Annotated in this window: 32 protein-coding genes and 3 pseudogenes; 20 read left to right on the top strand and 15 right to left on the bottom strand. The window is 70.0% G+C overall.

Going from position 1 to position 46359, the window contains the following annotated elements:
- Positions 1-81: 81 nt before the first annotated feature.
- Positions 82-732 carry a thymidine kinase gene (locus EF903_RS03205; RefSeq protein ID WP_125541058.1) on the top strand — a complete coding sequence of 217 codons (651 nt, stop codon included), beginning with the start codon at positions 82-84 and terminating at the stop codon, positions 730-732.
- Positions 733-760: 28 nt separating this feature from the next.
- Here EF903_RS03205 and EF903_RS03210 read toward each other — a convergent pair whose 3' ends face one another.
- Entirely contained in the window at positions 761-1573 is an 813-nt protein-coding gene (locus tag EF903_RS03210; RefSeq protein ID WP_125541059.1) for a VOC family protein, read from the bottom strand.
- A gap of 174 nt (positions 1574-1747) precedes the next feature.
- Between EF903_RS03210 and EF903_RS03215 the strand changes: the two genes are divergently transcribed.
- Positions 1748-2593: a sulfurtransferase gene (locus tag EF903_RS03215; protein ID WP_125541060.1), complete on the top strand. Its 846-nt coding sequence runs from the start codon at positions 1748-1750 to the stop codon at positions 2591-2593.
- 66 nt (positions 2594-2659) lie between these two features.
- Here EF903_RS03215 and sepH read toward each other — a convergent pair whose 3' ends face one another.
- From sepH to EF903_RS03230, 3 genes are all read right to left on the bottom strand, one after another.
- Positions 2660-3706 carry a septation protein SepH gene (gene sepH, locus EF903_RS03220; RefSeq protein ID WP_125541061.1) on the bottom strand — a complete coding sequence of 349 codons (1047 nt, stop codon included), beginning with the start codon at positions 3704-3706 and terminating at the stop codon, positions 2660-2662.
- A gap of 545 nt (positions 3707-4251) precedes the next feature.
- On the bottom strand, positions 4252-5574 hold the full coding sequence (locus EF903_RS03225) for a D-arabinono-1,4-lactone oxidase (protein WP_125541062.1): 1323 nt from the start codon (positions 5572-5574) through the stop codon (positions 4252-4254).
- The gene (locus EF903_RS03230; RefSeq protein ID WP_125541063.1) at positions 5531-6778 is read right to left on the bottom strand and encodes an MFS transporter; all 1248 of its coding nucleotides are present in this window, start codon (positions 6776-6778) and stop codon (positions 5531-5533) included. Before EF903_RS03230 ends, EF903_RS03225 begins: the two co-directional genes overlap by 44 nt.
- Before the next feature lie 169 nt (positions 6779-6947).
- Between EF903_RS03230 and EF903_RS03235 the strand changes: the two genes are divergently transcribed.
- Together EF903_RS03235 and EF903_RS03240 are read left to right on the top strand one after the other, a co-directional pair.
- The gene (locus EF903_RS03235) at positions 6948-8120 is read left to right on the top strand and encodes a ferrochelatase (protein WP_125541064.1); all 1173 of its coding nucleotides are present in this window, start codon (positions 6948-6950) and stop codon (positions 8118-8120) included.
- A 40-nt stretch (positions 8121-8160) separates the two neighbouring features.
- Positions 8161-8991 (top strand): inositol monophosphatase family protein, encoded by an 831-nt coding sequence (locus tag EF903_RS03240; protein WP_260614756.1) that lies wholly within the window; start codon positions 8161-8163, stop codon positions 8989-8991.
- A gap of 72 nt (positions 8992-9063) precedes the next feature.
- Here the strand turns inward: EF903_RS03240 and EF903_RS33800 are convergent, their stop codons facing one another.
- Positions 9064-9231: a hypothetical protein gene (locus EF903_RS33800; RefSeq protein WP_174250360.1), complete on the bottom strand. Its 168-nt coding sequence runs from the start codon at positions 9229-9231 to the stop codon at positions 9064-9066.
- Between the two features lie 243 nt (positions 9232-9474).
- Between EF903_RS33800 and EF903_RS03245 the strand changes: the two genes are divergently transcribed.
- From EF903_RS03245 to EF903_RS03260, 4 genes are all read left to right on the top strand, one after another.
- The gene (locus EF903_RS03245) at positions 9475-10128 is read left to right on the top strand and encodes a response regulator transcription factor (protein WP_114054575.1); all 654 of its coding nucleotides are present in this window, start codon (positions 9475-9477) and stop codon (positions 10126-10128) included.
- 5 nt (positions 10129-10133) lie between these two features.
- Positions 10134-11384, top strand: coding sequence for a HAMP domain-containing sensor histidine kinase (locus EF903_RS03250; protein WP_125541066.1), 1251 nt, complete (start codon positions 10134-10136; stop codon positions 11382-11384).
- A gap of 392 nt (positions 11385-11776) precedes the next feature.
- On the top strand, positions 11777-12073 hold the full coding sequence (locus tag EF903_RS03255; RefSeq protein WP_114054577.1) for a DUF4193 domain-containing protein: 297 nt from the start codon (positions 11777-11779) through the stop codon (positions 12071-12073).
- A 12-nt stretch (positions 12074-12085) separates the two neighbouring features.
- Positions 12086-13033, top strand: coding sequence for a hypothetical protein (locus tag EF903_RS03260; RefSeq protein ID WP_125541067.1), 948 nt, complete (start codon positions 12086-12088; stop codon positions 13031-13033).
- A 70-nt stretch (positions 13034-13103) separates the two neighbouring features.
- On the opposite strand, the gene EF903_RS03265 is transcribed toward EF903_RS03260, so the two are convergent.
- Positions 13104-13565: a DUF3093 domain-containing protein gene (locus EF903_RS03265; protein WP_125541068.1), complete on the bottom strand. Its 462-nt coding sequence runs from the start codon at positions 13563-13565 to the stop codon at positions 13104-13106.
- Between the two features lie 58 nt (positions 13566-13623).
- On the opposite strand from EF903_RS03265, the gene EF903_RS03270 reads away from it, so the two are divergent.
- The 5 genes from EF903_RS03270 (at position 13624) to EF903_RS03290 (ending at position 16764) form a co-directional block, all read left to right on the top strand.
- Positions 13624-14208: a PaaI family thioesterase gene (locus tag EF903_RS03270; protein ID WP_125541069.1), complete on the top strand. Its 585-nt coding sequence runs from the start codon at positions 13624-13626 to the stop codon at positions 14206-14208.
- Entirely contained in the window at positions 14208-14747 is a 540-nt protein-coding gene (gene dut / locus EF903_RS03275; protein WP_125541070.1) for a dUTP diphosphatase, read from the top strand. The genes EF903_RS03270 and dut overlap by 1 nt, the downstream gene beginning before the upstream one ends.
- Position 14748: 1 nt before the next feature.
- Positions 14749-15528, top strand: coding sequence for a DUF3710 domain-containing protein (locus EF903_RS03280; RefSeq protein ID WP_125541071.1), 780 nt, complete (start codon positions 14749-14751; stop codon positions 15526-15528).
- 204 nt (positions 15529-15732) lie between these two features.
- Positions 15733-16152, top strand: a complete 420-nt coding sequence (locus EF903_RS03285; RefSeq protein ID WP_114054583.1) for an OB-fold nucleic acid binding domain-containing protein — start codon at positions 15733-15735, stop codon at positions 16150-16152.
- 3 nt (positions 16153-16155) lie between these two features.
- Positions 16156-16764: a DUF3159 domain-containing protein gene (locus EF903_RS03290; RefSeq protein WP_260614757.1), complete on the top strand. Its 609-nt coding sequence runs from the start codon at positions 16156-16158 to the stop codon at positions 16762-16764.
- Between the two features lie 123 nt (positions 16765-16887).
- On the opposite strand, the gene EF903_RS03295 is transcribed toward EF903_RS03290, so the two are convergent.
- Positions 16888-17553 carry a TrkA family potassium uptake protein gene (locus EF903_RS03295; protein ID WP_125541072.1) on the bottom strand — a complete coding sequence of 222 codons (666 nt, stop codon included), beginning with the start codon at positions 17551-17553 and terminating at the stop codon, positions 16888-16890.
- Positions 17550-18218: a TrkA family potassium uptake protein gene (locus EF903_RS03300; protein ID WP_125541073.1), complete on the bottom strand. Its 669-nt coding sequence runs from the start codon at positions 18216-18218 to the stop codon at positions 17550-17552. The genes EF903_RS03295 and EF903_RS03300 overlap by 4 nt, the downstream gene beginning before the upstream one ends.
- Before the next feature lie 199 nt (positions 18219-18417).
- Here EF903_RS03300 and EF903_RS03305 point away from each other — a divergent pair, with 199 nt between their 5' ends.
- The 3 genes and pseudogenes from EF903_RS03305 to EF903_RS34965 form a co-directional block, all read left to right on the top strand.
- A complete protein-coding gene (locus EF903_RS03305; protein WP_125541074.1) occupies positions 18418-20469 on the top strand; it encodes an APC family permease in 2052 nt (683 codons plus the stop codon).
- 132 nt (positions 20470-20601) lie between these two features.
- On the top strand, positions 20602-21933 hold the full coding sequence (locus EF903_RS03310; protein WP_125541075.1) for a class I SAM-dependent RNA methyltransferase: 1332 nt from the start codon (positions 20602-20604) through the stop codon (positions 21931-21933).
- A gap of 532 nt (positions 21934-22465) precedes the next feature.
- Positions 22466-22758, top strand: a pseudogene (locus tag EF903_RS34965) (transposase family protein); the annotation flags it as partial.
- Here the strand turns inward: EF903_RS34965 and EF903_RS03320 are convergent.
- The 3 genes and pseudogenes from EF903_RS03320 to EF903_RS03330 form a co-directional block, all read right to left on the bottom strand.
- Positions 22737-22961: pseudogene (locus EF903_RS03320) on the bottom strand (hypothetical protein); the annotation flags it as partial. The pseudogenes EF903_RS34965 and EF903_RS03320 overlap by 22 nt on opposite strands.
- Before the next feature lie 135 nt (positions 22962-23096).
- The gene (locus tag EF903_RS03325) at positions 23097-23564 is read right to left on the bottom strand and encodes a hypothetical protein (protein WP_125541076.1); all 468 of its coding nucleotides are present in this window, start codon (positions 23562-23564) and stop codon (positions 23097-23099) included.
- A 37-nt stretch (positions 23565-23601) separates the two neighbouring features.
- A complete protein-coding gene (locus tag EF903_RS03330; protein ID WP_125541077.1) occupies positions 23602-30579 on the bottom strand; it encodes an RHS repeat-associated core domain-containing protein in 6978 nt (2325 codons plus the stop codon).
- Positions 30580-31009: 430 nt separating this feature from the next.
- On the opposite strand from EF903_RS03330, the gene EF903_RS03335 reads away from it, so the two are divergent.
- Together EF903_RS03335 and EF903_RS03340 are read left to right on the top strand one after the other, a co-directional pair.
- Positions 31010-35986: an FG-GAP-like repeat-containing protein gene (locus EF903_RS03335; RefSeq protein ID WP_125541078.1), complete on the top strand. Its 4977-nt coding sequence runs from the start codon at positions 31010-31012 to the stop codon at positions 35984-35986.
- Positions 35987-36239: 253 nt separating this feature from the next.
- Positions 36240-36527 (top strand): annotated as a pseudogene (locus EF903_RS03340) (helix-turn-helix domain-containing protein); the annotation flags it as partial.
- 125 nt (positions 36528-36652) lie between these two features.
- Here EF903_RS03340 and EF903_RS03345 read toward each other — a convergent pair.
- Positions 36653-38866, bottom strand: a complete 2214-nt coding sequence (locus EF903_RS03345; protein ID WP_125541079.1) for a DEAD/DEAH box helicase — start codon at positions 38864-38866, stop codon at positions 36653-36655.
- On the bottom strand, positions 38866-40200 hold the full coding sequence (gene brxD / locus EF903_RS03350; RefSeq protein WP_125541080.1) for a BREX system ATP-binding protein BrxD: 1335 nt from the start codon (positions 40198-40200) through the stop codon (positions 38866-38868). The genes EF903_RS03345 and brxD overlap by 1 nt, the downstream gene beginning before the upstream one ends.
- Before the next feature lie 149 nt (positions 40201-40349).
- On the opposite strand from brxD, the gene EF903_RS03355 reads away from it, so the two are divergent.
- Both EF903_RS03355 and EF903_RS03360 read left to right on the top strand, forming a co-directional pair.
- Positions 40350-42173: a DUF262 domain-containing protein gene (locus EF903_RS03355; protein ID WP_125541081.1), complete on the top strand. Its 1824-nt coding sequence runs from the start codon at positions 40350-40352 to the stop codon at positions 42171-42173.
- A complete protein-coding gene (locus tag EF903_RS03360; RefSeq protein WP_125541082.1) occupies positions 42170-43216 on the top strand; it encodes a CBS domain-containing protein in 1047 nt (348 codons plus the stop codon). Before EF903_RS03355 ends, EF903_RS03360 begins: the two co-directional genes overlap by 4 nt.
- Positions 43217-43225: 9 nt before the next feature.
- On the opposite strand, the gene pglZ is transcribed toward EF903_RS03360, so the two are convergent.
- Together pglZ and EF903_RS03370 are read right to left on the bottom strand one after the other, a co-directional pair.
- Positions 43226-46123, bottom strand: a complete 2898-nt coding sequence (gene pglZ / locus EF903_RS03365) for a BREX-2 system phosphatase PglZ (protein ID WP_125541083.1) — start codon at positions 46121-46123, stop codon at positions 43226-43228.
- The coding region (locus tag EF903_RS03370) for a hypothetical protein (protein WP_148142500.1) at positions 46120-46359 on the bottom strand (240 nt) is incomplete at its 5' end. The genes pglZ and EF903_RS03370, both read right to left, overlap by 4 nt.

Consider the following 46359-nt stretch of genomic DNA (forward strand, 5'->3'; position numbering starts at 1 on the left):
ACCGCGTCCGTGACCAGCCCCAGGCGCGAGGAGAGCTTGCCCTCGCCCGCCGACCACGACCCGAAAGGTCCCGTTCCCTCCATGCCCGAATTGGTGTTTTTCTCCGGAACCATGGACTGCGGAAAGAGCACGCTGGCGCTGCAGATCACCCACAACCGCTCGGCCCGCGGCCTCCAGGGCGTGATCTTCACCCGCCAGGACAGGGCGGGCGAGGGCAAGCTCTCCTCGCGCCTGGGGCTGGTCACGGACGCGGTCGAGGTCGGGGACTCGATGGACCTGTACGCCTACCTCGTCGGCGAGCTCTCCCGGGGCGGCAGGGCGGACTACGTCATCGTCGACGAGGCCCAGTTCCTCGCACCCGGGCAGATCGACCAGCTGGCCCGCATCGTCGACGACCTCGACATGGACGTCTTCGCCTTCGGCATCACCACCGACTTCCGCACCAAGCTCTTCCCCGGCTCGCAGCGGCTCATCGAGCTCGCCGACCGCATCGAGCAGCTCCAGGTCGAGGCCCTCTGCTGGTGCGGGGCCCGCGCCACGCACAACGCCCGCACGGTGGGCGGGCGGATGGTCGTCGAGGGCGCCCAGGTCGTCGTCGGAGACGTCAACCGGCCCGCCGAGGAGGTCGGTTACGAGGTGCTGTGCCGCCGGCACCACCGGCGCCGCATGACCTCGGCCTCCGCGCACGCCGCCGCCCTCTCCCCGGACGTCCTGCCGGTGGGCCGCGCCTGACCGGTGCAGGGCGGCCCCGGGCGGCGGGTCAGCGCGGGGCGGGGCGGCGCTCGACCAGGGCCAGGAGGGCGCCCTCCGGGTCCGCGACCGTCGCGACCCGGCCCGTCAGGCCCTCGCGGGGCGGCTGGACCACACTGCCGCCGAGGCGGCGGACCTGCGCCGCGGCGGCGTCGGCGTCGTCGACGGCGAAGTACGTCATCCAGTGCGGCCCCCGGTCGTGCGGCAGCGAGCGGCCCACCCCGTGCACCGCGGCGACCGGACGTCCTTCCAGCGCCAGGGTCAGGTAGTCGAAGTCCGCGCCCGATGCGAGGCCTTCGGGGGCCGTGCCGTGCTCCGCCGCGTGCCCGAAGACGTGCGCGTAGAACTTGCCCACGGTCGAGGTGTCCTGGGTGACGAGCTCCGCCCACACGGGCGTGCCGTGCGGTCCGGACAGCTGGGTTCCGGCGCTGCCGTCGGCCTGCCAGATCCCGAGGACCGCGCCCAGCGGGTCGGAGCAGATCGCGAGGCGCCCGGCGTCGCCGCCCGCGTCGAGCGGCCCGACGGCGACGGTGCCGCCGCAGGAGCGGACGGCCTCCGCCGCCGCGTCGACGTCGTCGGTGGCGAAGTACGTCGTCCAGGCCACCGGGAGGTCCCGGTCCGGCGGCATCTCCCCGATGCCGGCGACCTCGCGGCCGTCGAGCAGGGCGCGCACATACGGCCCGAAGGGGGCGGGGCCGGGCTCGTACTCCCAGCCGAACAGCTCGCCGTAGAACGCCTCGGCGGCGCCGAGGGTGTGGACCATCAGACTCGACCAGCAGGGTGTGCCGGGCGGGCGCCGCGTGTCCTGCACTGCGTCGGTCATGTAAGCCGTCTCCTCGGTCGTCGGACATCGGGACCAGATGGTTCCACCCCGCCCGCTCCGGCGCGCCCCGACCCGGCCGAGAATCGCTGGAGCGGGCGGAGATGACCGGATCAGTGCGCCGGTCGGCGGCGGCCCCGCCCCCGCATGCACCCGAGAGGGAGGAAGATGGGCCGTATGACTGCGAACTCTGCGATCGTCTCCGCCTCCGCCCTCGCCGCGGAACTGGCCGGTCCGCGGCCGCCGGTGCTCCTCGACGTCCGCTGGCGGCTGGGCGGGCCGAACCAGCGCCCCGCCTACGACGCCGGGCACCTGCCGGGCGCCGTGTACGTGGACCTCGACCGCGAACTGGCAGGTCCGCCGGGGGCGGGCGGGCGCCATCCGCTGCCCGACACGGAGGAGTTCGGGGCCGCTATGCGGCGCGCCGGCGTCTGCGCGGACGTCCCGGTCGTCGTCTACGACGGCGGGCAGGGGTGGGCGGCGGCACGCGCCTGGTGGCTGCTGCGCTGGACCGGTCACCCGCAGGTGAGGGTCCTGGACGGCGGGCTGGCCGCCTGGACGGCCGCCGGAGGCGAGGTGACATCCGAAGCCGCCGCCCCGGTCCAAGGCGATTTCAAGCCAACTCCCGGCGCAATGGGGCTGCTCGATGCGGACGGGGCGGCCGCCCTGGCCCGTGAAGGGGTCCTGCTGGACGCGCGGGCGGGGGAGCGGTACCGCGGCGAGGTCGAGCCGATCGACCCGGTCGGCGGCCACATCCCCGGCGCGCTGTCGGCGCCCACCACGGACAACACCGGCCCGGACGGGCTCTTCCTGCCCGCCGCCGACCTGCGGGCGCGGTTCGCGGGACTGGGCGCCGCCGGCGGGGCCCCGGTCGGCGTGTACTGCGGCTCGGGCGTCTCGGGCGCGCACGAGGTGCTGGCGCTGGAGGTGGCCGGGATCGGCGCCGCGCTGTACGCGGGCAGCTGGTCGGAATGGTCCGCGGACCCGCAGCGGCCGGTGGCCACGGGACCGGACCCGCAGTAGGGCGCGGCGCACCGGCGCCCGGCCCCGCCTGGTGCCGCGGCGGGCCGGACTGCCCGCCGGGGGCTGCTACTCCTGCTTCTTGCGGCGGGTGCCGAAGACGATCTCGTCCCAGCTCGGCACCGCCGCGCGGCGGCCCGGGCGGACGCCGTCGGCCTCGGCCTGCCGGTCGGTCGTGCCGGTGAGGCGGTCGCGGTGGCCGGCCACCGTGCGCGGCATGAGCACGTCCGCGTACGCGGTGCCCGCGCCCGCCGACGCCGAGGCGGCCGGGGGCTCCTCCGCCTCCGCCTCCTCGGCGGGGGTGTCGGTGCGCTCGGGGACCACGAGGTCGCCGCGGAAGCTCGGCACCGCCTCCAGCAGGCTCGTCAGCGAGTCCCGCTCCTCCTCCGGCTCCGGCGCGGGCGCGACAGGCCGCTCCGGCCGGTCCAGCGTGCGGTCGAGGGGCCGGTCCCGCGGCAGGCGCGCGATCCGCGGCACGAACGGGAAGCTCGGCTCCGGGGCCGCCGGCAGGTCGTCCGCCTCGCCGATCAGCGAGCGGGCCTCGTCGTCCACGGCGACGACGAGGCGGCGCGGCGGGTCGTAGGTCCAGCTCGCCGAGTGCGTCTCGCCCGCCACCCGGTAGACGAGCAGGACCTCCCAGGTGCCGTCGTCGCGGCGCCAGGAGTCCCAGTGCACGGTGTCCTTGTCGACGCCGCGCAGCAGCAGGCGCTCCTGCACGGCCTCGCCGAGCTGCGGTCCGGTGTTCTCGCCGGGCCGGCGCACGGGCGTCTTGCGGGCCCGCTCCGCCATGAAGGCGCGCTCGGCCAGCACCGGCCCCTCGAAGCGGCGCACGCGCTCGACGGGGATGCCGGCGAGTTGGGCGACCTCCTCCGCGGAGGCACCGGCCCGTATGCGGGCCTGGATGTCGCGGGGGCGGAGGTGGCTCTCGACCTCGATCTCGATCTGGTTCAGGCGCGCGCGGTCGTTGCGCACGGCAGCGCGAAGCCGCTCGTCGATCGGAAGCGTGTACTCCGTGCTGTCCGCAGCCTTGAGCACCAGTCGTGTGCCGTCATTCGAGACGGCCACGACACGCAGTTCGGGCATGGGGACCTCCCGGGTGGTGCCTGCCGACGTCACGTGCGTCGCTGCTTCCGCTAGTCGAGTGTGGCCTGCCCGGGTGCAGCCTGCCACAACCTTGCCGAGTTCAACCGGCGTGTCGGGCATGCGCCCTTGATCGCCGTTATGGCACGGTTACCTGTTGGGTACGCACAGTGACCGATTGGTTACTGTGCGCACAGGCGCCCGTGCGCTGTCGCGGCATCACCGGTCCGAGTGCCGCATGTCCATCAGCCGGCCCCCTCACCCGGGTCCGGACAGCCGAAAGGAAGGACGGCCCCAGGGCTCGCCACAGTACTCCATTCGGGCCACCGGGGTGGACCGCCGCGCCGCCGAACTTGTCACCGGCGGCGCACTTCGGCCTGCCCGGGATCCGGCCGGACCGGCAACTGCACCCCATTTCGGGCGTCTTGCTCCACGGAATCCCCGGAAACGGAACAACCCCCTCACTCCGCGTGGCGGCCCTCCTGCCGCCCCGTCACCGCCGGTCCGCCACGGGTGTGATGGAGATCGCGGGCGGCCCGGCGGCCCGAACGCCGCCCGCCGCGGGCGGTTCCGAGGGGGTGTCAGCCGCCGAGCACCCGGCGCAGGTAGTCGTTGCCGAAGAGCCGGTCGGGGTCCAGCCGGTCGCGCAGCGCGGTGAACTCCCCGAACCGGGGGTAGGCGGCGGCCAGGTACTCCGCCCCGCGGGTGTGCACCTTGCCCCAGTGCGGGCGGCCCCCGTACGCGGTGAAGATGCGCTCGGCGGCCGTGAAGTACGCCTGGTACGGGGTGCCCCGGTACATGTGCACCGCGATGTACGCCGTCTCCCGCCCCTCGGCCGTGGACAGCGTGATGTCGTCCGCCGGCGCCGTGCGGACCTCCACGGGGAAGCTGATCCGCAGCCGCGAGCGGTCGACCGCCGCCTTCAGCTCCCGCAGCGCCCCGACCGCGTGCTCGCGCGGGAGGGCGTACTCCATCTCCACGAAGCGGACCCGGCGCGGGCTGGTGAAGACCTTGTACGGGATGTCCGTGTACGTGCGGGCGGACAGGGCGCGGCTGGCGACGCGCGCGATGGCCGGGATGGCCGCCGGGACCGCGCGGCCCAGGGAGTTGGCCGCCTGGAAGACGCCGTTCGACAGCAGCTCGTCCTCGATCCAGGCGCTCACCGGTCCGGGCGGGGCGGCGGGGCCCTGGCTGCGGTTGTTGCGCTTGGTGTTGCAGTTGCCGGTGTGCGGGAACCAGTAGAACTCGAAGTGCTCGTTCTCCGCGACGTGCTCGTCGAACTCGGCGGTCACCCGGTCGAAGCGCATCGGCTCCTCGCGGGCGGTCAGGTGGAAGAGGGGCTCCACCGCGAAGGTGAGGGCCGTGGTGATCCCGAGCGCGCCGAGGCCGACCCGGGCGGCGGCGAAGACCTCGGGGTTCTCCTTCTCCGAGCAGGCCAGCAGCCGCCCGTCCGCCGTGACCATCTCCAGGCCGCGGAGCTGGGCGGCGAGCGAGGCGGAGTCGCGGCCGGTGCCGTGGGTGCCGGTGGAGACGGCCCCGGAGACCGTCTGCTCCATGATGTCGCCCATGTTGGCGAGCGAGAGGCCCTCGGCCGCGAGGGCCCGGTTGAGGTCCTTCAGGGCCGTTCCCGCGGCGACCGCCACCGTGCCCGCGGCCCGGTCGATCCCGAGGATCCCGGTCAGCGCCTGCGGGCGCACCATGACGCCGTCGGTGGCGGCGGCCGCCGTGAAGGAGTGGCCGGTGCCGACCGCCTTCACCCGCAGCCCGTCCTCGGCGGCCCGCCGCACCGCCTCCTGCACCTCGCCCACCGATGCCGGGGCCACCACCCGGGCCGGTGCGGCCGTGATGTTCCCGGCCCAGTTACGCCACGAGGCCCCGTACCTTGCCGCTGTCGCCGTCCCCATCGCCCGAGGGCTCCTCCCCTTGCGCCGGCCTCGCGAGCCGGCGGTATCCCGCGAACGCGACCGCCGCCGCGGCGGCCCCCGCCGAGATGGAGACGACGTACCCGCTCCTCGCCCCCGCCGCGTCGACGACCCAGCCGGCCACGGAGGAGCCGAGCGCGACCCCGACCGCGAGGCCGGTGCTGATCCAGGTCATGCCCTCGGTCAGCTTCGCGCGTGGTACGTGCGCCTCGATCAGGGCCATCGTGGTGATCATCGTGGGAGCGATGGCGAGGCCCGAGACGAAGAGCGCCACGGCCAGAATCGGAAGGTTCCCGGCCAGTAGGAGGGGGATCATACTCACGGCCATCGCACAGATGCCCAGGATCCAGCGGTGTTCGGCCTTGCCCTTGAAGCGGATCAGGCCGAAAGCGATGCCCGCGAGGCAGGATCCGAGCGCCCAAACCGCCAGAACCAGGCCGGATACGGACTTGGAACCGCGCTCCTCGGCGAAGGCGAGGGTCGCCACGTCGATCGAGCCGAAGATGGCTCCGGTCGCCACGAAGGTGCCGGCGAGCACCTGCAGGCCGGGGGAGCGCAGCGCGGACGACCGGTCGGCCTGGGTGTCGCGGGGGTGCGGCTCGGGCTCGGTGCCGCGCAGCGCGGTCAGCCACCAGACGCCCACCATGAGGCAGACGAGCGCCACCAGCGGTCCGGCCTCCGGGAACCAGCTGGCGGACAGCATCGTCGCGAGCGGCGGGCCGAAGATGAAGCACACCTCGTCGACGACGGACTCGAAGGAGTACGCGGTGTGCAGGTGCGGGGTGTCGCGGTGGATGGCGGTCCAGCGGGCGCGGACCATCGAGCCCACGCTGGGGACGCAGCCGGCGACGACCGCGAAGAGGAAGAGCGTCCAGTCCGGCCATCCCTGCGAGGCGGCGACCAGCAGCCCGGAGACCGCGGCCCCGGCGATCAGGGTCGCCGGGCGCAGCACGCGCCGCTGGCCGTACTGGTCGACCAGGCGGGAGACCTGCGGGCCGACGACCGCGGCGGAGAGGGCCAGGGTCGCCGTGAGCGCGCCGGCCAGCGTGTAGCGGCCGGTGAGCTCGGAGACCATCGTGAGGATGCCGAGGCCGACCATGGACAGCGGCATGCGGCCGATGAATCCGGCGACGCTGAACGCCTTGGTGCCGGGCGCGTCGAAGATCGCGCGATAGGGACTGGGCAAGGTGCGCTCCGTGGGGGACGTCGCTGGCCCATACAGGTTATGGCCGCTCACGGGGCTCTGCACGGGTTTGTTCCAGACAGGAAGTAAGGCTCACCTTATCCGTGTCCGGTGCGGGGGACGCGGCGGGCCCGATTCCCGGCGGGGGGCGCCGGGTGGCAGGATGCGACGCATGTCTGACCAGCTCCGTGCCGAAGCCGCCCCCTCGCCGGCCCGAGGGCCCGCAGCGCCCTACGACGCCCTCCTGCTCCTCTCGTTCGGCGGCCCCGAGGGCCCCGACGACGTCGTCCCCTTCCTGGAGAACGTCACCCGCGGGCGCGGCATCCCGCGGGAGCGGCTCAAGGAGGTCGGCAGCCACTACTACGGGTTCGGCGGGGTCAGCCCGATCAACGCGCAGAACCGCGAGCTGCTGGAGGCACTGCGCAAGGACTTCGCCGAGCACGGGGTGGACGTGCCGGTGTACTGGGGCAACCGGAACTGGGCCCCGTACCTCGACGACGTGATGCGGGAGATGGCCGCCGACGGGCGCCGCCGCATCGCCGTCCTCGCCACCAGCGCGTACGCCTCGTACTCGGGGTGCCGCCAGTACCGCGAGAACCTGGCGGACGCCCTGGCGCTGCTGGAGCGTGAGGGCGCGGCGGAGCTGCCGCGGGTCGACAAGCTGCGCCACTACTTCAACCACCCCGGCTTCCTGCAGCCGATGATCGAGGGCGTGCTGGCGGCCCTGGAGCAGCTGCCGCAGGAGGTCCGCGCCGGGGCGCACCTCGCCTTCACCACCCACTCCATCCCGACCGCCGCCGCGGACGCCTCCGGTCCGGTCCCGGGGCACACCGAGGGCGGCGAGGGCGGCGCGTACGTCCGCCAGCACCTGGACGCGGCCGCCGTGATCGCGGACGCGGTCCGCGCGAAGACGGGCCTGGAGCTGCCCTGGCGGCTGGTCTACCAGTCCCGCAGCGGCGCCCCGCACATCCCCTGGCTGGAGCCGGACATCTGCGACCACCTGGAGGAGCTGCACGCCGCCGGGGCGCCGGCGGCGGTGATGGTGCCGATCGGCTTCGTCTCCGACCACATGGAGGTCCTGTACGACCTCGACACGGAGGCCGCGGCCAAGGCGGCTGAGCTGGGCCTGCCGACGGTGCGCTCGGCGACCGTGGGCGCCGACCCGCGCTTCGCGGCGGCGGTCCGGGAGCTGCTGCTGGAGCGGGCGGCGGCCGAGCGCGGCGAGGCCGTCGAGCGGTGCGCGCTGGGCCGGCTCGGGCCGAGCCACGACGTGTGCCCGGTGGGATGCTGCCCGGCGCGCGGCGCCCGGCCGGCGGCGGCCGGCGCCGACAGCCCGTACGCGTAGGGACGGCGCGGGCATGGCATCGGAGGCGGAGGAGCGGGACGTGTCGAAGACGCAGGACGGAGCGGCGGCCGCGCCCGCGGGTCTGGCCGAGGAGCTGCTCGACGTGGCGCTGGAGGCGGCCCGGCGGGCCGGGGCGCTGCTGCGGGACGGCCGGCCTGCCGACCTGGGGGTGGCGGCGGTCAAGAGCAGCCCCATCGACGTGGTGACCGAGATGGACATCGCGGCGGAGAAGCTCGTCGCCGAAGTCCTGGAGCGGCGCCGTCCGCAGGACGGCCTCCTCGGCGAGGAGGGCGCGGACCGCCCCGGCACGAGCGGGGTGCGCTGGATCGTGGACCCCCTGGACGGCACCGTGAACTACCTCTACGGCCTGCCGAGCTGGAGCGTCTCGATCGCGGCCGAGTACCGCGGCGAGACGCTGGTCGGCGTCGTGGAGGTGCCGATGCGGGCCGAGACCTTCCGGGCGGTGCGCGGGGGCGGCGCCCTGCTCGGCGGGCAGCGGCTGGCCTGCCGGGCGGCGGCCCCGCTGGACCAGGCCCTGGTGGCCACCGGCTTCGCCTACCTCCAGGAGCGCAAGGAGCAGCAGGCCGAGGTCGTCCGGCGGATCCTCCCGCGGGTGCGGGACGTCCGGCGCGGCGGCTCGGCCGCGATCGACCTGTGCGACGTGGCCGCGGGGCGGCTGGACGCGTACTACGAGCGCGGACTCAACCCCTGGGACCTCGCCGCTGGCGAGCTGATCGCCCGCGAGGCCGGGGCGCTGACCGGAGGGCGGCCCGGCCGGCCGGCCTCCGGGGAGCTGGCGCTCGCCGCGACGCCCGCGGTCTTCGCGGCGCTCGCGCCGCTGCTGGAGGAGGCCGGGGCCTGGCACGACTAGTGCCGCCCGTGTCCCCGCCCGGGCATGAGGGGACCCCGGCAGCACGGCGGCCGCCGGGGTCCGGGTGGCGTCTCAGCAGGCGGAGACGGGAACTCCGTGCTCGGCGGCGAGGCGCTGGAGGTCCTCCAGCTCCGCCTGTTCCACGTCCGCGAGGAAGTCGTCGCCCGCTTCACGGGCGTGGCGGAGGTCGGACTGCGTGGTCCTGATGCGCTGCAGCAGACCCGCGGTGAATGCGTCCATGGTGGGTTCGCCCCCTCTTCGTGGTCGCGGCGGCACAGGGATGCCCGCCGTCAGGGAGTGGTCGGGGTGTGCTGACGTCCTCCCCTGCACCCTGGGCGCAGAAACCTCGGGAGGCGAGGGAATCCCCAGTTCCGCCCCGGATGACCTCCCGAGTGGCGCCTTACAGCCGGTTTACGGCCGAAAGGGGCAGGATGGGCGGCGCAATCACACGTGTGCCCTGGGGGCTCGGAGGAAGGAAACGACGTGCGCGTACTCGTCGTCGAGGACGAGCAGCTGCTCGCCGATGCGGTGGCCACCGGACTGCGCCGCGAGGCCATGGCCGTGGACGTCGTGTACGACGGCGCCGCGGCGCTGGAGCGCGTCGGTGTCAACGACTACGACGTCGTCGTCCTCGACCGGGACCTGCCGCTCGTCCACGGGGACGACGTCTGCCGCAGGATCGTCGAGCTCGGCATGCCCACGCGGGTGCTGATGCTGACGGCCTCGGGGGACGTCAGCGACCGCGTGGAGGGCCTGGAGCTGGGGGCGGACGACTACCTGCCCAAGCCGTTCGCGTTCAGCGAGCTGACCGCCCGCGTGCGGGCGCTGGGCCGGCGCACCACGGTCGCCCTGCCGCCCGTGCTGGAGCGCGCCGGGATCCGGCTCGACCCGAACCGGCGGGAGGTCTTCCGCGAGGGCCGCGAGGTGCAGCTGGCCCCGAAGGAGTTCGCGGTGCTGGAGGTGCTCATGCGCAGCGAGGGCACCGTGGTCTCCGCCGAGCAGCTGCTGGAGAAGGCATGGGACGAGAACACCGACCCCTTCACCAACGTGGTGCGGGTGACGGTCATGACCCTGCGGCGCAAGCTCGGGGAGCCCCCGGTCATCGTGACCGTCCCGGGCTCCGGCTACCGGATCTGACGCGGGTGGCAGCGACCCCGGCGCCACCGACCGCGCCGCCGAAACCGACCTGGGACCCCGGCCAGCCCGAGGGTCCCTTCCCTTGGCTGCGGCCCACGATCCGGATAAGGCTCACCCTGCTGTACGGCGGGATGTTCCTGATCGCCGGCATCCTGCTGCTGTCGATCATCTACCTGCTGGCCGCGCAGGCGCTGCGGGAGGGCAACGCCCTGCCGTTCAAGATCGTCAGCATCAGCGGGCAGAAGGTCGTCGTCTCCAGCCCGACCTGTCCCGGCGTGGGCCCGGAGCAGACGGTCGACCAGTTCCACGCCGCCATCCAGGCCTGCATGCTGGAACAGCGCCGGCACGCCCTGGACGACCTCCTCAGCCGCTCGCTCATGGCGCTGCTGGGGCTGAGCGTCATCGCCTTCGCCTTCGGCTACGCCATGGCCGGCCGCGTGCTCTCGCCGCTCGGCAAGATCACGCGGACGGCGCGCCGCGTCGTCGGCTCCGACCTGACGCGGCGGATCGAGCTGGACGGGCCGGACGACGAGCTCAAGGAGCTCGCCGACACCTTCGACGAGATGCTCGACCGCCTGGAGCGGGCCTTCACCGCCCAGCAGCGGTTCGTCGCCAACGCCTCGCACGAGCTGCGCACCCCCTTGGCGATCAACCGGACGCTGCTGGAGGTGCACCTGTCGGACCCCGGGGCTCCGGTCGAGCTCCAGCAGCTCGGCAAGACCCTGCTCGCGACGAACGAGCGCAGCGAGCAGCTGGTCGAGGGGCTGCTGCTGCTGGCCCGCAGCGAGAACCAGATAGTCGAGCGCAAGCCGGTCGACCTGGCGGAGGTCGCCTCGCGCGCCATCGACCAGGCGCGGGCGGAGGCCGCGGCCAAGGGCGTGGAGATCCGGGGCGAGCGCGCCTCGGCCGTCGTCCAGGGCAACGGCGTGCTGCTGGAGCGGATCGCGCTGAACCTGGTGCAGAACGCCGTGCGCTACAACGTGCCGGAGGGCGGCTGGGTGGAGGTCACCACGGAGGCCGTGCCCGGCCACGCGGTGCTCGTCGTGTCGAACACCGGGCCCGTGGTCCCGGCGTACGAGGTGGACAACCTCTTCGAGCCCTTCAGGCGGCTGCGTACCGAGCGAACGGGCAGCGACAAGGGTGTCGGCCTCGGCCTGTCGATCGCGCGCTCCGTGGCGCGCGCACACGGCGGCCGGATCACCGCGGTCCCGAGAGACGGCGGCGGGCTCGTGATGCGTGTCACGCTGCCGCTGTGAGCACCGCATCTTTGTTCGCCGTCGGCTGAATAGCTGCCGTGTGAACAAGTTGAACCCTGTGTGATCGATCACATTGTCGAGTGTGGGGCCATGTGCGTTCAGTGACCCGTGGATGCCGTGGAACCGCCGGAAAGTCCGGGAAGTCCGGGTTTCCGGTCCCCCGGACGGCGGAAAGTACACCGGGTGGTGCTTGTGCAAGACGGACCCAGGACCGTGTACGGTCCCGGTCGTCATCCCAGCCGGTCGCCCCTTCAGGCGCGCGGCTTGGGTGTCGATTGAGTAACAGACCTTGATGTGAGGCAAAATCTCCGCCTCAGGTCGGGCACAAGTCCGGCCTCTCGCGCGTTACGTGCGCTGAGACACCGCTAAATCCCAGAGGGGGAGAGCGAAACATGGCAACGGACTACGACACCCCACGCAAGACCGACGACGACGTCGACAACGACAGCATCGAGGAGCTGAAGGCCCGGAGGAACGAGAAGTCGTCCTCCAGCGTCGACATCGACGACTTCGACGCCGTCGAGGGCATGGAGCTGCCCGGCGCGGACCTTTCCAACGAGGAGCTGGCCGTCCGGGTCCTGCCCAAGCAGGCGGACGAGTTCACCTGCATGAGCTGCTTCCTGGTGCACCACCGCAGCCAGCTCGCGCGCGAGAAGAACGGTCAGCCGATCTGCCGCGACTGCGACTGAGAGGCGTCGGCCGTGACCGGCTCGACACCGTTTCGGAAGCGCCGCTTCCGAAAGCCCGGTGAAAGGGCGGAGCCGCAGACGGGAGCCACGGGCCCGGCGACGGGCCCAGCAGCTCCCGGCGCACCCGCCGTCCTCCCGACCGCCGTTCCCGGACCCCCGGCGGACGCGGGGACCGGCGCAGGGGCCCCGGAGCGGGCCGCAGCCCGGCGGCTGCAAGCCGTCAGGAACGGTGTGCGGAAGGGCGGCGCGAGCGCCAGGGCCGCCGCCCTGTACATCACCGACCGCCTCGTCGAGGTGGCCCCGCGCATCCCGGTGCGGGACCTGGCCGCCCTCCGCGCCCAGTTCCCCGGCCTCGGCCCCGACCAGATCGCCGACAAGCTGATCGCAGGAGCCGCCAAGGGCACTTCCACCGTGGGAGCCGGCATCGGCGCCGCCGCCATGCTCCCGACCCCGCCCGCGATGCCCGCGGAGCTCGCCGCCGAGATCCTCGGCGTCGCGGCGATCGAGCTGAAGCTCATCGCCGAGCTGCACGAGGTGTACGGCCTGCGGCCGCCCGGCAGCGCCAGGGAACGCAGCACCGCCTACCTCACCGCGTGGACCGAGGAGCGCGGTGTCGACTGGAAGAAGCCGGCGACCGTCAACGCCGCCCTCGGCGGGCAGATGCGGCGCGAGCTGCGCCAGCAGATCACCAAGCGGATGCTCCGCAACCTGCCCAACCTGATCCCCTTCATGGTCGGCGCGGCCGTCGGCGCGCTCATGAACCGCCGCGACACCCGCAGGCTCGCCGAGAAGGTCCGCGGCGACCTGCGGAGCCGAGCCGTGCCCTGGGACGCCCTGTCCGCGCTCCCGCGCCTGGACAAGCCCGCACAGCCCCTCCCCGGCGGCCTGGCCGACGTCCTCGGGGAACCCCGGCCCGACGGCGGGCCCGAAGGGACCGGCGCACGGGATCCGCGGACCTGACGGACAACCCCGCGAAACGCCGGCGGACGCGATGAGGCTTCGGCTCCCGGCCCGGACCCGCCGGCTCCGGTCAGGCCGCGGACCGCGCCGACCGGATCGCCGCCGCCAGGGCCTCGGGCGCGCGCGTGGAGACGTACACGTACGGGGTCGGGTCGGCCGGGTCCACCACCGGGATCCGCAGCGCCGTCGGCACGTAGCTGCGCATCAGCATGAAGGCGCGCGAGTCCGCCTTGTACGTGCGCCAGGCGCGCGCCTCCTCCGCGTCCAGGACCTCCGGCTCCCCGAGCGCCGCCACCGGGATCCGCGCATCACCCGCCGCGAGCGCGCCTCCCACCACGCGCACGCGCGCGGAGCCGTAGCTGCTGACCAGGATCCCCGCCAGCGCCGAACCGCCGACCAGCCCCGCGAGCAGCGGCAGCAGGCCGAGAGGCAGCAGCATCAGCGCGCACGCCAGACCGATCAGGGCGGCGATGGCCCACCAGGAGCGGGGTGCGGTCAGGCGTTCGTCGTGGTGCGCGGGGGAGAGCTGCATGCCCCCAAGCCTGCCACGGGGCGACCGGCGGGTAGCGGCGCGGGTAAGGTCTGCGCCTGTGAGTGGACGAAACACAGCGCTGACGCCCCCGGAAGACGCCGCCGCGCCGGTCCGGCACCCCGACGCGCCGGCGCCCGGCGAGCTGCTCGGCGCGCACTACGAGCACTGCTTCGGGTGCGGCGGCGGACAGCCGCACGGCCTCCACCTTCAGGCGCGCGCGGGCGACGGCGTGAGCGTCACCGCCGAGTTCACCGTACGGCCCGCCCACCAGGGGGCGCCGGGCCTCGCGCACGGCGGCGTGCTCGCCACCGCGCTCGACGAGACCCTCGGCTCCCTGAACTGGCTGCTGCGCGTCATCGCCGTGACCGGGCGGCTGGAGACCGACTTCGTGCGGCCCGTGCCCGTCGGCACCGTCCTGCGCCTGGAGGCCGAGGTGACGGCCGTGGCCGGCCGCAAGATCTACGGCACGGCCGTCGGCCGCATAGGCGGGCCCGGCGGTCCCGTCGCCGTGCGCGCGGACGCGCTCTTCATCGAGGTGAAGGTCGACCACTTCATCGACAACGGTCGTCCCGAGGAGATCCGGGCGGCGATGGCCGACCCGGACCAGGTCAGGCGCGCACGCGCCTTCGAGGTGAACCCCTGATGGCTCAGCACAACCCCAACCACCCCGTCGACGTGCTGATCAGGCGCGTCGACCCCGAGGTGCCGATCCCCGCGTACGGGCACCCCGGCGACGCCGGCTGCGACCTGGTGACCACGCAGGCCGCCGACCTCGCACCCGGCGAGCGCGCCGTCCTGCCCACCGGCGTCTCGATCGCCCTGCCCGACGGGTACGCGGCCTTCGTGCACCCCCGCTCCGGGCTCGCCGCCCGCTGCGGCCTCGCGCTCGTGAATGCCCCGGGGACGGTCGATGCCGGGTACCGTGGGGAGATCAAGGTGATCGTGGTCAATCTCGACCCGCGCGAGAGCGTCCGGTTCGAGCGCTTCGACCGCATTGCCCAGCTGGTTGTCCAGCGGGTCGAGAAGGTGCGCTTCCACGAGGTGGCGGAACTTCCCGGCTCGGCCCGGGCCGAGGGGGGTTTCGGCTCCACCGGCGGTCATGCGGCCGTGGCCGGATCCGGCGCTGGTCAGCAGGGTGGGAATGGCTACGCTTCGGTCGTATCCGACCGGGAAGGACAGTGACGTGTTCGGACGTCGCAAGAAGAACGACTCCGCCCAGGACGGCGGCGCGGCCGAGCAGGTCGTGGACGGCGTGGCTGCCGACGAGCAGGAGGGCGGCGAGGAGCTGGAGACCGCCCCCCGCCGGGTGAACCTGCCGCCGGCCCCGCGGCCCGACGGGCCGTGGGACGTCACCGAGGTGCCCGGGTCGCCGGCCGAGGGCCGGGTCGACCTCGGCGGCATCCTCGTACCGGGTGTCGAGGGCATGGAACTGCGCGTCGAGGTCGCCGGCGACGCGATCGTCGCCGCGACGGTCGTCCTCGGCGACAGCGCCGTGCAGCTCCAGGCGTTCGCCGCACCCAAGAAGGAAGGCATCTGGGGCGAGGTCCGCGACGAGATCGCCGCGGGCATCATCCAGCAGGGCGGCCTCATCGACGAGGTCGAGGGCCCGCTCGGCTGGGAGCTGCGCGCCCAGGTTCCCGTACCCATGCCCGACGGGCAGACCGGCGCCCAGCTGGTCCGCTTCGTCGGCGTCGACGGCCCGCGCTGGTTCCTGCGCGGCGTCATCTCCGGCCAGGCGGCGGTGCGACCCGAGTCCGCCGGCCTGCTGGAGCAGATCTTCCGGGACACCGTCATCGTCCGCGGCGACGGCCCCATGGCCCCGCGCGACCCGATCGTGCTGAAGCTGCCGAACGACGCCCAGATGGTGCCGGACGGCGTGCAGACCGAGGCGCAGGAGGGCTCCCGCTTCTCCGGCGGCATGGGCCAGCTGGAGCGCGGCCCGGAGATCACCGAAGTCCGCTGACACCGGCCGCGGCGGCGCGGGCACCCGCACGGACCGCGCACCGCGGGCACGGCACGCAGGAGGCCCCGGGCCGCACCCCCTCACGGGGCGCGGCCCGGGGCCTCCCGCACTCCCGGCACGCCCCCGCCCGGCCCGGCCCGGGCGGCCGCTGCGGCGGGCTGCGGGACTTCGAACGGGGCCCGGCGCGCCGGTACGCTTCGAGGTATGAGTGCTGAACCGCGTCCCGAGAAGTCCGCCAAGCCGGTCAGGCCGGCGGGCCGGTTCCGCCGGATGATAGAGCGGCTCTCCACCTCCCAGGAGGACCTGCATTCGGCGGAGCTCCAGGAGGACGCAGAGGCCGCGGGGTGCACGCGGATCTGCGACTGCCACGACCGGGAGATAGTCAAGGTCACCGGAACCCTGCGCACCGTCACGCTCCGGCCTCGGGCCGGCGTCCCGGCGCTGGAGGCGGAGCTGTTCGACGGCTCCGCCGCGCTGGACGTGGTCTGGCTCGGCCGTCGCTCGATCGTGGGAATCGAGCCCGGCCGCCGCATGATCGCCTCCGGGCGGATCTCGATGAGCCACGGCCGCAGGGTCCTCTTCAACCCGAAGTACGAACTCCGACCGCTCGGACAGGAGCACTGACCGGTGACGCCACTCGACGAAACCCCGCCCGCGCAGGATCCGCAGTCCGCCGCGGGCGCGGTGGCCGTGGTGCTGGTGGTGGTCCGGCTGCTGCGCAAGGACACCGTCAAGCACGCCTTCAGCGGGGTCTTCGGCGTCGGCGTCGGCGTCGCGTTCGCGCTGTTCACCGGCAGCGCCAAGGGCTTCTACCTGCCCGGCATGATCTACGGCGCGGGGCTCGGCCTGGCCTTCACCCTCTCGGCGCTGGTCGGTTTCCCGCTGCTGGGCGTGATCCTCGGCCCCGTCTTCCGGGAGAACATGTCCTGGCGGACCCGCAACCCCGGCCGCAAGAAGGCCTACACCAAGGCCAGCCTGGCCTGGGGCATCATCTTCCTCGCCAAGTACGCGATCCTCTTCCCGCTGTACTGGTGGGGCGACGCGACCCAGCTCGGCTGGGTGCTGATCGCGCTCAAGCTGCCGCCGATGCTGCTGGCCGTCTACTTCACGTGGGTGTTCCTCGCCAAGGCGCCGCCGCCGATCGACGTCATCGCCGAGTACGAGGCGGAGGAGGCCGAGCGGAAGGCCGCCAAGGCGAAGGCCGGGACGGCGCGGCCCGGCGAGCCTCAGGACTGAGGCCCCCCTGCCGGCTCCCGCCGCCTCCCGCCGGTCGGGGGCCCGGGGCTGCGTACGCAACGGAACGGAGGAGGGGCGGGGCAGCCGGTCGCCGGCCGCCCCGCCCCTCCCGCGTACCCGGGCTCAGGGGCGCGGGGCCTGCAGCAGGTCCTCCAGCTGCTGCTCGCGCGCCTGCGTGGCGACGAACAGCAGCTCGTCCCCCGCCTCCAGCGTCTCCTCGGCGTGCGGGGTGAGCACCCGGTTGCCGCGGATGATCGTCACGAGCGAGGTGTCCTCGGGCCAGGTGATCTCGCCGAACTGCCGGCCGGCCACCGCGGACTCCGCGGGCAGCGTCAGCTCCACCAGGTTGGCGTCGCCGTGGCTGAAGCGCAGCAGCCGCACCAGGTCGCCGACGCTGACGGCCTCCTCGACCAGCGCGGACATCAGGCGCGGCGTGGACACCGCGACGTCGACGCCCCAGGCCTCGTTGAAGAGCCACTCGTTCTTCGGGTTGTTCACGCGCGCCACCACGCGCGGCACCCCGTACTCGGTCTTGGCCAGCAGGGAGACGACCAGGTTCACCTTGTCGTCGCCCGTCGCGGCGATGACGACGTTGCAGCGCTGCAGCGCCGCCTCGTCCAGCGAGGTGATCTCGCAGGCGTCGGCCAGCAGCCACTCGGCCTGCGGGACCCGCTCCACCGAGATGGCGGTCGGCGCCTTGTCGACCAGCAGCACCTCGTGCCCGTTCTCCAGCAGCTCGCCCGCGATGGAACGGCCCACCGCGCCGGCTCCGGCGATCGCGACCCTCATGCGTGTGCCTCCTCGGGGCCGTCGGCGAACGCCGCCTCGACCTTGTCGATCTCGTCCGTGCGCATCATCACGTGGACGAGGTCGCCTTCCTGGAGCACGGTCTGCGAGCTCGGCAGCACGGCCTCGCCGAGGCGCGTGAGGAACGCCACGCGCACGCCCGTCTCGTCCTGGAGGCGGCTGACCTTCTGCCCGATCCACGCGGGGGAGGTGTGCACCTCGGCGAGCTGGACCGCGCCGCTCGGATCGCGCCACAGCGGCTCGGCGCCCGACGGCAGCAGCCGGCGCAGCATCTGGTCGGCGGTCCACCGCACGGTCGCCACGGTCGGGATGCCCAGGCGCTGGTAGACCTCGGCCCGCTTGGGGTCGTAGATGCGGGCCGCGACGTTCTCCACGCCGAACATCTCGCGTGCCACGCGGGCGGCGATGATGTTGGAATTGTCACCACTGCTGACCGCCGCGAACGCCCCCGCGTCCTCGATCCCGGCCTCGCGCAGCGTGTCCTGGTCGAAGCCGACGCCGGTGACGCGGCGGCCGCCGAATCCGGCTCCCAGCCGACGGAATGCGGTGGGGTCCTGGTCGATGACCGCGACCGTATGCCCCTGCTGTTCCAAGGTCTGCGCGAGGGCGGAGCCCACCCTTCCGCAGCCCATAATGACGATGTGCACGGCCGTCCTTCCGGCTGTTCAGCGCTCGCTGGTTCCCAGCCTCATATGCATCTCTGGCTTAACAGGGTCTCAGACCACCGCCCAAGCTACACACGGGCGGTCGCCCTTGCGGCCCGTTGGAGGGCACTCGGAGCGCAATGCCGCGCAAAGCGCGGCGGGGGGTTCGTCAGGCCGATTTCGAACGCTTACGATCCTGTCCGTGTCCAAACTGACCGACGTGCCCAAACGGATCCTGATCGGCCGGGCGCTGCGCAGCGACCGCCTCGGGGAAACACTGCTCCCGAAGAGGATCGCCCTACCCGTCTTCGCCTCCGACCCGCTCTCCTCCGTGGCGTACGCGCCCGGAGAGGTGCTGCTGGTCCTGTCCATCGCAGGCGTGTCGGCCTACCAGTACAGCCCGTGGATCGCCGCCGCCGTCGTCGTGCTGATGTTCACGGTGGTCGCCTCGTACCGGCAGAACGTGCACGCGTACCCCAGCGGCGGCGGGGACTACGAGGTCGCGAACACCAACCTGGGCCCGAAGGCCGGACTCACCGTCGCGAGCGCCCTGCTCGTCGACTATGTGCTCACCGTGGCCGTCTCGATCTCCTCCGGAGTCGAAAACCTCGGCTCCGCATGGCATTTCGTGATCGAGCACAAAGTGTTCAGCGCGATGATCATGATTCTGCTGCTGACGCTGATGAACCTGCGCGGCGTCAAGGAGTCGGGCAAGCTCTTCGCGATTCCCACGTACGTTTTCGTCGCCGGCGTCTTCATCATGATCGCCTGGGGTGCCTGGCGGGGAATCGTCCTCGACGAGACCATGCACGCCCCCACCTCCGACCTGGAGATCAAGCCCGAGCACCAGGGGATCGCCGGGTTCGCCCTGGTCTTCCTGCTGCTGCGCGCCTTCTCATCCGGCTGCGCCGCCCTCACCGGCGTCGAGGCGATCAGCAACGGCGTCCCCGCCTTCCGCAAGCCGAAGAGCCGCAACGCCGCCGGCACGCTGCTGCTCATGGGCGTCCTGGCCGTCACCATGTTCTGCGGGATCATCGGCCTCGCCATGGCCACGGACGTGCGGATGGCCGAGCACCCGGCCCAGGACCTGCTCCGCGACGGCGTCCCCGTCGGCGAGAGCTACGTCCAGGACCCGGTCATCTCCCAGGTCGCCGAGGCCGTCTTCGGCCACGGCAGCATCCTCTTCATGATCCTCGCCGCGGGAACGGCCCTCGTGCTCTTCCTCGCCGCGAACACCGCCTACAACGGCTTCCCGCTGCTCGGCTCGATCCTGGCGCAGGACCGCTACCTGCCGCGCCAGCTCCACACCCGCGGCGACCGCCTCGCCTTCTCCAACGGCATCGTGCTGCTCGCCGGCGCGGCCATGCTGCTGGTGTGGCTGTACGACGCCGACTCGACCAAGCTGATCCAGCTCTACATCGTCGGCGTGTTCGTCTCCTTCACCCTCAGCCAGATCGGCATGGTCCGGCACTGGAACCGGCACCTGGCCGCCGAGCGCGACCCCGCCGCCCGCCGCCGGATGATCCGCTCCCGCGCCATCAACGCCTTCGGCGCCACCTTCACCGGGCTCGTGCTCGTCGTCGTCCTCGCGACGAAGTTCACCCACGGCGCCTGGGTCGCCCTGCTCGGCATGGTGATCTTCTACGGGACGATGACCGCCATCCGGAAGCACTACGACCGGGTGTCCCGGGAGATCGCCGCCGCCGAAGGCCCCAGCGACGACAGCGTGCGCCCGTCCCGGGTCCACTCCATCGTCCTCGTCTCCAAGGTCCACAAGCCGACGCTGCGCGCGCTCGCCTTCGCCAAGCTGACCCGCTCCGACACCCTCGAAGCGCTCAGCATCAGCGTCGACCCGGCCGAGACCAAGGCCCTGCGGGAGGAGTGGGAGCGGCGCGGGATCAACGTCCCGCTGAAGATCCTGGACTCCCCGTACCGCGAGATCACCCGCCCCGTCATCGAGTACGTCAAGGGCCTGCGCACCGAGAACCCGCGCGACGCGGTCAGCGTGTACATCCCCGAGTACGTCGTCGGCCGCTGGTACGAGCACCTGCTGCACAACCAGAGCGCGCTGCGGCTGAAGGGCCGGCTGCTGTTCACGCCGGGCGTGATGGTGACGTCCGTCCCCTACCAGCTGGAATCCTCCGAGCTGGCGAAGCGGCGGGCGCGGAAGCGGGCCGAGTGGAACGCCCCCGGAGCGGTGCGCCGCGGCCCCGTGGACACACCGCGGACGGGGAACGACCGCAGCGGGAAGTAGCCGGGGGCGTACGGGGTGGCGTACGGCCGGACGGGATCCACGTAGACTGGTGGGTCGGCCGTCCGGCCGTCCGCGCGACCGGGCCCGCAGCCCTTCCCGCCCCCCTTCCACGACCTTGGAGCACCCCCGGCCATGACCGAGCAGAACGAGAAGCAGTCACTGGTCGGGGAGGAGTACGAGGTCGAGGTCGGCCCCGTCGCGCACGGCGGCCACTGCATCGCCCGGACCGCCGACGGCCGCGTCCTCTTCGTCCGCCACACCCTGCCCGGCGAGAAGGTCGTCGCCAAGGTCACGGAAGGCGACACCGACTCCCGCTTCCTGCGTGCCGACGCGGTCACCGTCCTCGAAGCCTCCAAGGACCGCGTCGAGGCCCCGTGCCCGTACGCCGGCCCCGGCCGGTGCGGCGGCTGCGACTGGCAGCACGCCAAGCCGGGCGCGCAGCGCCGCCTCAAGGGCGAGGTCGTCGCCGAGCAGCTGCGCCGGCTGGCCGGGCTCACGCCCGAGGAGGCCGGCTGGGACGGCACCGTCGCCCCCGCCGAGGGCGACAAGGTCCCCGCGGGCCAGGTCCCGCAGTGGCGCACCCGCGTCCAGTACGCCGTGGACGCCGAGGGCCGCGCCGGCCTGCGCAAGCACCGCTCGCACGACGTCGAGCCCATCGACCACTGCATGATCGCGGCGCCCGGCGTCTCCGAACTCGGCATCGAGAAGCGCGAGTGGCCGCAGATGGCGACGGTCGAGGCGATCGCCGCGACCGGCTCGCACGACCGCCAGGTCGTCCTCACCCCCCGCCCCGGCGGCCGCCTCCCCCTGGTCGAACTCGACAAGCCGGTCTCCGTCCTCCGCGTGGAGGAGAAGGACGGCGCGACGCACCGCGTCCACGGCCGCCCCTTCGTCCGCGAGCGCGCCGACGGCCGCACCTACCGCGTCGGCATGGGCGGCTTCTGGCAGGTCCACCCGCAGGCCGCCGACACCCTGATCCGCGCCGTCATGCAGGGCCTGATGCCCCGCAAGGGCGAGATGGCCCTCGACCTGTACTGCGGCGTCGGCATCTTCGCCGGAGCCCTCGCCGAGCGCCTCGGCGAGACGGGCGCGGTCCTCGGCATCGAGTCGGGCAAGCGCGCGGTGGAGGACGCCCGGCACAACCTGGCGGACTTCCCCCGCGTCCGCATCGAGCAGGGCAAGGTCGAAACGGTCCTCCCGCGCACCGGCATCACGGAGTGCGACCTGGTCGTCCTGGACCCGCCCCGCGCGGGCGCGGGCAAGCAGACGGTCCGCCACGTGGCCTCCCTGTCGGCCCGCCGCATCGCCTACGTGGCCTGCGACCCGGCGGCCCTGGCCCGCGACCTGTCGTACTTCGCGGAAGCCGGCTACAAGCCCCGCACACTCCGCGTCTTCGACCTCTTCCCGATGACGCACCACGTCGAGTGCGTGGCGATCCTTGAGCCGGCCGCGAAGGGCTCCTGACCTGTGATTTTGCCCGTGCATATTATGAGCGGTGTGGGTGTTACGGGCGATATCTTGATGCTCATTTGACGCCCCACCGGCCAATTTATTGACAGATCATCAGCAAAGCCTGACAGGTAATCAGCAGTGAAGGATCGTCTCCTGAGCCTGTTCAGCATGATGGCGGAGAGGCTTCTCGCTCCTTGAGGGCGGTTGGGTACAAAGCCGCTTGGCCGCCGAGCCGGCTTCCTGTTCTTTCGTTACGTTCTGTGATTGTAGTGGAAGATGCGCGCGGCCCGTGCGGCGTTCCGCCGCCGGTTCCGTGAGCTGATGAGACGGCTGAGGACCCGGCGGCGGTGGTGCTGGACAATAGGGAGCGGATCGCACTGCGGAGCCCGCAGGTCGAGGAAACCGTTCCGTTACTCCACTGGTGAGGTTGCGACCCGAGCTGCTGCTCAGGCCGGTGCCCACCCGCTGCTGCCGCAGCCTCACCATGGCTTTTTCCAACCTGGTTCTGAAGTCCAGCAGTTGGGCTGACAGACGGGTGAAGCCGATGGTAGATGGGTTTTCGGCCAAGAACACCGTCTCCACTAGAACCTTCACGGGCTTGTCTACGTCGGGCGTCGACGTGTCTAGCTCCGCCCTTCGCTTCCTCGCCCAGGAGTTGCGGCGGCACCGCCGCGCGATCGGCTCCCGGTGGCGGCGCCTGACCGCCGGCCGCCGGGCCCTGGCCACCCTCGCCCATATGCGGACGGACACATCCATGCCCAGCTCGCGGCCCGATTCGGCGTCGGCACCACGACCGCGTACCGCTACATCACCGACATCACCGACATCAGCGCCAGCCGGCCCAGCGACCACGCGGGCCTGCCCCTGACAGGAAACAGGGCGGCGAACTGCTCGTCGGTGAATAGCACTCTCAGCTCGTCCCGGAGCCGGATCGCCGGGCTCTCCTTCGGGAAAGCCGCCCTGGCCACCCGCACCGTCTCGCCCGGCACTCCCCCGGCTCCCTCGGCTGCATGAACACCCGCGCCCTCCCCAAACGGCAACGTCGGCCTTCAAGACCACAACCAGGTCTTGAAGGCCGACGTCACGCAGACCCCGGATTACCCTTCGGCATCCTCAAAGTTCGGGGCCTTTCTCGCCGCAGGGCCGCCTTGGTCCCTCGGATTGGACGGACAGCATTAATGGGCGTGGTTCAGATATTCCGAGATCTTGCTTTTCTGGAACTCGATGGCGGCGACGCACTTTCGGTTGGCCGCCTCCGACTCCAAGGTCCACTCCGGAATTTCCTCCCGGTCGAGAATTCCCTCATAGCAGAACGAAAGTACGCCATAAAGGACTTCGCCCGTCAATCCGCCGGGGGCCTCACTGCAGGCGAGGATCGCAGACAGGAGATGTGAAGTGCCCGACTCGTCCGCATTCTCTTCGACCTCCCCGAACCCTTCGAGCATATCGTCCGGGAGCTCGAGCTTCTCGTGGTGAGCAGCCACTCCGTCCCGTCCGATGCGCAGGGCGGTCTCAATGTATTCCCGAACGTCATCCGTTTCGATCGAACCAAAGGACTCGAAAGTCCAATCCAGGACCTCGACGGCCATTTCCAGCCTTCGCGTCGGCCGAATCTCCTGCAGACGCGCCTCGAAGAACTCCATCTCCTGATCCCACAGCAACAATTCAGTCTCCTATTCGCTAACCGGTACCGACTCCCGAGGTCCCTACCACTCGGATACCTGGATACTTCCCGTTCCCTATTCGCGCCCCACAGAACTGTGCCTTGGGGCCCCCATTGATATCGCAAGGGCGTCGGGATATCGCCATTTTACCTGAGGATCCAACCGCGTTCTGATCCACCGCGTTCAGCAGGATCTGTTCGGCATGATTACTAGTGGCTGTCTTGAACTTGGCACCCGTGATTCTCCTGTACCCAAGAGATTCCGCTATCTTTCGAGCGTCGGGATTGGTCCGGTTCTTGTTCACGGTGTAGACCAGTTCCCCGTCCAGGATCGCTGTCACCACCGTGGTCCCGTCGTAGGCCTGCTTGCCGTAACGCGTCTCCCACGTCTTATGGATGGCATCCGCGTCGGCCTGCAGTTGCGCGTCGGTCTTGCAATTATGAACGAGAACAGACGCTGTGGCGGCCACCACATGGTACGTGTGGATGCCCTCGACGGTCAGGTTGTTGACGCGGGCCTGCTGGGTCCACCGCTTGACCGCCGTTACCTGGACACGCGTACCGGCACCTGTCTGGAGCCACGTGCCCGGCTGCAGCTTCGTCGCGTCCAGCCATGTGCGGAGTTCGGGCGCCCAGAATGGGTGGCCGTCAGTGGCGGTAACGTCCGCCGTTGCGGTGCCCGCGTCGCCGTCCACGTCGACGGTGATCTTGACGAGGTGTTTAGCTCCCTCGCCAGTGATCGTCGCAGCTACTTCCTTCGCTCCGGATTCTCCCGTTTCGGGGTCCGTCGCAAGGACTTGGTCTCCGACCTCGAGCTCTCCGATTTCCTGGGTCGTTCCGTCTGCCATGAGGACCGGAGTTTCCGGAGTGAAGCTGTTGGTGATGCATCCGCTGCCGTCACCTCCGCTTCCTCCGTTGTCGGCTTGTCTTGCGGCAGGCGCCTCTACGTCATCTGCCTTCTTTGCGGCTGCTGATGCGTCGGCTTGCTTCTGCCATGCCGCCATGTCCTCCTGGTATTTGGCCATGGCCTTGGCGTCGTCGTCGGAGCGTTTGAGGAGTCCGGTTGCCCAGGAGACTTCGTCCTTCCACTTGTTGAACATGGTCCATGCGCGGTCCAACGCCTTGATGATGCGCTTGCCCTTGCCCAGCACGCCGAGCAGCTGTTCGCCGGCCAGCATGAGGCAGGTCTTCTTGTTTCCGCCGATACAGTCGGCGATGTCCTCCCAGCCGGTGATGCCTATCGCCACCTCCTTGGCGATGCTGATGGCGACGTCCATCTTGGACTGCTGTTTGATTTTCTGCGCCCGGTCGACGTCTTCCTTGGAAACCGTCGGTTTCGGCTTGGCTGGAGCAGGCGTTGCGGCACTGCCGCCGGAGGCGTAGCGGCCCCAGCCCGTGAGACGGAGTACCTGATCCGCGGACATGCCGTATACCGAGCCGACAATGTCGGCGACCCACCTCAGCATCGAGCCCCAGAACTCGCCCGATGGGTCGCTGAAGGTGATGGGGCTGTTGTTGGCGTAGGCGTAGGGGTTCATCGTCTGGGACTCGGCCATGTCCATCTTCGGATCGACCGAGATGAACCTGCCAAGTGCCGGGTCGTACTCGCGGGCCCCTAGGTGGGTGAGGCCTGTCGAGTCGTCGATGGTTCCGCCTACGAAACCCTTCTGCCCCGGCCACACGGACGGCTTCGTACCGCGGATGTCACCGAAGGGCGTGAACTTGCGTCGCGTGACTGCCTGTGTAGCGGCGTCGACCGAGGTCGTCGCCGAACCGTTGTGGTCGGCCAGCAGGTAGGAGGTGGTGGTTTTGCCTGCCTCGGCGACGCGGACCATGACCGGTCCGTTGGGGGAGGAGTAGTAGCGCGTCCCCTTCACCGCTCCGGTGGCCTTGGACACGTGGATTTCAGTGCCCGGCAGGTACAGCGTTGTTCCGGTGGGATCGCGCCGGAGGAGCCGGTTGCCGGCCGCGTCGTAGAAGTACTCGGTGTCCTTTGCCGCGTCTCCCGACGCCGGGGACACCTTCTTCAGCCGGCCGTCACGATCCCACTCGAAGTTCTGAGTGTCACCCTGGACAGTGCGCTGGGTGGTGTTGCCGGCGGCGTCGTACGCGTACTTCTCGGTGCGCGTGCCGCCAGGGCCGGAGGTGTCGACCTTGAGGAGCTGGTTCTTGGCCGGGCCTGAGGTCGGGTAGGTGTAGGTGCGCGTGACGTCCTTTGTGGCGTCTCCCGTCACATCGTGTTTGATCTCGGTCTTGCGGTTGCCGACTGCGTCGAAGGTGTACGAGTCCCAGTACGGGTCGGGGCCGCCCACCTTGGGCAGGGCTGCGGGGCCGCCGGCGCCGGGCTTGGCGGCACAGTCGTCCGTCGCGGTCCAGGCGTCGTTCATTCGGCGCAGGTAGTCGTAGGCGAAGCACTGGGTGTCCGCCGTACCGGCCGCGCCGTCCCGCAGGTCAGTGATCTTGAGGATGTTGCCGGTGGGGTCGTATGTCGTACGGACGTCGCTGATCTGGCTGTATCCGGTGGTCCCTGTCTGCTGTGAGTGGTAGGTCCGCTTCACACGCCGGGTCTGCTCGTCGAACTCGTACGTTGAGACGATCTGCTTGTTTGCGTCCCCGACGTTGGTGCGGACGAGGTCGCCCAGCGGGGTGAACTCGGAACTCGTCAGGAACGCTCGACCATTGACCGATGTGTTCACCGGCATGTCGAGTCCGTTGTAAGCGTTCGCGACGCGGTCGGCGGGCAGGCCGCCTGCTGCCGGGAACAAGGTCGAGGTCGGCAGTCCGACGGTCTTGCTGTAGGTGTTGGAATAGGTGTAAGTGCCTGCCAGCTTGCCCTCGTTCGCAGGGATGATGACCTTGCTGCCGAGGGGTCGGTACTCGCTGTCGTAGCCGGTGACGGCCTGCGTGTACGCGTTGCCGTTCTCGTCGTAGCGTGTGCTGGAGACGGCGAGGCCCAGTGCGCCGGGGATCGTGTCGTACGTCTGCTCGGTGAGCTTGCGCCCTTGGAGCGAACCTTCATGTGCGGCGGTCGGCCGGCCGAGGATGTCGTACGCGTAGGCGGTGGTGTTGTTGCGGCTGTCAGTGGTGGATGTGACGCGGTCACCGATTCCGTACGAGGTCTTCGACACTCCCTTGTCGGGGTCGCTCGACTCGTACATGCGGCCGCGCAGGTCGTACTTGAAGGACCAGACGTTGCCACCTTGGTCGGTCACCGAGTCGAGCTGGCCCTTGGGGGTGTAGCTGTACCTGATGGTGTTCGCCGGGGCGCCCGTCGGCGCGTCGCCGTTGAACTGCTGGAGTTCGGTCTTGCGTCCCTGCGCGTCGATGAGGGACTTGGTCGGCGTGTCGCCCTGAGGGGGGTCGACGGCGATCCAGTCACCTCCGTAGGAGGTGGTCGTACGCCAGGTCTCCTGCCCGTTCCTCTGCGCGATGGTGGCGACCGGCCGGCCCATGCCATCGTATTCGGTGCGGCTGGAGGAGGGGATCTTGCTCTCGACCGGAAGCCACATCCGCTCGGACGGGTCCTGGTCGTTGTAGTAGCCGCCGTTCTCCATTCGGACCTGGCCGCGGCTGTCGTAGAACGTGTCGGTGATCACCCGGCCCTTGTCGAGTGCCTGCTGCTGGGTCTGTCGAATCCGCAGTGAGCCGTCGTAGAGGTCGTACCGGGTGCGGTAGTTGCCGCTCTCCAGGAGGTACTTGTTCGTGATGACGACGGGCGCGTCACTGGAGTCGGGGCGAATGTCGTACGAGAACTGTGCGTCCGGAATCATGGTGGCGGGGTTGCGGTCCGGGGACCACGCCTTCACCAGGCGGCCGAGCGCGTCGTACTGCATCGAGGTCCGGCGCTTGTTGGCGTCCTCCTTGGCCAGCGGGAGGCTGCGGCCGGCGTCCATCTCGGTGATGGAGACGTGGCCGAGCGGGTTGGTGGTGGTGACCTTGGTGACCACTCCGCCGGCCGCCGGGGTGTATTCGGTCCTCGCCGTGGCTCCGTGGACGTCCGTCTGTGTGACAGGTCGTCCGTGGACGTCGTAGGTGGCCGTTCCCTGCAGGACGTACTTGGGTGTGCCGCCCTCATAGGAGTCCAGGGATTCGGTGCGGACCGTGTTGCCTTCAGCGTCGAACTGTGAGACTTCGTCGGCTATGACGTCCGCTGGACGGGAGATGTCCTTGGCGTCACATGCCTTGGCGACGGTCTCGACACGCTTCGTGTAGGCCAGCATCCACTTGGCGGCGTCCTCGTGGTACTCGTACGTGGTGCAGGTGTCGTCCGTGGTGACGGCTAGGTCGCCACGGCTGGTGGTCTGCTTGATCCTGCCGCGGCTGTCGTAGGAGTGCTCCACGGCGGTACGGCGCTGCCCGCGGTTGTCCGAGAGGACGGTGCGGGATCTGACCTGGGCGACGCTGGCGACCCAGGCTTCGAGTGGTGCCGCCCCGTCAGCCCGCTTGCGGGTGGCTGTGGGGCCGGAGATACCGGGTGTCGACAGCGAAGCGGATTCGAGCGCCTCGCCCTCGCCCGCGTAGTACCGCGTCTCGCGGACCTGCCCGGCGAACAGCCTGTGGTCGGCTATCTCCCCGCCTTCGGAGTCCTTGATCTTGACGGAGCGCTTGCCTCCCGGCTGGGACGGGGCCTTGTCACCGTCCATGCCGCGGAAGAATACCGAGTCGACCTGGGAGCGCTTGTCCGGGGCGACACCCACCAGGGTCCGGACGTGGCCGTACCCCCTCCACTGCGACCAGGTCCGCGCCGGCTCCTTGAGTTGCTCCGACTCGTTGTCGTAGGCCCAGGCCGGGGCGTCGAGGTACTGGTAGTTCGTCTCCTTGGTCGGAGAGATGCCGTTCGGGTGCTCGTCCCGGACCTGGTCCACGCGGTGCTTGTGGAACCAGTCGGTGACGTAGAGCTTCTTCTCTCCCTTGGGGTCTTGGGGGTCCGGGATCTCCTTGACCACCGGGTAGCACCGGAGGGTGTTGGTTTCCGGAGAAGCAGGGAGCTTCTTCGGTTCCTTCGTGCTGCACTCGGTGGGCGCGTACCTGACCGCGATGACCGCTCCGGTCTCGGTGCGGATCTTCTCGACGCGCCAGCGCAGGAACGGCGGACTGCCGTCCTCGTTGTTGTCGACCCGGTTCTCCAACTGCACGCCGTCGAAGACCACGGGAGGCATGGGAATGTCGTCGCCGTCGCCGTTCTTGCCGATATGCCGGAGCTGGGACAGCCACATCGGGTACTCGAGGGCGACGCCGCCATCACCGGTGGGGCGGAAATCCTGGGTGAGCTCCCAGGTGTCGACCGGGTCGTGCTTGTCGGCCTTGAGGACGCTCGTCGTTACCTCCGTCAGCCGTTTGCGGCTGAAGAAGGTCGGCGTGTAGCGGTCCTTGCACTCCTTGCCGGCATCGCAGATCTGGTCGGCGGGTACGTCCGGCCAGTTCCGGGTGACCTCCCACTTCGCGCCGTCGACGAGCTTGCCCTCGGCGCAGTCGAAGTCCTTCGTCTTGACGCAGCGTTCGGCGACGGTGAAGTCGACGCGCGCGGGCGACAGGGTGAAGAGGTTGTCCGAGCGCAGGCCGTAGTCCACGTGCTGGAGCCAGCCACCGCGGTCGTACGCCCGGGCGGTCGTCTTGCCGTCCTCCTGGACGTTGGAGCCGTAGTGGTTCCGCTCCTTGGCGTACCAGTAGGTCATGGCGTTGCCGTGCGGATCGACCACGTAGTCGAGGTTCCAGCGCCAGGCCTGGTTGCAGACCGACTCGGCGTACGAGGCCTTGTGGCAGGCCTCGCCAGGGTGGTTGCCGTAGACGGGCACGGTCCAAGTGGAGTTGGTCTCCGTCTTGCCCTTGGCCCATCCCGGAAGCCGGTTGAGGCCGAAGTAGTACTGGACTCCCTGGGGGTTGGTGACGCGCCAGTGCTGGCCGCCGGTGTCACCGTTGGTGGTGCCGTCCAGCAGCTCCACCCGGGATCCGTCATCCTGTGCCGGCCGCCATGTCTTCTTCTGCGGGTCGCCGTCGTGGAGGACGAGCGGTGTGGAGGAGCCGTTCAGGGACATCGTCATCATCGGCGCGCCCTGGCACAGGTCACCGGTGATTTGCTTGGGGTTGTTGAACCCCGAGCCGGCCTTTTTGTCTTCGGCACACGGCACGAAGCTGTGCTCGATGAAGTTGCTGCCTGTTCCGAGGTCCCAGCCGTCTCCGGCCCAGGACGACTGGCCCGAGGTTGCAGAGGTGCGTCCGTCGACCGCTGCCGAGGAGTAGCTAAGCCCGAGGGAGGGGGCCGGACCGCCGAGGGCGCCGGGGATCTCCATCGGATAGCTCCACGAGAACCCTCCGGAGTTGCCGCCGGCCTCCCAGGAGCCCGACGGGCTCAGCGAGGTCGCGGTGAAGCTGCCACTGCTGCCGCTCGCTCCGGCCGTTGCTGCGAGCACCGTCGGCGCTGCCGATGCCGATCGCGGTTGAGCGGCCGCGGACAGGGTGGCCGTGACCGTCCCGGCGACCGGGTCGTTCTTCGAGGCGACAGGTGTGCGCTTCTGGCACTCGGGCTTCGTCGGCGACGTCAGAGCGCATGCGGGAAGCTCGACCATCTGCAGACGCGAACCCCAGCCGCCCCCGAATGCGTTCCGGAACCTCGTGTAGTCCAGCTCCACGGACAGGGGAACGGACGCGGATGCGGCGTCTGCAGGCTTGACTGCCATGACCACACCGTCGATGCCGAGAGACTTGGCCGCCGCCTCGTTCTTGACCTCGATTTTGGCCGAGACGGAGGTCGGCGCGGGGTCGGTCGGCTTCGGTGCGGCTTGCACCTTCACTGGCAGCTTGCCGACGGGTATCTGCGGCGCCGGCGGTGCAAGGAAGTGCGAGACTCTGGCGCCGGGCGCCGCCGGGGGCGTGTGCCCGCCCCTTGTCGGCAGTTGGACTTGTGTCCCGCCAGGCTTGGGGAGTTCGACGGCAGGCGCGCTCTTCCACATCCGCTTGGGCGCGACGGCCTTTTCCGAGGCCTTGGCGGTGGACACGGAGAGATTCCTGCCGGGAACGTTCGCAAGCTTCTGCGTGCCGGGCAGAGTAGCGGCCGAGGCATTCGAGGCGATCGCGGGAAGCCCAGTCACCAGCAGTGCGGTGGCGACGGCGGAAGCGGTCCATCCTGGCCGGATTGCCGGAATCCCTCCCGTCCGGCTTTTGTGTCGTTTCCCCCTATGGGGAAGCGAACGGGGCAGTTTCAAGCGTACCTCCTTGTCAGAACCAAAAGTGACGTCGTGTAGTACTACCAGAGCGTTAACTACGGAGATCAATCAGGGCGACGAGCCCCTCACGACTTGGTAAAGTGAACATAAAGAATCAAAGTTACATTTCGGACAAGGTGCAGGTCAGGTCCGTCCCCCTCTACCCGTGGGGGCCGTTTATTGCTGCGCCAGATGTACAAGTCGACGCTAGTGAAGGAATCAAGTGAAGCAGCCAGAAAGCCCACTCGGCGCGCCCCGGTGGCGACGTCTGAGGGCGATCTCCGTTGTGATATCTGCCACTCTGGTGGGCGGTGCGGCGTTGGCGACCCCCGCAGCACTCGCCGCATCGGCGCCGCAAGGGAAAAGTGGAGTAGATAATTCCGCTATTGACGTCCGGCTGGCCAGGGAAACCGAGTCGGCGAAGAAGTCTGCGAAGAAGTCGGGTAAGCGCGTCGAAGTCGCCAGCGGACGTACCGAGATCGATGAGCTCTACGCCAACCCCGACGGCACCATGACTCTGGACCGGGCGCTCTTCCCGGTCCGGGTGCGTCAGGGCTCCGTCCTCGTGCCCGTCGATCCCACCCTGCAGAAGAAGGCGCCGGGCCGGATCGCCCCGAAGGCGGCCCGTACGGACGTGTCCTTCTCCGGCGGTGGCAGTGGACCGCTCGCTGTCATGCGCGAGAACGGGCGCGAGCTTCAGCTGACATGGCCGGGCAGGCTGCCCGCCCCGGAACTCTCCGGGGACACCGCCCTGTACCCGGAGGTGCTGCCAGGTGTCGATCTCGCGGTCAAGGTGACCGCGGACTCTTTCAGTCACTCACTGGTCGTCAAGTCCGCCGAGGCGGCCAAGAATCCCGCCCTCGCAAAGGTCGACTTCGGTCTCAAGGCCAATGGGCTGACGGTCAAGGCCGAGACGGACGGACGGCTGCGTGCCGTCGACCCGACGGGCCGCTCCGTCTTCTCGACACCCGAACCGGCCATGTGGGACTCCTCCGCTTCACAGACGGCCGGGGCGTCGGGACTTGCTGAGCAGGCGCCCCGGGCGAACACGGCGGTGGTGAAGTCCGCCGCCGCCCAGGGTGATGCCGGCGCCCGGATCCTGGCCGCACCGGCGCCCGACGCAGCGACACCATCTGTCCCGCGGCCGCTGGACGACGTACTGTCTGGCGCGACTGAGGGGTCCAAGCAGGCCGATCTGGGGGTCGAGCTGCGTGGCGAGACACTGTCCCTGAGGACGGACACCGCTCTGCTGAAGTCGCCCCACACTGTCTTCCCCGTGGTCATCGATCCGAAGTGGGCTCCCGACTCGGTACGCAACGCCTGGTCCCTCGCCTACAAGAACACCGGGGTCAGCGGCAGCGCCGACACGGTTTTCTGGAACGGAGGGTCGACCATGAAGGAGTTCGCCCGTGTCGGCGTCGCCAAGGACGATCACGGGAACACCGCCTGGGGCAACTCCTACTTCCGGGTAGGCACCGGCAACTTCCAGGGCAAGCAGATCCTGGAATCCGTCATGCGCATCAAGCAGGTGCACGCCGGCTCCTGGTCTTGCAACTCCGGCGACGTCGAGCTCTTCGACATCGGCCGTGACCTCCCCAACAACATCACCTGGAACCGTCAACCGGCTAGCAAGGGAACCGTGGACCGCTCTGGGCAGTCCTTCGGCGGCCGCAACTGCCCCAACGCCAGCGATGGGCTGATCGAATTCGACGTCCTGCCCGCTGTAAGCAAGGCCGCGGCCAATAACTGGGGCACCTGGTCTTTCGGTCTGCGCTCCGTCTCCAACGCCGTGGACACGTCCTGGCGCAAGTTCGACCCGAACTCGGCCCGCATCTCCACGCGCTACAACACGGCACCGGCCAAGCCCTCAGACCTCAAGACCAACCCCTCTGTACCCTGCACGGGCGGCGTCTTTGGCCTGACCAGCGAGGTCGAGCTCCGTGCCCGAGTGTACGACGATGAGGACACCAACCTCCGTGCCTACTTTCAGTGGGGCAAGGCCGGTGCCGCGGCATCCGGATCGCAGCACGCCGACGTCAGCAGCGACGGCATCGCGATGGTCCGGATCAATGCTGCAACCCTGAACGGGACCTACTGGTGGAAGGTATCCGCCACGGACTGGACCGCCAACAGCCCGGAGTCCGAGCAGTGTGTCTTCACCGTCGACCAGTCCCGTCCCGCTGAGCTGCCGTCTGTCAGTTCAGCCGAGTTCCCGCCCGTCGGCAGTGGCAAGCCCAGCAGCCCGGCCCGCACCAACGGCACCTTCGTCTTCGACCCGAACGGCGTGGACGACGTGACCGGCTTCGTGTGGTGGTCCGACCAAGACAGCACCTTCCGCGAGGTCAAAGCGGTGAAGAAGGGAGGCAAGTCGGAGCCTGTGACCTTCAAGCCCTACAGTGCAGGGCCGCAGTACCTCTACGTCCGCAGCGTCGACGCGGCCGGCAACCAGTCCGACCAGTACGCCTACCTCTTCCAACCCGAACGCACCCCCGGTCCGGACAAGCCAGGTGACCTCAACGGCGACGGTACCGTCGACCTGTGGTCGGTGGACCCGAGTACAGGGATCCTGCGAACCTACCCGTGGCAGCGGGACGGCGCGACCGGCGGCACCCTCGGGGCCGGTGTCCAGGCTGCGCAGACCTCGTTCGCGGGTTCCGTCATCACCCACCGCGGCAGCTGGAACACCGAAGACCACTACGAAGACCTCATCGCCCTGCGCCCCAGTGCGGAGGACCCCCAAGAGAAGGAGCTCTGGCTCTACAAGAACGACGGCTCTGGCCGACTGCGCGCCAACTCGAATGCTTCGGAACTCGATGCCTTCAACCCGGCCAATCGGGCCCTGTGGGCACAAGCCGACCAAGCACTGTCCATCGCCAGTACCAATGACGACAACTCCGATGGGGTACTGGACGGGGAGGACTACCCGGATCTCCTCATCCGGAGGGGTGCAGAGCTCTACCTCTTCCACGGCTCCCGCGAAAACCCTTACCTGGACAACTTCGGCGACGCCATTGCGCTGGGCAACACCGACTGGCGCAACATGACCCTGTCCGTCCCGGGCGACCTCAACAATGATGGCCTCTCTGAAATATGGGCCACGGACACGACCACGGGCAAGATCCACCAGTACACCAGCCGCAAGGCCACGGACGAGTTTGGCGCAGTCAGCGCGGACCTCACCGTCTTCGGCGACGCGGCAGTCCGCTCGGCCTCCCTCGGCACCATCCCTGCCGGTGCCTACCCACTACCGTCAAGCAATGGGGACTTCGAGGGCGACGGCTTTGCCGACCTCTACGCCTTGAGCACCGACGGACTGCTGTACGAGTTCCCGGGCCGGGCGATGCAGAACGGATCCGCCTTCGGAGGCCCGCGCCTCCTCGTCAAGATCAGTACGTCCTGGAACGAGTGCGAGACCGTCGAGGGCACCCACACCGGCGGTAAGCGCAGCCTCTGCGGACCCCTCCTGGCCAAGTTCAAGGCACTCGGCGGTCTCGCCTACGGCCATCCCACCTCCGACCCTGTCGTCACACCTGACAAGAGGGGCCGATACATCCACCTGAAGAACTCCACCGGTGAGGAGGACCGCTCGATCTACTGGAGCCCCGACACGGGCGCCTGGTCCATCCAGGGCGGCATTCGCCAGAAATGGTCCCTGATGAACCGCGAAGCCGGCGTCATGGGCTATCCCACCTCCGATGAGACACCCACCCCCAATGCGACGGGCTGGGTGAGCACCTTCTCCAAGGACGGTGCGAAGGGCGCCATCTACTTCAGCTGGGCCACCAGCGCCCAATCGGTGCGGGGAGCGATCTACGAGTCGTTCCTCAAGCACGGCGGATTCGCCACCTACGGCTTCCCCGTGGGCGATCAGGCTCCTCTCGGCCCCAAGGCCGGTGAGCACCAGAACTTCAAGTCGGTCGGTGCCACGGAACCGAACACCACCTTCGTCTACAGCGCGGCCACGGGTGCATGGCCCGTCAGCAACGCCAACCGCGACAAGTACGCGGCCGAGAACTGGGTGAACGGCTGGCTCGGATTCCCGACCTCGGCGGAGTACCCCACGCACAACGCCTCCATCCGCACCGACTTCGAAGGGGGCTACATCTCCTGGAACCAGTACAGCCACACGGCGATCGCGCACAAGCCGAACGACCGCACCACTCACCTGCGCACCGAAGTGGGCGGCGACGTCAACGGCGACAAGCGCAGTGATCTGATCACGGTTTATGACTACGGCAACGACACGACCGGGCTGTACGTCCTCGATGCCAAGCCCGACGGCGGCATCGCCGAGCCCCGCGAGGCGTGGAACAGCGGCACCCGCAACTTCGACGCCGCCCGGGCAAGGTGGGCCGCGGGCGACTTCAACGGGGACAAGCGCGCCGACATCGCCGCTCTGTACGACTACGGCGACGGACGCAACAGCGTCTTCACATGGTTCGGCACGCCCGACGGACGCTTCACCGCTTCCCGCACCCCCCTGCAGATTCCTACAGGCAAATGGGACTGGAGCAAGGCGGCATTCCTTGCCGGAGACTTCAACGGCGACAAGCGCGCCGATGTGGCCGTCGTCCACGACCACGGCAGCGGAGTGACCGCGACGACCACGTACACGAGCAAGGCGGACGGTACCTTCAACGCGGGGCTCGACAGCTGGCGCTCGACGAGCGGGTGGTACAACGCCTCCGCGCAGTACAACGTCGTCGACTCCAACGGCGACGGCCGCTCCGACATCGCCGCCGTGTACTTCAACGGCACGGTCGAGACCGCACTGTGGACCTTCAGGGCGAAGGCCGACGGCGGTTTCGAAGCTCCCTTCAAGTCCTGGTCCGCGACGGCGCAGGCCTTCCAGTCGGCCCGCATCGAGTCCACCGGCGGGGACTACAACGGAGACGGCCGCGGCGACGTGGCCATCGTCTACGACTACAGCGGCGCCACCGGCACGCACACCTTCACGGCCAAGCCGGACGGCGGCTTCAACGCGCCCCTGGCCAGCTGGAAGTCCGGCGACGGCAACTGGTGGGCCAGCAGCAGCGGTGCCCCGGTCTCCGGGGACACCGACGGCGACGGCCGGGCCGACATCGTCATGACGTACAACTACGCTGCCGGCGACACCAGGGCCTTCACCCTGACCAGCCGCCCGGACGGCGGCTTCGACGGCGTACGCGCCTCCTGGTACGCCGCACCCGGCATGTGGTAGCCGGTAGAAGTTGACCGACATGACCCCTCCTCCACACGGCTGTGGAGGAGGGGTCATGCCGTTTGCTGCCCTGGAAGTGCAACGTCTTCTGGGTGCATGAAGGGATTGGCTTCGCTGGTTGCAGCCCAGCCCGCAGCCGCAACTCGGCTAGGTGTACTGATCACGAGCGTTGTTAACAGGGCGGGGTCTTGATCACGGCGAAGACCTCCGGTGTGGTGGAGGTGTCTAGGCTTCACCGCACACGGAGGTCTTCGTGTCCCACCGTAAAGCCCGGCTGACCGTTCACGGCAGGCGGATCCTGGTCGAACGCGTTCTAGCGGGCCGTCCTGTCGCGCACGTGGCGGCCGAGATGGGCATATCGAGGCCCACGGCCCACAAATGGGTTCGCCGCTGGCGGGCGGAGGGTGAGGCCGGCCTCCAGGACCGGCCGAGCAGGCCGGCCACGACCCCACACCGCAGACCGGCCGGGATCGAAGCCCACGTCTGCCGCCTGTGGACCGGCCGCAAGCTCGGCCCCGCCCGGATCGGCCCGATCGTGGGACATCGACCGTGCCGCAGGTCTCTCGTTGACGATCAACTTGTCGTCGCATCGGCTGGTTGCCCGCCCTGCATGGCGTCTTGATGCGGGCACGTCAGGTATTGCCAGTGTCAAGACCTTGGGACCCCTCATGTGAGGGATTCGGTATGGAAACGGACCGGGCCGCGCAGAATCGTGCCCGCTCCGTCGAAGTCGGCCAGTCGTGCGGCAACGGTGGCCATCGCGAGTCGGTGGGGTAGCGCTGCCGAGAACTTCAGGCCGTGTACCGCCCGGCGGTCGACATCGGGCAGGACCAGTGCGTTTCCGCCGTCAGCATCTGCACGAGCCACTCGCCACATGCCGGGTGTCAGGTCTTCTCGCAACCGCACATAGCAGTCCGTCGGCCGTTGGACGGGGTCACTGATGGACGGAAGTGTGGCGGCGAGCGTCGCGTTCGCCCGGTAGCCGGCCCACGTCCACCACCGCACATCCGTCCCCAGGCGGGTGATCAGAGAGCCGTCGGAATCGGTGATGTGAGGCGCATCCTCCTCGCGCCACTCGGTCAGGCACGTCTGGGCCCGACGGGTGAGAGAGACCAGCGGGTCTGCTCCGAGCAGCACGTCGCGCATCGACCGGGTCAGAGCATACGAGAGGCCGGCGAGCGACCCGCCCGTCCATTTGGCGACACCGCCACCATCGGCCGGCTCGACGAAGGCCCGCTTGCGCCCCCAGTCGATGAACGTCACCTGCCAGCTGCGCCCACCGAGCAGCAATCGACGAGGGCCCGGCCGTTCCTCCGTCAACACGGAAGGGTCCGTCTGCCCGATCTCGGTACGGCCCGACAGCACCGTGAACTGCGGGGGAGCGGTGAACGAAGCGGTCAACTCGATGAAGTGACGCCGGCCGAATCGGCGCTCCGCCTCAGGACCGATGAAGAGCATGCCGCCGTCCTCATCGAGGAACCCCTCGTTCACCAGGTGGCGCAGGATGGGGGAAGCCGACCGGTCGAACGGAGCCAGTCCGTTCCACATGCCTTGCCACGACTGGTCGCCGATGCGGTGCCGCTGAAGCGTGGCGGCGAGCAACTGCTGCGCCACGAGGTGGCGAGGCTCCGGAGGGGGTGTGACCGGTTCGACCCAACCGCGCCCCCAGAGGAGCAGCAGGGCGGCGGCTTGCAGCAGGGTGTCCTTGCCGGTGGCGAGGAACAGGCAGTTGCGGGTGGTCCCCGGGCGCCGGCCGGTACGGCCGATGCGCTGGAGGAAGGAGGCCACGGTGCGGGGCGAGTCGATCTGGATGACGCGGTCCAGGTCGCCCACGTCGATGCCCAGCTCCAGTGTGGAGGTGGAGACGATGACGCAGTCGCGTGCTTCGGCGAAAGCCTGTTCCGAACGGGCTCTCTCCTCGGCCGAGAGGGAGGCGTGCGAGAGGAACACCGTCACTTCGCGTGCCCGCAGGGCTGCTCCCAGCTCCTCCACCTGGCGCCTGGACTCGCAGAACACGAGCCGCTTCTCCCCCCGGTGCAGGGCCGCGATCAACTTGGACGCGTTGTCGAGGGACCCTACGTAGTCCAGTTCCACCTCGCCCGGCGGCCGAAGACTCCCGCCCGTGGCGGCCGCGGTCGGGGCCGCAGCCGGGGTCGGGGTGAGGTCGGGGGCGACGACCCGCCCCGGACGCTTACCCGCACCGGAGCCCTGGAGCCAGGTGAGCAGTTGCCGAGGGTTTCCGACCGTCGCAGAGAGGCCGATCCGCTGGATGGGGTGCCCCGTGACCTGCTCCAGACGCTCGAGCACGGCGAGGAGGTGCCAGCCTCGGTCGTCGCCGGCGAACGCGTGCACCTCGTCCACCACGACTGCCCGGATCCCGCCCAGGAGACGGGCGTGGTCGGTCTTGACCCCGATGAGCATGGCCTCGAGGGACTCAGGAGTGGTGAGGAGGATGTCGGGTGCATCCGTACGGATGCGCCTGCGCTGAGACTCCTTGGTGTCTCCGTGCCACAGCTCGGCCCGGCGGCCAAGCCACTGGGCGTAGGAGTCGACACGGGTGACCAGGTTGTTGAGGAGCGCTTTGAGCGGGCACAGGTAAAGAACGGACGTGCCGGACCAGCGCTGGTGGGACATCGCCGACAGGATCGGCAGGCACGCCGCCTCTGTCTTGCCGCCCGCGGTGGGGGCGAGCAGCACTGCGTCTTCGCCGTCCATGAGGGGGTCGATCGCGGCCCGCTGCAGAGGCCGCAGGTCGGGCCAGCCGAGCGTGTTCACGACATGGTGGAGGATGACGGGATCGAGCCGGTCGACGGGATCCGTGCCGTCTGGGTGGGGGCTGGTGTGGGCGGACCCTGTCCCACCCGCCGGGACTGCACCCATCACATGTCCAGGTCGATGTCGTCGGCTGATCCGGATGCCGCGAAATTGCGCTCCACGTCCGTGAGTTCGCTGGTCGTCACAGTCAGCCGGTAGTGCCGGCGCGGGTCGAAGTCCTCGAACTGGTCGACTCGGTCCAGCACGTCACCGACCAGTTTCTTGAGGAACAGCCGGGGCGCCACTCCTGCCTTCCCCCCGAGAGCTCCGCCCACCGCGCGCGCGAGGTCGGCAACGTAGGCGTCGTCGGCGAGTGACTTCACGCGTTCCGGTGAGGAGGCACTCTCCGCATACAGGTCCCGGATGGTCACTCCTAGGCCGACCAGCGACTCGTGGGTGAAGCCCGGCAGCCGCACTTGGACCGCACGAGGGTTGTCGAAGCGGGGGTCGGTGGTGAAATCGGTGGCGAGGCGCTGGGCGAGGGGAGCGAGCCGCTGAACCCCCTGCTGCCCGTCGTAGAACGCAGGAGTTCCGGTGATCAGGAGATAGAGGCCGGGGAACCGGCCGGAGTGCACCTCGTCGATGAGCTGCCGAAGGGCGTTCAACGCCTTGTCCCGGGCGTCCGAACGGACCCGCTGCAGGGTCTCGACCTCGTCCAGGACGACGAACAGGCCGTTGTGCCCGGAATCGCGCAGCACGGTCAGGAGGCCCTGCAGGAAGCCCAAGGCCCCGAAATGATCGAGGTCGCCGCGGACTCCGGCAGAGCGTCGCGCGGCCGCAGCCACGTGCGGCTGGCCGCCCAGCCAGGCCAGCACGGCCGCCGCTGTCGCCTCGTCGCCTCCGGCGAGGGCCGACTTGTAGCCGCGCAGCGCCGTGGCGAACGAGGGAGCGTGCCGCGACACCTCGGCCAGTCGTGCCGTCAGCAGTTTCTCGACCGCCTGCGGGAGCGCTTCCTCGTCGGCGCCGTCCGCGAGGGCGTCCTCTTCCAGGGTGTAGAACCACGAGTCCACGACCGGCCGGAGCGCGCTCGGGGGAAAGCTCGTGGTGGTGAGCCGCTCGGTCAGACGCCGGTAGACGGTCTCCAGCTTGTGGAGGGGGGTCTCCGTCTCGGAGATCTGGATCTCCGCCAGCGCGAAGCCCCTCCGCTTGGCCCGTTCACCCAGCCATCGGGTGAAGAAGGTCTTGCCCGATCCGTACTCTCCGCGGACGGCCTTGAACACCGAAGACCCGGAGGCGACCGCGTCGAGCTCGGAATCGAGTGCCGCCTCGAACCGGTCCAGGCCGGTGGCCAGGAGGTCGAGCCCGCTTTCGGGAACAGCGCCTCGGCGCAAGGCGTCGATCACCGCACGGCGCCGCGCCGCGCTGGCCGGGGAGGGACGGGAGGAAGCAGCGGTACTCACCCCATCAGTGTCCCATTCCGGGGGCGTCCAGCGGTTGGCCGAAGTCGACTACTGGTGCGGCCGATCTCGTTGACCTCAGTGTCGCGTGATTGGTCTAATCGCCGCCCGCGTGAAGAACGCGCAGCACTGCGAGGGTGGGGAACGGGCACGTGGCAGGACTCGACAATGTGAAACTCAAGGCGCTCCTGACGGATGTGGCGTCAGGCTCGCTCCAACTGCCCGACTTCCAGCGGGACTGGAAGTGGGATGACGATCGAATTCGAGCCATTGTTGCGACGGTGACGCTCGACTACCCCCTGGGCGTGGTGATGACGCTGGAGACGGGGGGCGACTCACCGTTCCGTGCCCGTGCCCTCACCGGCGCGCAGGTGGCGGAGGAGGCGGCGCCCAGCCTGCTGCTCCTCGACGGACAGCAGCGTCTCACCTCGCTGTTCCAAGCTCTGTTCCAGGACAGTCCTGTCGAGACGACCGATGCGCGTGGCAACCCTGTCAGGCGCTGGTACTACGTGGACATCAAGAACGCCATCGGCTCGCCCGCGGACCGCGACGAGGCCATCGTGTCCGTACCGGAGGACAAGGTCCAGCGTTCCAACTTCGCCCGAAGCGTCGTCCACGACTTGACCACTGCCGAAGGCGAGTGCGCTGCCGGACTCTTCCCCCTGAGCATCGTCTTCGACACCGCCAAGGTGAATGCCTGGCGACGAGCGTACGAGAAGATGGACGACGGCCATTTCGACCGGTGGAGCCGCTTCGAGGAGCAGGTCCTGGAGCCCGTGCGCTCCTTCCAGGTACCCATGATCAAACTGGCGGCCTCCACCTCCATGGACGCGGTGTGCGCCGTCTTCGAGCGGGTGAACACGGGGGGCGTTCCCCTCAACGTGTTCGAGCTCCTGACGGCGACCTACGCCGGTGACCGGGCCTACCGCGAACGGACCGGAGACTACTACCAGCTGCCGCAGGTCTGGCGGGCGATCAAGGAAGACCTGGCCGGCCGCCACCCTGTGTTCGGACGGCTCGAGGCGGGCATCGACGACGGACTGAGCAGCAGCGATTTCCTGCAGGCCGTGGCACTGGTCCGCACGTGGTCCCGGAAGCAGGACGGCCTGGGCACCGGCGTCTCCTGCAAGCGCCGCGACCTCCTGGAGCTCCCCCTGGCGGACTTCGAGTCGCTCGCGCCGCGGCTTGCCCAGGCGTTCACCTGGGCCGGTGCCTTCCTCGAGAGGCAGTGCATCGTGCGCGCCGCCGAGCTGCCCTACCGCACCCAGCTGGTACCCCTCGCCGCGGTCAGGGCCATCCTCGGGGAGGCCACCGACAGGCTCGGCGCGGAAGACATGATCACGCAGTGGTACTGGTGCGGCGTGCTCGGGGAGATGTACGGCGGCTCCACCGAGACCCGCTTCACACGGGACGTCGAACAACTGGTGGCATGGGTCCGGCGCGAGGGGCCCGCACCGGAGACCGTCACCGACGCCTACTTCTTCCCGGAGCGGCTGGACACGCTCACCACGCGGAACAGCGCCGCCTACAAGGGAATCTATGCGCTGCTCATCAAGCAGGGCGCGGTGGACTGGCACTACACGGACGCGCCGCTGAAGCCCAGCCTGATGGACGAGTACGGCGTGGACGTCCGGCACATCTTCCCCCGGGCCTGGGTGCGCCGGAACCGGGACGGGGCCAAGATCCCCCCTGCCAACTCCATCGTCAACAAGACCCCGCTGTCCCTGCGTGCGGCTCAGGCCCTCACCGGCGCACCCGGTAGCTACCTCGACTCGCTCGCCGCTGCCTCCGACATGCGCCGTGAGTGGTTCGACGACGTCATCGCGACGCATCTGATCGATCCGTACTTCCTGAGGAACAACGACTACGAGGCGTTCTACGCCGCGCGGGCCAAGCAGCTCGAGGACATGGTGTACGCAGCCATGGGCAAGCGGACGATCCTGCGCGACATGACCGACGGCAAGGCGGTCAAGTGAACCAGAAGCCGAGCACCGAACAGCTCCTGGCGCTCAAGGGCACGGAGGTACCCCTCGGGGAGCTGCTGGACCTGTTCGGCGTGCGGGTGCGCCGGCCGTGGAACGTGCACGAGATCGCGGAAGCACTGACCGATGCGGGGCTCGCCACCCTGCCCGACTTCGCCACCTGCGCTCCGGGCGAGCGGGTCCAGGTCGTCCCTTTCGCCACGGCCGTGCAATCCGTGCCCGAGGCCGACGAAGCCGACACGGCGGAGCGGGATCCACTCCCGTCGGCCGCTCTGCCTCAGCGGCTCCGCATCGGTGACCTGCCGTCCGCCCGTGGCGGGGTGCGGTGTGTGTCCCTCACCACGGAGCTGTCCCAGGCGACGTACCTGATGCGCCAGCGAGGCTATGCCCAGATACCGGTCACGACGGGCATGACAACGATCCACGGCGTCATCACGTGGCGCTCACTGGCTCTCATGTACGAGCGGGGGAAGGAGAGCAGCCTGGAGAACGCCATGCAGCAGGAGTCTCTGCCGCTGGCCGATGCGCGGCAGGAGTTCTTCGCGTGCCTGCCGATGCTGTCGGAGCACGGCTACCTTCTGGTCCGGGGCGAGGACGGAAGCCTGTCCGGCATCGTGACGCAGGCCCACGTGGTCGGCCGCTTCGAGAGCGCTGCCCGCCCCTTCTTCCTGCTCGGCGAGATCGAATCCCTCCTCCGCCGGTGGCTGGGGGCCAAGCTCAGTGAAGAGGCAATCAAGGCGGTCCAGACGAACAAGAAGCCGGAGCACCGCTCGGGCAGGGTCGAGGACCTGGCGTTCGGTGACTACGTCTACCTCCTCAACGGCGAGCAGAAGAAGCAGACCATGGCGCAACAGGCGGACCTCAACTGGGCCGCGCTCCAGTGTGAGTACCTGGACCGCGGCCAGTTCGTCCGTCACCTGCAACGCGTGAAGGATGTCCGGAACCGCATCGCTCATTTCGACGCGGAACCTTTGCCCCTCGAGTCGATGCGGGAGCTGACGGCCTTCACCACCCTGCTGCGTGACTACGCCGGCTGAGCCACCGCCTCAGACCCCGAACTGCAGTTGCAGCAGACCCCTGTCGAGACGGAGCGTCCGTCCGTCCGGCAGGGTCTGCAGGACCTGCACTCCGTCGTAGTTCAGGACCTGACGCAGCACTGCGGCAAAGCCGTCCGCACGGGTGGCCGGGTAGCCGACGCGCTGCGCCACAGCCGTCACGGGCAGGGTGCCGCCGGCCTCCAGGAGCGCCAGTATCGCCTTTTCCAGCTTGTCCAACGGAGGCTTGCGGGCCAGTAGCCCGACCTGGTCCTGGAAGGCCTCGGACGCGAGCAGCGCCGTGACGAGTGCCTCGTCCGGTGCGACCAGGACGGGTGTGACCAGGGCACCCTCGCCTTCGGCCGCCGGAACCAGAGAGACGTCGAAGAGCGAGTCGTGGGTCTGGGCGAGTTCGGCCTGCGCCTTCGTCGGCTTCTGCCGACTCGGCTTCTCCGGCGAAGCGGGCGAGGGAGAGGCCTGGGGGACTGCCCGAAGCGGCTTCTGCTCCTCCAGGAACCACCACGCCGGACGCTGATCGCCCAGCTCACGCCAGCCCTCGGGCGGCTTCGCGCCGAACGGCAGGAAGGCGAGCACGGGGATGGCGAACTCGCTGAGGGATGCTCCCCCGTGGTAGCCCGCCTTGAGCGCGCTGTACCGCGAGTCCGCGTCCCACAGGGCGACGATCGAGCCGCCCGGCTCGGGCCAGACCACACGAGGCCCCGACAGCGCGACTTCCGCGTCCGCCAGAGGCCCGCCGGGGGCGCGGTGCCGTGCCGAGTCCGGGGCCGTGGCATTGACCTTGACATCGCGGCGGTCCACGACGTGGCCGTGGTCGCTGGTGAGGATGACGGCCATGCCCTGGGCGGCGGCGACCCGCAGCAGATCGCGCAGCCGCCCTATCTCATCGAGGCGCCAGGCACCGTCGCCGAGCTTCTGCTCCTTGGCGAGGCGGTCGTCGATGGTGTTCAGAACCACCGCGACGTGCGTCCGCCCGTCACCGAGGGCTTCGGTGAGTGCGGGCCCGAAGGTGTCGCCCGAGCCCTCGGCCCGGAGCTCGTCCTTGTGGAAGACCGCGGCCGGGGCCCCGTCCCAGAAGGCGTGGGCGGGGAAGAGCTTCTTCTCCTCGGCCTGGGTGCCCTTTGTCAGCCTTCCCGCGAACAGGGACGTACGGCAGACCGTCGTCAGCGTGGGCAGGGCGGCGGCCATCGCACGGCGGCGTGGCGCACCCTCGTTCAGCGGGTCGTACTCGGCCCAGGAGGAACGCAGTTCTTCACCGAGCTCGCCGGCGATCGCAGCGCTCATCCCGTCGAGGACCAGCAGGAGCACCCGGCGGTCGGCCCCACGGCGGACCACCGGCTTCACGACCCGGTCCAGGAAGGTCTCCACCGTCAGCATGGAGCCGGGTCGGGTGCCGGCGGAGGTCCAGCCGGCCAGGGCGCGGGCGAACTCGCCGTCGATCTCGCGTCGTTTGAGGCGCACCTGCTCGCCGAGCGTGTCGTACGCCGACTTCAGGACGGGGGTGGGGTCGCCGCCGGCTTCGATGTGTTCGAGCGCCCGGTCCACCCACCCGGTTTCCGTGATGTGCCGTTGCAGCGCGTCGGCGACGGTGGCGGAGGAGACGGCCGGGTCGCCGGCCAGCCACTGCGCCAATCGCTGGGCCATCCGTGCCCGTTCGACCCGTGGCAGGACGTCCGGACCGCCGGCCCGCCTGTGCTCGCCGAGGGCGCGTACGGCATCGGCGATGACGAGGGGCTGCCCGCCGGACAGGGCTCGGCCCACCGCTGCGAAGCGCGCCTCCAGGCCGGCTGCGAGCAGCGCGCTGGCCTCGGCGGCATCCTCCGCGCCGAACTGGCGGACCAGTACGGAAGCACGGTCCAGGACGGTGTCGCTGAGCCGCCGGGCCTCGCGCGCGGTCTCGGTGTCGCCACCGGCACCGCGCGCCGCGGAAGTCAGGAGCGAGCCGACGTACTCCTCGGCGGCGAGGCCGAACCGGGACACGAGGAGATCCAGCTCCTCGCCCTTGGCGAGAGGCTGTTCGCCGAACCAGCGCTCGGCCCGGCCCCGTGCCTTGTACGCGGAGGCATCCGGCCGGCAGTGCACCCACAGCGCCGCGCAGACAAGGCCGAACGCCACCGCGTCCGCGCCGTGGTCGGCCTCGACCAGCGCGAGGAGCGCCCGCCCGGCGAGGCCGGCCTGGTCCTCTTCCCCGAGGAACGCGGCAAGGCCGTCGCGCTCCGGACGGCGCAACTTCAGGAAGAGTCCGGGTCCGCCGGCGGACAGGGACCAGCTGAACAGGGCGTGGGGGTCCAGGGCGTCCCCCGTCGGTGTCCGGCCCGCGGATTCGGCCTCCTCGTCGTACCGGCCCAGTCGTAGCCGGCGCAGGGCCAGGGAGGACAGTGCGGTGCGCCGGGAGAGCATGCCGCCGGCGACGGGCGGCCAGCCTCCTCCCTTCGGCGGGGTGGCGTCGAGCAGGGCCTCCGCGGCCCAGTTGGATTCCTTGAGGCGCGGGTCGACCTGCTGGGCACGGAACGCGTCGCGGACCACGTCCCAGCTGTCGACCGTGTCGACGCGCTTCTTGTGGGCGCGCGCGAGGATGGCCGGGTCGAGCTCGTTCTGCTCGCGGTCGGTCAGGACGACGAGCACGGCCGGCCCGGGCACCCTGCCGTCGAGGTGATCCAGCAGCAGTTCGTGCACGGCGAGCGGCGACGGCGCGGCCGCGATGCGCGCGGCCAGCCCGTCGCCCCAGGAGGGCTCGGCCGGGCCGTCCCACTGGGGCGCGGAGCGCAGCAGCACGGCACGGCGCCGGCCGCTCCCGGCCAGAGAAGCGGTCAGAGAGCTCTGGGACGACAGGTACTGGGTAACGGTCGCGAGGTTCAGCCGGACGGCGACCGTGGTGGAAGTGCTGCTCATCCGCCGACGACCCGCCAGGTGATCTCGACCCTGGCGCCCGGCTCGGCGGCGGCCAGCTCCGCCAGCTCCGCCTGGAGCTCGGCCACCGCGCGCGAGGCCGTGGTCGTACCTCCACCACTCGTGCGGTACTTCCGCCCCGGCGCGGGGGCGGGTGACGGCTGCTGCGGCTCGTACGGGATCCGGGGGTCGCTGGTGGGTGTGTCCAGCGGGACCTCGGAGGGCCCCGGGGCGGGGAT

The organism is Streptomyces sp. WAC05292 (genome assembly GCF_003949955.1).
In the GTDB taxonomy this organism is placed as follows: Bacteria; Actinomycetota; Actinomycetes; order Streptomycetales; family Streptomycetaceae; genus Streptomyces; species Streptomyces globosus.

What these genes read in the sequence shown, in the direction of transcription:
- EF903_RS03295 (WP_125541072.1), bottom strand. Translation starts at nt 17,553, where the DNA reads ATGAGGGTCGCGATCGCCGGAGCCGGCGCGGTGGGCCGTTCCATCGCG.
- EF903_RS03255 (WP_114054577.1), top strand. Translation starts at nt 11,777, where the DNA reads ATGGCAACGGACTACGACACCCCACGCAAGACCGACGACGACGTCGAC.
- EF903_RS03235 (WP_125541064.1), top strand. Translation starts at nt 6,948, where the DNA reads ATGTCTGACCAGCTCCGTGCCGAAGCCGCCCCCTCGCCGGCCCGAGGG.
- EF903_RS03225 (WP_125541062.1), bottom strand. Translation starts at nt 5,574, where the DNA reads ATGGGGACGGCGACAGCGGCAAGGTACGGGGCCTCGTGGCGTAACTGG.
- pglZ (WP_125541083.1), bottom strand. Translation starts at nt 46,123, where the DNA reads ATGAGCAGCACTTCCACCACGGTCGCCGTCCGGCTGAACCTCGCGACC.
- EF903_RS03310 (WP_125541075.1), top strand. Translation starts at nt 20,602, where the DNA reads ATGACCGAGCAGAACGAGAAGCAGTCACTGGTCGGGGAGGAGTACGAG.
- dut (WP_125541070.1), top strand. Translation starts at nt 14,208, where the DNA reads ATGGCTCAGCACAACCCCAACCACCCCGTCGACGTGCTGATCAGGCGC.
- EF903_RS03265 (WP_125541068.1), bottom strand. Translation starts at nt 13,565, where the DNA reads ATGCAGCTCTCCCCCGCGCACCACGACGAACGCCTGACCGCACCCCGC.
- EF903_RS03345 (WP_125541079.1), bottom strand. Translation starts at nt 38,866, where the DNA reads ATGGGTGCAGTCCCGGCGGGTGGGACAGGGTCCGCCCACACCAGCCCC.
- EF903_RS03285 (WP_114054583.1), top strand. Translation starts at nt 15,733, where the DNA reads ATGAGTGCTGAACCGCGTCCCGAGAAGTCCGCCAAGCCGGTCAGGCCG.
- EF903_RS03210 (WP_125541059.1), bottom strand. Translation starts at nt 1,573, where the DNA reads ATGACCGACGCAGTGCAGGACACGCGGCGCCCGCCCGGCACACCCTGC.
- EF903_RS03325 (WP_125541076.1), bottom strand. Translation starts at nt 23,564, where the DNA reads ATGGAGTTCTTCGAGGCGCGTCTGCAGGAGATTCGGCCGACGCGAAGG.
- EF903_RS03205 (WP_125541058.1), top strand. Translation starts at nt 82, where the DNA reads ATGCCCGAATTGGTGTTTTTCTCCGGAACCATGGACTGCGGAAAGAGC.
- EF903_RS33800 (WP_174250360.1), bottom strand. Translation starts at nt 9,231, where the DNA reads ATGGACGCATTCACCGCGGGTCTGCTGCAGCGCATCAGGACCACGCAG.
- EF903_RS03215 (WP_125541060.1), top strand. Translation starts at nt 1,748, where the DNA reads ATGACTGCGAACTCTGCGATCGTCTCCGCCTCCGCCCTCGCCGCGGAA.